The organism is Rhodococcus sp. IEGM 1341 (assembly GCF_030056895.1).
Classification (GTDB): domain Bacteria; phylum Actinomycetota; class Actinomycetes; order Mycobacteriales; family Mycobacteriaceae; genus Rhodococcoides.
In genome coordinates this window covers 56,676-112,823 of record NZ_JASHKV010000005.1, presented here as the reverse complement: position 1 = coordinate 112,823, position 56,148 = coordinate 56,676, and the positions used below count along the sequence as shown (strand labels likewise).

Sequence of the window (56,148 nt, the reverse complement as noted above, 5' to 3'; positions counted from 1 at the left end):
GCATACGCGGCATGGCTCATCGCGGGAATCGTCGTCGCACTCAACATTGCACTGATCTATCTGACCGTGGCCTGACTGCGCGCGGGTGGACGTGTCGAGCATGCGCTTATTTCACACGCGTAGCGCATCGACGGGCGTCCGGGTCATCGAGTTTCTGCTCGAGGGTGGGGTCAGGGTGCGCCGTTGCTTGCCGTGGCGGGCTCGTGTTGGCTTTTTTCATTGGTATGGAAAGTGATCAGATTGCCGTCGGTGTCGACAGTTGCGAACTCCGTCGTTCCCCAGTCCGTCGAGACGGGACGACCCGCGTCTGCGGGATGGAGAACTCCCGCGCGGGACATCTCGGCGTAAAGGTCGTTGATCTCGTCCACGGCGATGCGGCAGCTGGCTGTGCCGGCAAGGAACGTCTCGGCTCCGCTGCATACCGGCCATGCCGCAGGGTCTGAACGGGTATTCCAGCTGTCGTCGTCGGCGGCCCACAAGTGGATCTCGACGTCGTCGCGGGTAAGCCTCGCGAAAGTCGGGTCGGTGTACCGGGTCGTGAAGCCGAACGCGCGGACGTATATCTCTACAGCGGTGTCGATGTCTCGTACCGGCAGCGCAGGTACCACTTTCGACATGCTCATAGGCAACACTAACGCCGACGGGCCGGAGGAGAGGAGCCGAACCCACCTCAATTGCTGGCGCTCAGTGCATTCGACTTCTGACACAGTGAACGCGACTCCTGAAACTGACAGGATTACCCATGTCAGTTTCAGAAGTGGGCGTCATAAATTCCTGGGGTTTTACCTCCGATTGCAGTCGTCTTCTGACATTCTGAGTGCAGAAGTGGACTGCACAATCGGTCGGTCACGCAGGCCGGGCGTTCGGAGGCTGCGATGGACGCGGACAAGTTCGATGTCGCCGAGACTGGTGTGCTGACCGCGTCGGCGGAGCAGTGGGAGCAGGCACGGTCACGGTTCGCAGTGCTCAGCGAACTAGTGGATCGATCCTCGATCGGTACCGCAGTGGTGGAGGATGCAGCGCAGCAGTTGGGGGTCTCGCCGCGGCGTGTGTACGTGCTGCTGTCCAGGCTCCGGAATGGGGGAGGGTCGGTCACAGATCTGTTGGTCTCCGCTCCTGTAGGCGGGCGCGGCCGCTCTCGGATGCCGACCGAGGTGGAAGAAGTGATCGCCGAGCACATCAACCGCGAGTTTCTGGCTCGCCAGAAGCTCAGTGTCGCAGCACTGCATCGACGTATCGCGCTCGCCTGTCACCGTGCGGGATTCCCTATCCCAGCCCGCAACACAGTCACCGCGCGGATCGCAGCGATGCACCCGGGCCGCGTCGCACGGTCACGTGGCGGACCGGACGCCGCCCGATCGCGGCAGTCCGCGGGCGATGTCCCGCCGCCGGTGACGGCGGTTCTCCAGCAAGTCCAGATTGATCACACCGTGGTCGATCTGATGATCGTCGATGAATACGACCGGGTGCCGATCGGACGTCCATATCTCACGATTGCTATCGATGTCTTCAGCCGCTGCGTGCCGGGCTTCGTCGTCACACTCGATCCGCCGTCCGCAGTGTCGGTCGGATTGTGTCTGGGCAGGGTGTGCTCGGACAAGAGCGTATGGATCGACGCACTGGGCCTCGGCGCGGATGTGCGGTGGCCGATGGCCGGAAAGCCGCGCGCCTTGTACGTCGACAACGCCTCCGAGTTCAAAAGCGAAGCGCTACGGCGCGGTTGCGAGCAGCACGGCATCGACCTCGGCTACCGCCCACCCGGCAGGCCGCATTACGGCGGGATCGTCGAACGCATCATCGGCACCGTCATGACCCAGGTCCACGAACTACCCGGCACCACGTTTTCGAACCCGACGCAGCGGGGCAGCTACGATTCGGAGGGCACAGCAGCGCTGACGTTGCGAGAATTGGAACGCTGGCTGATTCTCGCGATCGCGGCGTATCACGCGGACGTGCACACCGGCCTGAGCCGGAGCCCGGCTGCGCAGTGGGCCAGCAGCACCGACGCCGACACTGCTCTGTCGAAGTCGACGGTGGTGGACGAGACCGCATTCCTGGTGGACTTCCTTCCGGTCATGCGGCGCCGCCTGACTCGGACGGGGTTCGTCATCGACCACATCCAGTACTTCTCCAATGCCTTGAAACCATGGATCGCTCGACGAGAGAAGTTGGGTCAGTTCGTGATCCGACGTGATCCACGAGATCTGAGCAGGGTGTGGGTCCTGGACCCCGACAGCGGCAGCGGGTATGTCGAGGTGCCGTACCGGACGATGTCGCATCCGGCGGTGACATCGTGGGAACACCGAGCAGCGGTCACGCGCCTTCGAGAACACGGCCGAGCGAGCATTGATGAACACTCGCTGTTCGCGATGATCGAGCAGATGCGTCAGATAGCCACCTCTGCACAGAGGGACACCAAGCGAGCCCGACGTAATCGCACTCGCCGTTCTCATCTGAGCAGCGTCACCACACCACCGGCCGCGCAGAGCCCGCCCGAGCACGATCCAGGCACCGACGACGTGTCGGTTCCACTATTCGACGACATCGAAGAGTGGTGAAACGGTGAACAACGACCCCCGAAGCGCTCCCGAAGGCCACGGCACCGACCGTATCGGCAAAGACATCGACCCCGGTAGTGCAGACCTCACCCACCTACGAAGTTCGGTCAGATCGATCGCGATTCTGCCTGCAGCGCAACGCATCAGGCACATTCGCACCGAACGGTGGATCGGGTATCCGCGTGCACAGTCGGTCATCGAGCACCTCGAGACGCTGCTGGGGTGGCCGGATCGACAACGAATGCCGAACATGCTTCTGATCGGACCGACGAACAACGGCAAGTCGATGATCGTTGAGAAGTTCCGCCGTGCACACCCCACTGTCAGCTTGCCCGATCGCGAACAGATACCGATGTTGTGTATGCAGATGCCTCCGGACTCAGCACCCGCACGGTTCTACCTGGCGATGCTCGCCGCACTCGGAACGCCGATCCGCCCACGGAACCGAGTCCACGAACTCGAACAGCAAGCGATCACGCTGCTGCGAGCGACAGGAGTTCGGATGCTGATCATCGACGAGCTCCACAACGTCCTCGCCGGCCGCGACAACGTACGCCGAGAATTCCTGAACCTGTTGCGGTTTCTGGGCAACGAACTGCGGATCCCTCTCGTCGGAGTCGGCACCCGAGAGGCGTACCTCGCGATCCGCAGCGATCCACAGCTGGAGAACCGATTTCACCCCATGACGCTGCCGATCTGGACCAACGACACCGACACCCGCTCCCTGCTGGCGAGCTTCACCGCCAGCTTCCCGTTGCGTGCGCCCTCTCACCTGACATCGACGGAGATGACCGACTACCTCCTCACCCGGTGTGAGGGCACCATCGGCGAACTGGCCACGCTGTTGACCGCGGCCGCAGTGACCGCAATAGAAGCCGGGAAGGAATCAATCACCTCACAGGTGTTGACCCAAACCGCCTACTCCGGGCCCACCGAACGCCGCCGCCACTTCGAACGGCACCTGGCATGACACCAGCCGATGCCCCCGCAGCACGCACAGCGCTCGACCACAGTGCGCATCCGCCGTGGCCGCTGCACCCGCAACCACTACCTGGCGAGACTCTGACGTCGTGGCTGGCCCGGACCACCGCACTGTATTCGTCGATCACCGCCGCGGACCTCCTCGACGGGCTCGGTGTCGACACCTCGGGCGTGGACCTGGACCGCTACACACCCGAGCCGATATTGAACGCGCTCGCCCAGAGGAGCACCTCTACTGCGGAACGGCTGCGGGAGATGACGTTGGCGGGCTGCACGCCCTGGCTGCTCGACAGCACCGACCCCAGTGAATGCGACTTCGACACCTACGTCCACCAGTTCTCTGTCCTACTGCCACCGGGTCTGGCAATGGCAGATCGGCGTCGACGCACACCGGCAGCCGGCACATGGCTTCCCTGGGTGAGCAAGCTCGATACGCGGGCATGCCCCTTGTGCATCGACGCCCTCGACACCGACGCCGATATCGCGGTCATGATGGCTCATCAGTACCCGATGCTGACCAGCTGCACCAAGCATCTCTGCCGGCTCGAATTCTGCGCTGTGATACCCGGGAGACTGGTGTTCTGGGACAGAACACCAGCAGGCTCGGACGAACACGCACCACCGATACCGGTACCAGCAGTCGTCGCAGAAATCGACCGGCGCACAGCCGCCGCCATGACGAGCGGGTCGGTCGAGCTCGTCGCGGGCCGTGTTCAGGCAGCAGTGTGGTTCAGGCTGCTGCGCACCGTCGTCGATGAGGTATCGACACCGCTGGTCCGCACTGGATGGTGGGCGAAGCCACTGAGCGCGATCTGGAAGTCCACCGGTTGTTCCCGCCCGCTGCGGACATCGTGGGTTCCGTTCGAGCAACTGCCGTGGGACGAGCAAGCGAACGTTTTGTTTGCTGCCGCGACCGCGATCATCGCGGTGGAGAACGATGAGATAACCGCGAGCGGAGCTGACGCCTGCCTGCTGCGCCCGCGACGGTACGAGCCGGTCGATCCGGGGACCCCTCCGACGGGGTCTCGCAGTCCGGTACCCACCCGCAGCGCTTGGGACGGTGTGATTGCGGCGATCGATGCCGCTGTCGCCGCCGCCCGCGTCGACAGCGACGCCGCCCGATCTCTGTTCGGATTCGCTCGAACGGGGTGCCGCACCGAAGAAGACGTCGACGAGCTGGCCTATGCCTTCGTCGAGCTCGGCATTCGATTGGACTGGGACTGAAGCGCGCTAGATCACCACACGTTTCTCTACGCCGACTTACGCGGAAATCAATCGCCTCCTGTAGTCACCCACGGTTTGTGTGCGGTGACCGACGAGAATTTTCCTTCCCGCACCGTCTCGAACGAAACACCTGGTGAGCGTGTTTCCAGTCCGAGAACCGTGTCGGAGGTGCCCGATACAGTCCTGCCCATGATGAAACGCCAGCTCGTAGACGGCTCGAACATTGTTCCGGTCGTTTTGCCGGGTGCCGCGGCGGTGTTTCCAGACCTGTCGCCTGAGGTTGCTGCTCGGATCGAGCGGTCGGTGGCGGCATCGCGCTCGACCGGTACCCGTAGGGCTTACTCCTCGGCGTGGCGACGCTTCGAGACCTGGTGCACCGTCGCCGGGCACCACGCGTTGCCGGCGCATCCCGCGACAGTGGCGGCCTACCTCGTCGCTGCGGCGGACACGCTCACCGTCGACGGGACGCGGGCGTACGCGGCCGCGACGTTCGGCAAGTGGATTGCGGCGATCGCCGACCGGCATCGCCAGGTCGGCCACGACAACCCCTGCGGTCACGAGATGGTGCGGGCCACGCTAGCCGGTATTCGTCGCGACTATGCCGCGGCGGGGGATCGGCCACGCAATCCCCGTGCCCCGCTGCTGACGTCCGATATTACCACGATCGTCGCTCTCGCTCGCGCCGGTGTAGCCGGGTGGGCCAGCGAAGTACTCGAACGCCGCGACACCGCGTTGCTGCTGATGGGGTACGCCGGGGCGTTTCGGCGCAGCGAGCTCGTGGGGCTCGAATGTCGGGACGTGCGCCGCGACCGGCTCGACGGTGCGCACGTGCACCTGCGACAATCCAAGACCGACCAGGACGGTACCGGGGCAGTGAAAGCGTTGCCGTACACCGCCAATCACGATTCATGCCCAGTCTGCGCGTGGATCCGATGGATCCAGGTGGTCGCTGCGTTCGACAGCGGAGGCCGGGTCGCCGTGATCCGTACACTTGCCCGTTCCGTGCCGTTCGATCAGCACGTCTGCCGCGGACCGGTTCCAGTTGCGCACATCGGATGCCGTTGTTTCGGGCGATCCGGAAGAACGGCAACCTGTCCGAGACGGCACTGTCCGGTGCTGCGGTGCACGCCGCGATTCGCCGCAGGGCCGGTCAGGCTGGATACGCCGCGGATCTCGTTACTCAGTTGGGCGGGCACTCGTTGCGGTCCGGCTTCGTCACCCAAGCGTTCCGTAATGGGTCCGACGCGCACGCGATCATGCGTCAGACCGGACACAGCACGCCGGGGATGGTCGAAATCTACGCCCGCGAGAACGCGCCGTTGATCGGTAACGCCGTGAACGACCTCGGGCTGTGACCAGTCCATTCGGCGTCGATCCGAGTCACAGCGGCCGCGCGGAACGCGGCGAAGGCGCTCGACGCGATGACTCCGGTGCTTCGTCGGTGCAGAAGGGCGGAGTCGGTGCCGGAGCGACCCGACCCATAGCTGCTTCGCCGAGCGGTTACCGCTACGAGTGGGCGCTGTTCGAGGACTGGTGCATTGCAACCGAGGTCGAGCCACTGCCTGCCTCGCCGATCACACTGGTGAACTTTCTGACTGCGAACCCCGCGAGTGACGCTGTGCAGCTCCGCAGGGTCGCCGCGATCAACCGCCGACATCTCGATTCTGGACATACTCCGCCCGGGCGTACGACAGCACTGCGAATGGCGCTCGATTCCGGGCGGTCCGCACGAACGGCACGCCGCGCCGAACACTACTGGGGACTGGCCTCGGCGCTACCCTCGGCGGGATCGATGCAGGCGTTGTTCGGTCGTAGGGACGCGGTTCTGCTTGTGTTGTCGGGAGCCGGGCTCTCGCACCGAGCAATATCGGCGCTCGATCGGTCGGACGTCACCAGCGCGGGCCCCGACGTGCGCATCGGTGGCCGGCACGGTATCCGGATTGCAGCAAATCAGTCGACACAGTTTCGCCCGGCCGAGATCTGGGAACGGTGGCGCACCGTACTGCGATTTTCGGATCGATACCCCTCGACTACATTGCTCGCAGAGCATCTGCAGGCGAACGCTTTTCCCGATATGTCTGGGTGGCCGCGGAGTGTGGGTCCGGTCGCTGTACCGATCGACCGGTGGGGCCACATGCCGTTACCGGCCGATCCGATGACGCCAGCTGCGGTCGGGACGGTGATCGATGCCCACCGCTCCGGGGAGCCGCCCCGACACGTTCTACGGTGTGCACTTCCGCACCCGCGGGGGCGCGGCGAGATGGACTCGAAGGTGACTGTCCCAGTATCGGAACCCGTTTCAGCAGTACTGAATTCGGATTACTATCGCATCGGTCTCGACGCCCGGCGTCGCGCGCATTTCGCTTTGGCCGATGTGCCCGGCATCACCGACGATCTCGAGGACCGGATCGAGCATCTGCTGCAACGCACCGCGGAGCTGCTCGAGGTCGGCGATCGTTCAGGTTGGTGACGTTGCTGCACCTTTTCCTCGATCTACGGCGTCGACGGTGTCGGAGGACGATGACGCGCAAGATATTGGAACTGACTGCAGCGGTGCGTCGTTCGATGCGCGGGATCAAAGTTGTAAGGTGGCCGGACACGGCAAGTTCACCGTTGGCACGGGAGTGCAGGCCTACTTCTGCGACCCGCACTCCCGTGGCTGCGGGGCGCGCCAGCGAGAACACCAATGGATTGCTACGTCAGTATTTTCCCCAGGGCACCGACTTTTTCCAATGCAGCGTCGAGCGGCTCGACGAGGTCGCCGACCTCCTGAACAACCGACCCGAAGACTCTCGACTGGCATAATCGGCGGCAGGCGTTCCCTCTGTCGTAGAGGACCACGCCGACTTGTCAACGACCACGATGCGGCCGCGCTCCTTCCTTCTCGGAGCTCCCGAATTGCCGAGGATGCCGACAGCTCCAAGAACCTCTCTGTTTCCGGTGTCCGGACTGACCGAGTGAATCAGTCGGCAATCAAGTGATAGTCGCCCGCTTCGTCGAGCGCGGCCGTGACTTGTTCTCGAGTGAGTGTCGTCTCGGAGTCGACCGATACCGTCGACTCACCGCCTGCGACGAGATCGACCCTGACGTGGTGGACACCGTCGATCGCTTCGAGTTCGGTGGTGACTGCGTCGGCGCAGTGACCGCAGGTGAGGCCGGTAACGGTGTATTGCGTGCTGGTCGTACTCATGGGAGCCTCCTTCGATTCTGTGGTCGTCGTGGACTGCGGTGAACTGCAGCCGCAGCCACTGCTCGGTGAAAGGTCGGTCAACGACAAATCTGACACGTTGTTCATCGGGTTCCGTTCATTGTTCATGGGCTCTGTAGTACCCTAAGGGGGTATCTAGACAAGGCAAACTATACCCCCTATGGGTATGTCTACGCCAAGTATTTCGGTTGTCCTCATTCCTGGATATCTCGGAGTCGGACCCCGGTGTCATCGCGGGATCTCGTGGCGGGCCGAACCCCAGGGGAGGAAGAGGGAGTAAGCCGCTCAACAGCGGCAAGCGCCCGCATCAGCCGCGCGGGTGACCGCCTGCGGTCGCGTCGAAATGTCGCTATCTGTTGTCGGGCTGGTCTCGACCGGGCCGAGTTACGTCAGTGTGTACAACGCCTGGGGGCTGGCTGCGTAGGCGGTGTCGTAGTCGACCGCGGTCAATGCCTCGACGGACCCGGTTGCGGAACGCTTCTGCCAATCGGCGCCGTTGCGACTACGCCAGGCGTATCCGTCGGTGTCGATCCCCCACAGTGCATCGCCGGCACCGGCGAGCAATACCAAGTTCGGTGCGTCGAGGACAGGAGAGAATGTTCGGGCCGTGTCGGTGCTGTGCTGAAGTCCCTCAGGTGTCACCGCCCATACTCCGGAGCTCGTAATCGCCAACGACGCCGCGGGCGCAGCGGCGCCGGGAGTCCAGGTGGAGCCGCTGTCGGCGGAGACGAGTAGACCGGTACTGCCATCGAATCCGACGAGGATGCGTCCATCGGCAGCCAGCGCGTGGAAGTCGACTTGTCCCTCCAGTGACCGATCCGACCACGACATTCCGCCGTCATTGCTGCTACGCAGTCCCAGTGGGTTCGCCGCCGTGCTGGATTCGCCGGGATGACCGGAGGTGAAGAGGGTATCGGTGGCCGGTACACCCGACAAACCCATGAAGTCATCGTCGGAAGAGCCGACCCTGGTCAGGTTTCCGGACGAACCGATGGCGAAGAGTCCTGTGTGGCTACCAGCGAGGACGGTGCCATCGGCGTTGACGTGCAATCCGTGCACATGAGCCAGTGAGGAGGTGAAGTCGACCACTGCCGGATCGGCCGCGCCGTCAGTCGCTGCCGGAGCGGAACATCCAACGAGGGACAGAGCTGCGATCAGAGACGGCAGCAGGATGCGGGAAAGCGAGATGGACATAAAGTGCGGTTCTCGTTCTGTCGATGAGGGCTCGGTGATGTAATCGCTTGAGCGTCAACGCCAAGTGATCTCCCGGTCAGGCGCGGTGAACATGACCGGATACGGCGGCTGAGGTGGACGTGACTGCTCGGGCGGTATGTGCGGGACGACGTAGACGCATCGACCTTCATCTCCATTCACTTAATCTCCAATCACTGAGGCGATGTACGAGCGCGGATCGTTCGGCGGCGAACAGCCGTGGCAGCGACATCGCACCGACGATCGGTATCGGCTGAGTGCGAACAATTCCGACACCTTCACCCGCCTCGCCGTGGCGAGCACTCAACTACTAACCAGCATAGTATTTCGGGCAGGTCAGGCCGAAGTGCCCATCCGGTTCGGTGTCATCGCAGATGCGCCGGTGCGTCGCCCGGGGTGATGCCGACGTGGACGTGGTCGCTGTGCACGTCGTCGGTGAAGAATCCTGGACGGTCACCGTTGAGGTCGGTCGGACCTCCGACCTCGGTTGCGCCCAGTAGGGCTGCCGCAGTGACGAATTCGGAGATCGTTGGGTTGTTGAAGGGATCGTCGACAACGCGCCGACCGTTGATTTCTCGGATGTCCACCGCTCGTCCCACTGCGTGGTTGGACAAGCGCGGGTGCGGGAAGACGGTCTGGATGTGACCGGTGTGCATCACCTGCACTGCGTAGGTGAATCGATCGGCAAGTCCGAGCATGATCTGGAGCACATTGTTGTTGATGCGTCCGGTTCCGATGTCGAGTCGTGCAGGCTCGGAGAGCGTGATGCGAGGGTTGCTCAGCACCGACGACGCAGCGGCGGTCAGTGGTACTGGGGACCCAAGAGAGGTCAAAGGGTTGATCTTTTCCACCGTCCAGGCCGCGCCAGCGGCGATGTCGCGCTTGAGCCGGATATCGAGTGCCATCTGCCGGGTCGTCTCAGCCGGCTGCGCGAGCGTGGGGCGTTGTAGGAGTTGGTCGAACAGCACGATCACTGCAGCACTCTCTGGACCGATTCCGGCGTACTGCGGATACACCACTCGCAGGGTGCTGGCGAGGGCCTCGTCGGGTTGAAGCAGTGCTGCCGTCGCCGCGACTTCGAGCGATACCCCTGCGGTGCGCAAGCTGTCGAGTACTCCTCCTCCCTCGCTCCAGCTGCCACCTGCTTCGAGGAAGCTCGTCGCTGCGCGTTTGATCTCGGGCATCACTTCGCCAGCTGTCGGCATCCACCGCCCCGGATTCACCGGGGCCGATGATCGACTGCTCGGTGCGCTCACGGCCGGGGACCGTGCGGGAGATGCGTTACTGCTCGGTGCGAGGCTGGGGGATTGTCTGTCGGCGGTGTTGATGGTGCAGCTGACTGTGAGCGGCAAAACCGCTGCGGCTGTGAGCAGTTGTCGACGGCTGACTGTGATGGCGTTTCCTTTCGTGCGCGGGGGTCTCAAGGGTGAGTGTCGTGGGTGATCACCGCGGCGGCGGTAGCGGCAGGCCGGGAATGTCGATACTGGGCGGCGCTGGCGTGGGCGTGCGGTCGGGGGCGGGGGAGCCGTCACTGATGTACAGCGTGATCAGCGATCCCGGGATCGCCGCGCCGGATGGGGATGTGCCGGTAGCGGTACCGCGAGCGCCCTGACCGGTGGTGGTGACGACGGTCACCTAGAATCCTGCTGCTTCCAATCTCGATGTGGCCGACGACTGGCTCATGCCGCTGACCTCAGGTACTTGGCCGTTGGCGGAGCCGCGGACGTATTTGTCGTCGACCGGTGGCAGCTCGATGGGGCCGAAGTTCGTGGCGATTGGGTCCATCGCGTCGTACCAGGTTCGTGCGGGTTCGTTACCGCCGTAGAGGTTCCCGGAGCTGCAGGGCCGCAGTGGGAAGGAGCAGATCTGGCCCGGTGTCGGTGAGTCACCGTAGGTGTAGACGGCGGCGGCGTAGCGGTTGGTGAAGCCGAGGAAGCCCGAGGATCGGTTGGATTCGGTAGTGCCGGTTTTCCCGGACATCGGCAGCGTCCAGCCCACGGACCCGGCCGCCGATGCCGAGGTTCCTCCGGGTTGGTCGTCCTTGCTCATCGCGTTGGCGAGTGTGTTGGCCAGGCCGGGTTCGACGACCTGCTCGCACGCTTGTTGTGTGACCGGTACAGCTACACCCTCGCGGTCGGAGATGGAGTCGATCGGGTTCGGCGGGCACCAAGTACCTCCCGAGGCGAGGGTAGCTGCGACGTTGGACAGCTCGAGCGGGTTGACCCAGGTAGGTCCGAGTGTGAACGAGCCGAGGCTTTGCTCTTTCTGGAGGTCGGCCATGCTCTGCTCGTCGAATCCAGACGAGCCGGGGAGGGTGTAGGAGCGAAGCCCTAGCCGCACTGCCATGTCGACTGTCGGTGTGACACCGACGGACTCGAGCAACTTCACGAACGCCGTGTTCGGTGATTGCGCCAGTGCGTCGGTGACCGTCAGCGCCGGTGGGTAGTTTCCGACGTTCTCCACGCAGTAAGCGCCCGCCGGGCAGTTACGCGCGCCGCCGTCGCCCAACCCCCTGACCTCGACGCGCCGGGGAACCTGCAGTGTGGCGTTGGTGCCGAGTCCGCGTTCCATCGCGGCGGCAGTGGTGAATATCTTGAAGATCGACCCGGCGCCGTTGCCTACGAGTGAATACGGTTGCGGCTGAACCGTTTCGTCGGCGTCGGCATCGAGTCCGTAGGTGCGACTACTGCCCATGGCGAGGATGCGGTGTTCGTCCTGTCCGGGTGCGACGACATTCATCACGGTGGCGACACCGTCGAGGTCGGGATCTGTGTTCGCGGTCAGTGCGGCCTGGGTCGAGTTCTGCACCGCCGGGTCGAGAGTCGTTTTGATCAGATAACCGCCCTCGTCGATCTGCTCGCGGCTGATACCGGCGTCCTCAAGATATTGGAGTGCGTAGTCGCAGAAGAACCCTCGATCACCGGCGGCGATGCATCCACGTGGGAGGGTGTTGGGCTCGGCCAGCACCCCCAATGGCTCGGATTTGGCGGCCTCGAATTCTGCGGCTCGGTTCGGGATGGTTTCGATCATGTTGTCCAAGACAAGGTTTCGGCGGCTTGTGACTCCCTCGACGTTGGTGTACGGGTTCAGTGCCGAACTGGACTGAACCATCCCTGCCAGCATCGCTGATTGCGTCGCCGTTAACTCGCTGGCATCGACACCGAAGTAGGTTTGCGCGGCGTCTTGGATGCCGAACGAGGCATTGCCGAACGGAACCAGGTTCAGATAGCGGGTCAATGTCTCGTCTTTGGTCAATTCTCTGTCCAAGGACAACGCCATTCGGATCTCGCGGATCTTGCGAGCCGGCGTGGTCTCGATCGCGGCACGCCGCTCGGCGTCGGTGTCAGCGACGACCAGTAATTGATAGTTCTTCACGTACTGCTGATCGAGTGTCGATGCGCCCTGCTCGACCTGCCCGCTGGTGGTGTTGGTCAAGAACGCTCGCAACGTTCCCTGCCAGTCCACGCCCTGGTGTTCTGCGAAGCGCCGGTCCTCGACGGAGACGATCGCAAGCTTCATCTCGTTGGAGATCTTCGCGCTCGGCACTTCGGAACGGCGTTGCTCGTATAGCCACGCGATCGGGTTGCCTGCCACGTCCGTCATCGTCGAGATGGCAGGAACTACGCCCTCGGCGAGTTCGCCGGAAACGTTGTCGTCGGTGTCAGCGGCGCGGTTCGAGACGTATCCCAGGCCACCGACGATGGGGAACAACACTCCTGCAAGCAGCACGCCTGCGAGCGCAGTGCATCCCACGAGTTCGAACACCGTTCGTCGGGTGCTTGACATCATCGTCTCGTTTCTGTCGACGGGGCAGTGCTCGCGGTCGTCCGGGTTGGTGGGACCGACAAGGGGAGCGGAGCACGGCCGCAGCGGCCGTCTAGCTCTCGCCGGTAGGTCTGCATGGTCCGGCCATCTCGATCGAGACGGTTTCCGCTTTTCTGCCATCCGAGGCGCTCGTAGAAGCCGCCTGCATTGTCGGCCACCCCGAGATCGGTGGACAGCTCGGCGCAACGTGCACCTGCCCGCGCAGAGTCGGATTCGAACCAGTCGAGCAACTGTGCACCCACTCCGATCCCTCGCACCCGTGGGCTCACCGCTATCGCAACGACGACGGCGACACTGTCGGCCGGGGGAGTCTCGGGTTCGCCGTTCGGCAGTGGGATGGGCCGAGCGCGCGCCACCGCTCTGCACCAGGGGCGAAGACGCGTACGAACGAACCGCATGGCGGTGCGCGGGCGGACTGCCATCGCCGCACCGGCGTGTGCAGCCAACGGCAGCACGGTCATCTTCTCGCGCAGTAGATCACCGATATGGGCATGGTGATCGAGGGTGCCGAGGAGGAATCCGACGACGGCGCCTTCGCTATCGGTTGCGACAAGAGCGATGGCGTGTCGTCGGTTGACGAAGCTGCGGTGCCACCGGCGCAGGAACCGTGCTCCCAGCTCGGGGAACAGGCCAATCGGTAGCTCGTCGAGGTGCAACTGCGCGCTCTGCGGTAGATCGTGCGGCCCGGCCTCGCGAAGGACGATCGCGACTCCGGGAGGAGGCGCGGCGGGGTTGGGATGAGGGAAACAAAGGTGCGGCGTAGACGATGAAACGTTGAAGAAGATATGCATGGCGTTGTCCTCGACGAGGCAGGCTCGCGCCCTCACCGCGGAGGCGGCGCGCGAGAAGAAAGGTGGACCGATCTGCGCAAACGCAGACCTCTCACACCCTCAGAAGGCATGCCGCGTCGAGCACGGACATCGGCGCAGGGGGAGAGACCGACCTCTCAGTTGGCGACGATCTCGATGCCTGTAGACCTCGAAGCTGGTGCAGTAGCACTGTCCATCCGGTCCGGCGCAGCAACATTGCCAGCCCTAGCGCAAGGATCGCCACCGCTATGTGGACGGACCCGATCAGGGATCCGTGATTGTCGTGATGACTGGACGCGCTACCGCCGATCCCCTCGTCCTGCTCCGGCGCCGACGTGTGCTCGATTTCCGGGACGCTCTCGATGACCGCAGCCAGCGGAGCGTGGCCGGGCTCTGCGGTGGTGTGTGCGACCTGCGACATCATCAGCACCGCCACTGCCGTGGCCGCCATGATGGACCAGAGCAGAATTCGGCGAATACACTCGCTCAACCGAATCGGACACACACGACGAAAATAGCAGATCCATGTCGCCGTCTACCCGCGCTAGCGACGAATACCGTGTGCGGTGACGCCTCCAGCGTTCCATGCGGGCCGCACCCTCAACTGCCAGGCATTGTTGGGTTCGACGTTGGCGCAGGGCCGTGGTGACCCAGAGGGCGGCGGGCCCGTCATCGAGCAGGTGCGCGGCGGCGCGATCCACGGTGACCAGTACATCCTCGTAGGCCAGTCGTAGTGGCGCTCGCTCATCGAGTTGGGACATCGCGACATCCTCGATCAACTGCAGAGGGAACCGCGCCGCTTCGTACTCGGCACGCAAAACAGCTAGTGCAAGTGTGCCTGATCTCACCGCACAGGTATTACTCCGCGGGATGAAACGCGTTTGGACGGCATGAGTAGAAGAACCGATCCGCGCCTACCGTGGGGCCGAAAGCGGCCTAAACCGAACCGCAGCCCGGCAGCGTTCCGGATGGACCAAATACCACGTTTGTGGTTGCAGCACTTACCCTCTCGCCCAGGCGACTACCGCGCACAACTGCACACGGCCCATCAACTACTATGTTGCATAGTAATTGAGATGCAATCGTCGAAAGGGTGTGGCGGTGTGACAGCTGATCAAACCCCGGCGCTCACATCGCAGGGACGGTTACGCAGAGCAATCGCTGCGGTGCGCAACAGGTGGCGGCAACTGACCTCGATGCGAACGGCACTGGTGCTGCTGTTTTTGCTCGCTATCGCAGCAATCCCAGGCGCCCTGCTGCCACAGCGCAATCTCAACACCCAGGCGGTTGATTCCTACATCGCAGCGCGCCCGGCTCTCGGGGCCGTCATGGACACGCTGGAATTGTTCGACGTATTCGGAAGCTTCTGGTTCACCGCCATCTACGTCCTACTGTTTGTGTCGTTGATCGGCTGCCTGACTCCCCGAATGATCGAACACGGTAAAGCCCTTCGCGCACAGCCAGTTCGCGTACCCCGAAACCTTTCGCGACTACCGCTTCATCATTCGGGCGCTCTCGCCGGTAGCCCGAAAACCGTCATCGACGACATCGCGCCCCACTTGAGAGGGTGGCGTACTGCCGTTAGGCCCGAGCCCGATGGGGCGCTCACCCTCTCCGCCGAGAAGGGCTATACCCGCGAAGCGGGAAACCTACTTTTTCATTTCTCGCTGATCGGTCTGCTCGCGGCCATCGCCATCGGCAAGCTCTTCGGTTACGAAGGATCGGTCATCGTCATCGCCGACAACGGGCCCGGTTTCTGCAACACCTCGCCCGCCATCTACGACTCCTTCCGGGCCGGCAACAGCACCGACGGAACCGGGCTGGAGCCGTTCTGCATCAGAGTCAAGGACTTCAACGCCGACTACCTTGAGAACGGCCAGGCAGAGATGTTCACCTCGAACATCTCCTACCAGTCCGCCGACGACATCGCCGCAGACACCTGGCGCGACTATCAACTCAAAGTCAACGAACCCCTCCGGCTCGGAGATGAACGCATCTACCTCACCGGCCACGGATACGCCCCGGAATTCACCGTGACCTTCCCCGACGGTCAGAGTCGAACCGAGGCCCTGCAGTTCCGGCCCGACGACGCCACCACGTTCCTGAGTAGCGGGGCGTTGCGTTTCGATCCACCCGGCGGGACCTATGCCACCGCCGATGAGCGACGCCGCGGCCAGATCGCCATCGAAGGCCTCTTCGCTCCCACTGCGCAATTCAACGGAACCCTGCTCTCCTCCCGCTTCCCGGACTTGGTCGATCCTGCTGTGGCAGTGGATATCTACAAAGGAGATACCGGCCTCGACACCGGCATACCCCAGTCGATCTTCTCCCTGGACCAGGAGATGATCAACCAGGGCCGACTTGTCAAGCAGGATCGGGTGAACCTGCGTCCCGGTGAATCGACGACCCTCACCGACGGCACCAACATTCGATTCAACGGCGCCAAGGAGTTCGCCAACCTGCAGGTCGGATACGACCCCGCACAGTTGTGGGTGCTCGTGTTCGCGATCACGATGATGACCGGACTGTTGGTCTCGCTGGTGATCAAGCGACGTCGAGTCTGGTTCCGTGTACTCCCGGCCGAAACAGGCCGATCGAGCGTGGAGATGGGCGGGCTCGCCCGTACCGATCACGCCGGATGGGGACCCGAATTCGAGACCCTCCGCACCGAAATCTGGACGCCGCGGACAAAGAACCACTCCGAGACCCTCGATACAGAAACGGTGTAGCGCCATGCCGATCGACGACAACCTCGCCCGCTGGAGCGACATCAGTTTCGAGACCGCCTTCGTGGTCTACCTTCTCGCCGCGATCCTGTTCATCGCACAACTCGCAACGACACGAACAGCGACTCTGAGCCGGGCCTCGAGTCTGCATCCGCAACTGATCGCAGCGACATCATCGACACCGGGATACGTGCCGGTCCCCGAGCGAAGAGCCCCGTCCGAACGCCTGGGCCGCACGGGACTCGCCCTGGTAATGCTCGCACTCACTTTGCATATCGGGTCGATCGTCCTGCGCGGGATCGCCACTGGCCGCCCGCCGTGGGGAAACATGTACGAATTCGTCTCCGTCACATGCGCGGCCGGCATACTTGCCGGACTGATCGTGCTGCGCTCGGAGCAACTGCGCACACTATGGTTGTTCGTCCTCGTGCCGACCTTGATCCTGCTCTTCATTGCCGGAACTGTGCTCTATGCCAACGCGGCGCCCGTCGTACCAGCCTTGCAGTCGTATTGGCTCCCCGTGCACGTCTCCGTCGTCTCGCTCGGCAGCGGGGTGTTCCTGATCTCCGGTGCAGCCAGCACATTGTTCCTGATCCGGATCCGATATCCCAACAACAACGCCGTCCCCGACAGCAGAGTGGGCCGGATCGTCGCTCGTCTCCCCTCGGCGCACTCGCTCGACGTGCTGGCGTACAAGACCACCATCTTCGCGTTTCCCCTGTTCGGAATCGGTGTCATCCTCGGCGCGATCTGGGCCGAGGCCGCGTGGGGTCGGTTCTGGGGCTGGGACCCGAAAGAGACGGTCTCATTCATCGCGTGGATCATCTACGCCGCGTACCTGCACGCCCGGGCCACCAGCGGGTGGCGTGACACCCGGGCCGCGTGGATCAACATCGCCGGATTCGTGGCCATGCTGTTCAACCTGTTCATCATCAACATGGTGGTCTCCGGACTGCATTCGTACGCGGGTTTGAACTGATGTCGCCTGCTAGCCGCCGCCCTGTGCTTCGGCGAGGTCATGCGGCACCGGTCGCGTCAATCCCGCGTCGACCCGGCCGGTGTTGCCGACCGGGTATCGACCGGACCAGGATCCAGGAGCCACGACCACGATCCGAATCAACTGACTGCCTCGTGTCCGTAGTGCATTCCGGAGAGGGAAGTCACAGTGCCCCGAGCTTCGTCACCGGCCAAGACTGGGGCATCGACCGCGTCACCGATCCCACGATGTTCGAGACATCGGCGCAGATCCGTACTGCAGCAAAGGCGTCGACTTCATGAGACTCGGCCGCCCTACGGGGGCTCGCACACGCGAACAGAGCAGTCTGCCCGCCACGGCAACGGCATCCATCCTTGCCGTTGTACTCCTGGTCTCCGGATGTTCCGCAGGCGCCGACGCCGTGCCCTCCGGAGGTAGCTTCGATTTCGTTGCACCCGGTGGTCAAACCGACATCGTCTACGATCCCCCCGAAACGCGCGGAACCATCGGTGAACTCGCCGGACCCGATCTGATGGAGGAAGGTAAGAACACCGCTCTGTCGGACTATGACGGCGAGGTGGTCGTGATCAATCTCTGGGGTCAGTGGTGCGGCCCCTGCCGCGGCGAAGCCGACGACCTCGAAGAGGTCTACGAAGCAACCCGCGAGCGCGGTGTGCAGTTCCTCGGTATCAATGTTCGAGATCCGCAGAAGGACAAAGCGCAGGACTTCGTTGTCGACAACAATGTCTCCTACGCCTCGATCTACGACCCCTCGATGCGGACGCTGATCGCCCTCGGCGGGAACTACCCGACCAGCGTGATTCCCTCGACGCTGGTACTCGATCGAGAGCACCGGGTGGCGGCAGTGTTCATGCGTGCCCTCCTCGCCGAAGACCTGCTCCCTGTCGTCGAACGGATAGCAGACGAATGACTGTTCTTCTTGCCCAAGGCGGCGTTGGCTCGACGTTCCAAAATCTGGCATCGAGCGGACCTCTGGTACTGGCGATCGCCGCATGTATGCTCGCCGGGCTGGTCTCGTTCGCGTCACCGTGCGTGGTGCCCCTGGTGCCGGGCTACCTGTCGTACCTGGCGGGCATCGCAGGTGCCGACGTGCCGTCGCTCGCCGCCGCCTCGACTGGTGAAGCACCGCCGAAGCTGGCAAGCCGCTGGCGCGTGGCAGGTGCAGCGGGGTTGTTCGTCGCCGGCTTCACCATCGTCTTCGTCCTCGCCACCGCCTCGATTTTCGGGGTCATCGGCACCCTGCGCATCAACGAACAGGTGCTTCAGCAGGTCGGCGGTGCCATCACGATCATCATGGGCTTGACGTTCATCGGGTTCATTCCCGCATTCCAACGCGACACTCGATTCGCGCCGCAAACCATCTCGTCTCTTGCTGGAGCGCCGCTGCTCGGTGGCGTGTTCGCGCTCGGCTGGACGCCGTGCCTTGGCCCCACGCTCGCCGGGGTGTTGTCCGTTGCCGCTGGCACTGAAGGCGCAACCGCAGCGCGCGGCGTCACTCTCATCGTCGCCTACTGTCTGGGACTCGGTCTACCGTTCGTGGTCCTCGCGTTCGGCTCGAGTTCGGCGATGCGCGGTGTCGGCTGGCTACGGCGGAACTCGCAGAGAATCAAAGTGGCAGGCGGAGTGATCATGATCGCCGTCGGTGTCGCCCTGCTGACGGGGGTGTGGGGTCTGTTCATTGCCTGGATACGCAATGAATTCGTCAGTTCGGTTGTATTACCCATCTGAGAAGGAAACCGAGCAGCCGCACGTGCAAGACCACGCCTCCCCAACTGCCAGTGCCGGTGGTATCGAACCCACTCTCTGTCGACGGCGCGCCCCCGCCGGGCCGCGATGACCCGATCCGAGAGCCGCCCCCTGTCCCTACCGCGGATCTGCGTGTCCCAAGGACCCCGCAGGCGGGTGCATCAGCAGGGGAGGGCATGTTTCCGGGGCCGTGTTGATCGGTGTGGCAGCTAAAAGGGCCAGGTCCTTCGAGACCGAAGGGCGGGGCTCGGTATTAGCCGAGCCCCGCCCTACGGTTGATAGTTCCCAGAATTGAGAGTTACTGGGCGAGCAAACTTTCCATTGTGGAGATTTCGCTCTGCTGCGCATCGATGATTGTGGAGGCAAGCTCCTTGGCATCAGCATTGGAGCCGTCGGCCAACTCGATCTGAGCCATCTCGATTGCCCCCTTGTGGTGCTCGATCATCATGGTGAGCCACATGGAGTCGAACTCCGCTCCGTTAGCGGCCGACAACATGTCCATGTCTTCCTGGCTCATCATGCCGGTCATGCCACCGCTCCCCATGTCCATACCGCCCATGTCCATTCCGCCCATGTCCATTCCGCCCATGTCGGCGGACGCTGCGGGCTGTCCCCATGCGGTGAGCAGGGCATTCATCTGCTCCATCTCCGGTGCTTGAGCTGCTTCGATGGCCTGGGCCAGCTCGATGACCTGAGCATTCTCGGTTCGGCCGTCGACAAGTGAAGCCATCTCCACCGCTTGTGCATGGTGGGGGTACATCCCTTCGACGAACGTGACATCGGCATCGTTGAATTCGGCCGATGCTTCGGCGGAATTCTCGGAGGACGACGAGGCCGGTGTATCGCTGCTCGACATGCCGGGCATGTTCATTTCGCCGTCGTTACTGCTGCAGCCAGCGAGAACTGCGGCGGCGACAGCGGAAGCCGCCGTTATCGCGATCGTGAAACGGGTAGATCGATTCGAACGCATAACAAACTCCTGAAATTATGGTGGGGTGGTTCGGATCGACAGGCACACTGACCCGTCGACATCTGTGTCTCACACAACGGTGAGTCACCTGTCAGATCCGAAGCACAGACAATTCGGAGAGAGTGAAAATGGTCCAGGGCGGCGGGTGCCCGGTTCGACGACGAACTGCCGACAGCCGCGCAGCGTGGACGAGAGAACCGGCGAAGCCCACAACGATTGCCCGTAAGACGGCCAACGCCGCGACAGCACCGATGATAGCCAGACACAGATGCATGACCGAGCTGTGATCGCCACAGCCGTTCCCGCAGTGTGCTGCGGAACCACTCTCCGATGCTGTCGCAGATGATGCTCCCGAATGCTCGTCGACGGCAGGTGGAGCGCTCACCGTCGAGGTCATCGAGTGTTCGCCGATACTCGTCGCCGTTGCGAACGACATCGGCGCAGAATGCATGAGAAGGACTCCGAACAGCACTATCGAAGCGCAAACAGCACCTAGGAGCCACTTCTGGTTCATGGGTTCCGTGGCTGAAGTCCTCACCGGTTCGATCTTACCGGTCTGCCACACGGGCATCCGGTCTCCTCGCAGTCGCGGCGTCCGGACCGTGGACATCGAATCAGGTGGCGATGGGCCGGTTGATTGCGGTCACTTCATCCCAGGGAACGGGCGCGACTTTGACGACGTCGCCGCCGGTGGGGGCGTTGACGTATTTCCCGTCGCCGATGTAGATCCCGATGTGTCCGATCGGTGAGTAGAGAGAGATGAAGTCACCCGGTTGCACTGATTCGCGGGAGACAGGTGTGCCCGCTCGTGCTTGGTCTGCGGCCACGCGTGGAACGGTCAGTCCCAGTTGTTTGTAGGCGAAGTAGATCAGTCCGGAGCAATCGAAGGACCCCGGCCCGGTAGCTCCCCAGGAATAGGGTTTGCCGAGTTGGTCGAGGGCGATGCGCATCGCCTCCGCTGATGTTCCACTCGCAGCCGAGACGGCGGCGGGTAGCTCGGAAGGATTCGTGGTGCCGGGGCTGACGATGGCAGCTCGATCCGCATCGGTGAGGGCGGCGAATTGGTCGGTGATTTTGGCGATCTGATCGGCCAGGTCGGTCTGGCGTTGCTCGAGGTCGCGTTGTGTACGTGCGGCGTCCGCCTCGGCTACCGCAGCGGACGCCTGTGCTTGCCGGGCTTGTTCGAGCTGGTCTCGCGCTTCGTCGTCGATCTGTGTCGAGTCGGCGAGTGCAGCGGCTCGATCGGCGAGGATCCGGTCCAACAACACCATCTGATCGAGTAGTTGCTGTGGGCTGTCCGCGACCAGAACGGCCCCGAGAGGGGATTGCGGTACACCTTTGTACGCGGCGTCGACAGCTGTGGCCAGTGCTCGACGGTTGGCAGATGCGGCCACTTCGGCTTCCCGAGCCGCCGCCGAGGTCTCGTGGGCGAATTGAACTGCGGTACTCAGTTCGCCGCGGCGACGATCGAGGGTGTCCTGCGCGGCGTACATGCTCTCGGTGAGAGTGAAGGCGGTCGCATTGAGTTCAGCGAGTTGTCGTACGGCTTCGGATGCGTTCACCGGGGGTGCAGCAGGGTCCGCCGAAGCTGGAGCATTTACCGAAAATGCCGCGGCAACAACGATGATCGAGGCGATCAGGGTAGCGCGGACACGCCGCGTCGGGCCTGAAAAAGAATGCACAGAAGAAATCCTCTGGGGTCGGTGTGGGTTCCCTGCGTCACCAGCGAAGGAAACGGAGCGCGGCGAGAGCCGCATGGGACTGTGTCCGGCCTCGCCGGTCACCATTGTCGGGTATCGGCAGTCGTAGACGGTTCCTCACGGTCGGCTGAGGCTCGCGTCGACGCTCGACGCCTGTGCCGTATGGGCGGCGAGTCGGCGTCGATTGACGCCGACTCACCGCACCTGCAAACTACTATCATTCATAGTAGATGGTGGGGTGGTATCCGCTGACCGGGAGAGGGATGACGACTGTGACGATGCGTGACTGGCCGGCGCGGCGTTGGGTGGCCGCGTTACTGGGCGCGACGGTGGCCGCGCTGGTCGTGGCGATCCCCACCGGGATCATCCACACTGCGTTCTACGTTCGAATGACCCCGGTGTTGTGGTGGAACTATCCGGTGTGGATTGCCACCGCAGTTCTCAGTGGCCTCATTCTTGCGACATACGTGAGCACTGGGCTGGCGTCGTCGGTTTCTTCCCGTGTAGGGGTCAGTGCGAATGCGTTGTCGTTGTTGGCAGTCGGATGTCCGATATGCAACAAACTGGTAGTGGTGGCGGTCGGGGTGAGCGGTGCTCTGGATCTATGGGCACCCGTGCAGCCCGTAATCGGAGTGATGTCGGTGGGGGTGATGGTGTGGGCTCTTCGACTGCGAATCCGCGGGGAACGCGCGTGCCCTACTTCTCGCGTAGGTCAGGAGTTCGGCAACTCCGCTGGCTTTGGCGGTGCAGGCGCAGCAAAATTGTAGGATTTCTCGCCACGTCCTATCCGCGGTCCGGCAGCAACAGACGACGAAGGCGACCGCTTCTCGATGCGCCATCTGCGGTGTTGGGCTGTGCCTGCGACATCGGCAGGCGGGCGTCGGCCAGCAATCCTGCCACCCCGGCGGCCACGCAGGCCGACGTCACCACTATCAATGCCGGATTCGTTCGCCCGGTCAAAGCGTCCCCGAACAGCACCGCGGCGATCGTACCGGGCAGAATCCCCACGACAGTGGCCGTCGTGTAGGGCAGCAGGCGCACCGCGGAGAGTCCGGAGCAGTAGTTGACCAGGGCGAACGGTGCCGGGGCAATGAGCCGCAAGGACCCGACGGCCAGCCACCCCCGCCGAGCCAACCGGGCATCGATGGACTTGACCGCAGGATTCGTCAGCCGCTCCTGCACCGCGGTGCGCCCGAGCGCGCGCACCAGCAGCAACGCCAGCACAGCGCTGACAGTTGTGGCGGCGATCGTGACGGCGACCCCGGTGGCGGGACCGAACAACAGTCCGGCGCTGAGGGTGAACACCGTGCGCGGTACCGGGGCAATCGTCAACACCGCCTGGGTCAGAAAGAACACCACCACGAACGACGGGCCCATCGACTCCGCCCACTCGCGCACCACAATGATCGACGGGCGGGGTACGAGGGCGGCAGCCACTGCCAGTATTGCCAGCGCTGCCACGGTGGCGAGGACTCGGCGATCGCGCAGAATCGCCGATACGGTTTCGGTCATGACGGTCTCTGCCTGCGCCGCCTCGCCGAGGTTTCCGACAAGCACGCGGGAGTGGACGGCGAGGAATGGCTTCGCACTGCCGGTGCTCAGGAGCGGACGAGCCGTGAGATCGCGTCGGTGGCCTCTTTGATCTTCGCGTCGGCTTGGGGACCGCCGGCGATGGCGGCGTCGACCACGCAGTGGCTGATGTGAGCTTCGAGCAGGCCCATGGCCACCGCCTGCAAGGCTTTGGTCATCGCCGAGACCTGGGTGAGGATGTCGATGCAGTACTTGTCTTCCTCGACCATGCGCTGCAGTCCTCGGGCCTGGCCTTCGATGCGCTTGAGGCGTTTGAGGTAGGCGTCCTTTTCGGTGATGTAGCCGTGCGCGGCGTGATCATGGCCGTCGGTCTCGGCGGGTGCCTGCGCGGCCGCGGGAGTGGCCATGGTGTCCTCCTGGAATCCGAGTGTCATGCCGAGCATCCTCGATTATGCCCGCCCGGGGTATGGCGCGAGAGGGTCGGTCCGTCGAGTCGTCGCTGGGCCGCCGCCGCAGCGCACATCACCGCGCAGCGGGCCACCGCTCGGGTCGCCGGGTGCCGGGTGATCTGCACCAAGGTCGTTGTCACGAAGGACATGGCCCTCTCCTTTCGTAGGCTGCATCGGGGTTGTAGCGGTGGGGTGGGGTGGCGCGCCTGCATGCCACGCCCACCCCAGCCTTTTGGGTGCTTGTTCTACCCGCGCGGTTATCCGGTGAGGGACTTGAACCGGCGCAACCGCAAGCTGTTGCTGACCACGAACACCGACGAGAACGCCATCGCTGCACCGGCCAGCATCGGATTGAGCAGCCCGGCCGCAGCCAAGGGGAGGGCGGCCACGTTGTAGGCGAACGCCCAGAACAAGTTGCCCTTGATGGTGCCCAACGTTCGGCGGGACAGGCGGATAGCATCCGCTGCTGCGCGCAGATCACCGCGCACCAACGTCAGATCGCTGGCTTCGATCGCAACGTCGGTACCGGTGCCCATCGCCAGACCGAGGTCGGCCTGCGCCAACGCGGCGGCGTCGTTCACGCCGTCGCCGACCATCGCCACTACCTTGCCCTGCTCCTGCAGCCTTTTGACGACGTCCACCTTGTCTGCGGGCAGCACCTCCGCGATCACTTCGTGGATGCCGACCTGGTCGGCGATGGCACGCGCGGCGGCTGCGTTGTCGCCGGTGAGCATGATCGGCGTCAAACCCAGGCCCCGCAGCTGCTCGATCGCCTCGGCGGAGGTGGGTTTGACCGCGTCGGCGACGACCAGTACTCCGCGAGCCCGACCGTCCCAACCGACTGCGACGGCGGTCTTGCCCTCGGATTCGGCTGCACGCATCGCACTTTCGAGTTCGTCCGGCAGCTGCTGCGCCCGGTCGGCGAGGAGGCGGGCCCGTCCGACGATCATTGCGTGGTCGTCGACTATGCCCTGCACCCCGAGGCCTTCGATATTTATAAACTGCTCCACCGGTGGCAGGGCTCCGACCTTCTCGCGGGCACCTTTGGCGATGGCCTGGGCGATGGGGTGCTCGGACGAATCTTCGAGTGCACCGGCCAGGCGCAGCACCTGCGCGGTGTCCTCGCCGTCGGCGGTGATCACGTCGAGCAGAGTCATCTTGCCGGTGGTGACGGTGCCGGTCTTGTCGAGTACCACGGTGTCGACACGGCGGGTCGATTCGAGCACTTCGGGACCCTTGATCAGGATGCCGAGCTGAGCGCCGCGGCCGGTGCCGACCATCAGCGCGGTCGGGGTGGCCAGGCCGAGGGCACACGGGCAGGCGATGATCAGGACGGCGACGGCTGCGGTGAACGCGGCCGCGATCCCACCGCCGGTGCCGATCCAGAAGCCGAGTGTCGCCGCGGCAAGGGCGATCACGATCGGGACGAAGACTCCGGAGATCTTGTCGGCCAGACGCTGAGCTTGGGCTTTACCGGTCTGAGCGTCTTCGACGAGTTTCGCCATCTGTGCGAGCTGGGTGTCCGAGCCGATGCGGGTCGCCCGGACCACGATTCGGCCACCGACGTTGACCGTCGCGCCGACGACCAGATCATCGGGTCCTACCTCGACGGGCACGGATTCGCCGGTCAACATCGAATTGTCGACCGCGGAAGAGCCGTCGGCGACCACGCCGTCGGTGGCGATCTTCTCCCCGGGGCGGACGACGAACTCGTCACCGACGATGAGTTGATCGGTGGGGATGCGCTGTTCGACACCCTCGCGCAGGACGGAGACTTCCTTGGCACCGAGCTCGAGCAGGGCACGCAGGGCGGCACCGGCGCGTCGCTTGGAGCGTGCTTCGAAGTAGCGGCCGGCGAGGATGAAGGTGGTGACTCCGGCTGCGGCCTCGAGGTAGATGTTGCCGGCCCCGTCGGAGCGGGAGATGGTCAGCTCGAACGGGTGTGTCATGCCGGCCGTTCCGGCGGTGCCCCAGAACAGGGCATACAACGACCACCCCAGTGCTGCGATGGTGCCCATCGAGATCAGGGTGTCCATCGTTGAGGTGGCGTGCCGCAGATTGGTGAAGGCGGCCTTGTGGAACGGCCATGCCCCCCACACCACCACGGGTGCGGCGAGGGTCAGGGAAAGCCACTGCCAGTTGGTGAACTGCAGTACCGGAACCATGGCCATCGCGATCACCGGCACGCTGAGCACCAGCGATATGAGCAGGCGTTGGCGCAGCGAGGCGGTGGGGTCGATCTCGGCTGGCCCGGCCGCGTCGGGGTCGGTGGAGGAGGCGGCGGGCGCGGGGACCGTGGCGGTGTAGCCGGCCTGCTCGACGGTGCCCACGAGATCCTCGGTCGAGACATCACCGACGTAGTCGACGCGTGCTTTTTCGGTGGCGTAGTTCACCGTCGCGGTGACACCGTCGAGCTTGTTGAGCTTTTTCTCGATCCGGTTCGCGCAGGAGGCGCAGGTCATACCACTGATGTCGAGTTCGACCCGGCCGTCGGCGGTGGGGTGGTGCGTGACGGGATTCATCGTCGCTCCTCTCGGGGTGTGGTGGTGTGTCAGTGTCCGTGCCCGGCGGGCATCGGCTCCGAGGCGGCGGGCACCGCGGCGTATCTGCTGTCGGTGACCATCAATCCTCCAGGTCTCTGATTGGCGACGGGCCCGCCCGCAGTGGACACCGCGGCGGCGTCGTGAGTCGAGGTGTCGTGTGTGTCGGGTGGTGCGGCACCTTCGGGGCCGAAGGCGTCCCCGGCTCCGAAGGCGAGCCCGAAGACCGCGGCTAGGGCGATGGTGAATCCGACGAACTTCGATGATGCGTTCATCGTGCGAATCTCCTGTCCGGGTCTGGTGTCGATCAGGAGGCGAGCTGGTAGCCGGCCTCGTCGACTGCGTGGGCGATGGCCGTCTGCTCGATCGGGGTGTCCGAGTCGATATCGACTCGGCCGCTCGCGAGGTCGACATTCACGGCGGTCACACCGGGGATGCCGCTGATCTCCTCTCGGACCGAGGAGACGCAGTGCCCGCAGGTCATTCCGGTGACGGTGACGGTGGTGTTCATCGATGCCCTTCTTTCTTCGATTCGGAATGTGATCGAGGTCGTCGCGACCCACTTACAGATTTACCATACCCCCCTACGGTATGCAACGAGATGTGCCGCACCGGTGCTACGGCATGACCCTGGGCACTGACCGGAACACCGCCCTCGGATGCGGGAGCGGCACCCAGAATCGAACGTCGCACCAGAGCCTGCATCGGCGGGCGTCCTCGACTCCGGCTACTACGAACGCGGATTACGCGCGCGCAGAGATGCCCACAATCTTCTCGATGATGTCGCTTCCGTCCTTGCCGACGTCGAATCTCGTGCGGACAGAGTGTTCTTTGGGTGATGATCATCGTCATCGCCATACTGGCCACGATCATGCTCTTCGTATACGAGCGTTCGGCCATCACACCGGTAGTCGGTACGCAGGCAATCCATTCGGCGTTCTGTCCTGGCTGCGCTCGGCGTCGCTGCACTGACCGTACTGGCGTTCGACCTCGGGATGGGTGGCTGGATGCTGCTGCTGTACTACACCGAGACCATGCCACCGGCCACCGACGCTGCGTTCTGGATGCTCATGCAAATCGGTATCGTCCTCGGGGTGGTCACGGGTTACCCCGTCGTCCGTCGCCTCCAACGTCACCGCAACACCCCCGCCTGAGGCGTGGGTGGCCCGCATTCGTGTGAATGCGGGCCACCGGTCGGTGGATAGTCGTGAACGGTGCCGCGTCGATACCCTCGTGTTCGGCAATCATCGTCGAGGTCTCGGGTGTGGGCAATGCAGGCCACTTCTCGGCGTGCACTGCCGCTAGCCGGTGGCCGGTACCTCGCCGCTTTCGGTCACCGTGGTCTCGGTGGGGGGTGGGGTGAGCCGGTCGGATCGATCGAGCGCATAGAGAGCGGCCACAGATGCCGCCCCGACCAGGGTCAGTATCGCCCAGATCAGTGCACCCAGATGCGCGTCGCTGAGAAGCCCGAAGACGGCTCCTGTACCCAGGTTGCCGAGCAGGATGCCGACCCCGACGATGGTGTTGTAGAACCCGTAATGGGTGGCCACCAGCTTCCCGCCCGACAGGGTCACCACCGTGTCCATCTCGAACGGAAACACCGCGGCGGTGCCGACCGCCAACAGTGCAGCGGTGAACACCAGGGCACCGGCGGCGGCCCACCCGCCCAGCGCGGCCGGGCTCGGCAGCACGATCAGCGGGAGGAACGCCAGCGCCATGATTGCCATACCGACCACCACGCTTCGCCCCGAACCCCACCTGCGGGACAACCAGGACGTGATCCGGAACTGCCCGGCGATCGCGACCACGCCGGAGACCACGAACAACGAGGTCACCAGAGCGGTGTCGGACCTGCCGTTACCGACTACCACCGCAGCCTGCAGCGGCAGCGCAAGATAGATCTGGAACGAAAGCACGTAGGATCCGATCATCGCCAGCGCGAACAGCACGAAGGGTCGGTTGGCCATCACCACCCGCCAGTCCTCGAGTACCGATGTCGTGGCCCCGGTCGTCTCGGCCCGGTGCGCGGGGAGCGTCCAAATCTGCACGATCGTCAGAACAGCAAAAATCGCGGCCGCTGCCAGTGAGGTGACTCGGAAGTCGAGGGTGGTCAGAGCGAGACCGATCAACGGGCCCAGCAGAATCCCGGCCTGATAGAACACGTTGAACACCGCGAACGCCTCGACCCGCCGTGGCCCTGCGTCGGCGGCCAGATACGCCCGCACGGCCGGGTTGAACAGCGCACCGGCGAACCCGGTCGCGGCCGAGGCGAGCAGGATCGCCGGCAGCGATTCCACGGCCGCGAGCAGTACGAAACCGGCAACTCGCAGCAGGCAGCCGGCGACGATCAGGGGTTTGTATCCGAGGCGGTCGGCGAGGGTGCCGCCGAGCAGGAACATCCCTTGCTGGGAGAAGTTCCGCATCCCCAGCACCAGCCCGACCGCCCACGCCGCCAGGCCCAGGGAACCGGCCAGATACCCGGCCAGGTACGGCATCAGCATGTAGAAACCGACGTTGATGGAGAACTGGTTGACCATCAACACCTGGCTGGGCCGGTCGAAGCTACGGAACTTGGTCAGAAAAGTTTTCATCGAACGCTCTCGGTGGGATCGACGACGGTGGGATCGACGACGGTGGCGCACCGCGTCCACGACGTCACAGTCTCATCGGTGGGGTGGGCGATGGTCGTCGGCTCGGTCGGCGGGTCAACGTCGAGCAGGCCGTGCTCGGTGCAGTAGTCGTCGTTGTAGATGGTGTCGAAGTAGCGCTGCGGTCCGTCGGGGAAGACGGCCGCGACCCGGGTCTCCGGCGGGCTGGTGCGAGCGATCCAGCCGGCCGCGAGGGCGACGGCCCCGACGCTCCAGCCGCCGCTGGCGTGGTGCGTCGCCGCCAGGGTGCGGCACGACCACACCGCTTCGTGCGGGGCCACCCAGTGCACCTCGTCGAAGGCGGGATAGTCGATGTTGTCGGGATAGATGCTCGAACCCAACCCGCGCATGAGCCGAGTGCTGGCGGGTTGCCCGAAGATCGTCGATCCGATGGTGTCGACACCGACCAGTTTCAGGTCGGGGCAGAACTGCCGGAGCACCCGGGCCACCCCGGCGGAGTGCCCTCCGGTGCCCACCGAGCAAACCAAGGTGTCGACGCGTCCGAGCTGGGCGATGAGTTCGTGAGCGAGCGACTCGTACGCCTCGACATTGTCCGGGTTGGTGTACTGATCCGGGCACCACGACCCTGGATGTGTATCGAGGAGCTCACGGACCTTCTCACGCCGGGCCTGCTGCCAGCCGCCGTCGGGGTGCGGTGTGGTGACCAGTTCGACGCGGGCACCGTACGCGGCGAGCATCCGGTGCACGATCGGTTCCAGTCCCGGGTCGGCGACGAGGGTGACGGGGTGGTGATGGGTGATCCCGGCCAGGGCCAGACCCAGGCCGAGGGTTCCGCTGGTGGATTCGATGATCATCGCGCCGGGAGCGAGGTCGCCGCGGGCCTTGGCTTTTTCGACCATGTGCAGCGCGGGGCGGTCTTTCATCCCACCGGGATTGCTGCCTTCGAGTTTCGCCCAGAAGCCGCGGCCGGAGTCCGCGAACGGTTCACCGATCCACAGAACGGGCGTGTTGCCGACCATTGTGCTCGGTTCCGGGCAGTTCTTGGCGGTCGCCAACATGTGGCCGGCGGAGGACGGTGGCACGAGTGTGGAGCGAACAGCACTGTTCATGATGAGTAGTCCCTGTATGTGATCTGCGAGGAGCGCAGTAAGTGAGTGATGGGCAGCACGAACTGGGCCATGAGAGGAGAAGTCCTCGGATGGCCCGCGGGCTGCTGATCAGCACCTGTTGATACAGAGTTCGTTCAAGACGGTTCGGCCGTGCCGGATCGGAATGGGTAGATCCGGTGGGGCTCGCGAAATGCGCGGGGCAGACATCGCCACCAACACCACAGCGAAGGCCATCGCTGCGACCGCGGCGATGGTCGATGGGCGGGGCGGGTTGTCGGATCGGGGCATTGCGATGACGGTGTTCGTATCGTGCGCCATGTGGGGCGATCCGTCGTCGATGTGCGCGTGGTTGGGGGAGAGTTCCGCGGCGGCCTGAGACGAGGACGAAACGATGTGTACGCCGTCGCTGTGATGGTCCTGTTCCCAGGCGATGCCGCATTGAGCGATGGTGTGAGCCAACAAATACAGGACAGCGGCGACTGCGATAACCGTCCGCAGGCGCGGCGGGCCCAGCGCAGAGATTCTCACAACGCCTCGACGGTAGCAGCCGGAAACTGGGTTGGCCCAAACCCATTCAGGGTGCCCCTGATGTGCCGCCGCCGAATCGGGCGGTCACACCGCCCGCCCGCAGGCACCACATGTTTCTGGTCACGTCGAACACGGCCAGGACGATCGGGGCGGTGATCATGATGGCCGCCAGAGCAGATGCACCCGCATATGTCGGCGTGCTGCGGCGCGGTAGAAGCCAGTCTCCATCCCGGGGTCCAGCACGCATCTTGTGCGAGCCGAGGGTGGTCCGTGCACCGGTCGATGCCCGGCCACGAAGGGCACCGCGAAGGACAAAGGGCACAGCGAAGGTGCGCGGTCGATATCCCGGGGTATGCATCGACGTCGCAGAGGCGCGGTGTCGGCGGGGGAGCCGGTCCGGGCTCACCGCTGTTACTACTATCGTGCATAGTAGTAACCGAGGGTGGTCAGGTGGCGCTATGCCGTACATGAGAAAAGAGCCATGCAGGCATGCTCGATATCGAGTCCAGCGCAACAACAGTGAACCGTCACCGACGAACCCGACGTCGCCGTGTGTTCACCGCGATAGCAGGCAGGTCATCGTGTGCGGTATCTGCTGGTGTGCTGTTGTACGCGGGCTTTCCACCTCGGTCGCTGTGGTTCCTCGCGCCGTTGGGTGTCGGGGTTCTTGTTCTCGTCATCCGCGGCCGTTCCATCCGGGCGGCGTTCTTCTACGGGTATCTGTCGGGATTGGCGTTCTTTCTGCCTCTGCTGCCCTGGGTGGGTGTCTACGTCGGTGCCCCGCCGTGGCTGGCGCTCGCGGCGATCCAAGCGATAGCAGTGGCACTGTTCTGCGCTGCAGCGGCCGCAGTGTCCGGGTTGCGCTTCGAACCGCTGTGGATCGCCGCGATCTGGACCGCCACCGAAGGTCTGCGCGCACGGATTCCGTTCGGGGGATTTCCGTGGGGGAAACTAGCTTTCGCCCAAGCAGACGGCCCTCTGCTCTCGCTTGCCGCGTTCGCCGGTGCGCCCGGTGTATCTTTTGCAGTCGCAGTGATCGGCGCGGCACTGGCCAGTGTGGTCCGCCAGGTACGCCCGCCGACGCCGCGATTCGCAGTCGGGTCGGTGGCCACTGTGGTGATCGTGCCGGCTCTGGCTTTCGCGCTCACTCCCGCTGACGATGCAGGCGCAGCGCGTGCGACGGTCGCCGTTGTTCAAGGCAACGTTCCGCGGTCGGGTCTGGACTTCAACTCGCAACGTCGAGCAGTTCTCGACAATCACATCGAGCGAACAATGCAGCTCGGGGACGACATCACCGCCGGCAGGGTGCCCGCTCCCGACCTGGTGATCTGGCCGGAGAATGCATCCGATATCGACCCACTGCGCAACGCCGACGCCACTGCCGGGATCGACGCTGCAGCGCGGTCGGTCGGGGTGCCGATTCTGGTCGGAGCTGTGCTCGGTAACGACGACGGCACCTCGATGAATACCTCGATCGTGTGGGATCCGGTACTCGGACCGGGGGAGCGACACGACAAACGCAAACTTGTTCCTTTCGGAGAGTATCTCCCGATGCGATCTGTGATGACGAGGTTGTCCTCCTACGCCTCGCAGGCCGGTAACTTCGTTCCCGGGTCGGGCGACGGTGTCGTCGATATCGCCGGAATTCCGACGGCCGTCGCCACCTGTTACGAGGTCGCGTTCGACGAGCTGGTCACCGACTCCGTGCGTGCGGGGGCGCAGCTGATCACGGTCCCCACCAACAATGCGACGTTCGGGCGCACCGATATGACCTACCAGCAGTTGGCGATGTCGCGGCTGCGGGCGGTCGAGCACAACAGGACTGTTCTCGTTGCGGCGACCAGTGGGGTCAGTGCCGTCATCGACCCACAGGGGAAGGTCGCAGATCGTTCGGGCTTGTTCGCTGCGCAGACGTTGGTCGCTGATGTTGCCCTGGAAACGAGATCGACGTGGGCGACAAAGCTGGGACCGCTTCCGGAGTACGCCGCGGTCGTTCTTGCTGTCGTGGGGTGTGCTCTCGCATGGAGAAGGCAGCGTTCGCCGGCCGATGGTCTCCGACCGTCGACGTCCGGTGCTACCGCGCTGTGAGGCACGAAACCACTGCGGGGGACATCGAACTACTAACCATGATAGTAATTACCCCACTCGTCGTGTATCTTTTCGTTATCGCGTCGTGATCCGTTCGATACATCAGTGAGGTGCGCACGTCGATGACTTCGCCTCGCTCCATTCGATTACCGAGGACTCTGCTGTGGCACAACACCGTATGACCCGCATGACCGACCGACGTCGACAGTTGATGGACTGTGACGTGCCGGGAGTGGCGGTGACGCCGAGAGGGCGGCATCGCGCTCGGGCGCGCGCCACCGAGCGCCGCGGCAGTGTCGCTGTCGGTATTGCGGTGGCAGCGGGCGCTCTGGTCACGGCGGGTGCCCAATATGCGAGTCCCGCCCAGGCGCAGGCAGTCCCCGTGCACGAAGCGACACCGATGCAGGACCCGGTGGCCGAATACTTGCCTCAGATCCTCGCCATACCGGAGATCTCCAATATCAACGATGCGATCGAGCAGTTGGCGAAGGGGCAACGAAGGGCAGAGGAGAGCGCTGCGCGTGATGCAGCGGCGCTGCGACCACTCGTCGTTCGTCCGGTCGCCGGGACCCTGACCTCGGATTTCGGTCCACGATGGGGGACTACGCACACCGGGCTCGACATCGCCAACGCTATCGGAACTCCCGTCTACGCGGCAGCCGACGCTACCGTGCTCGACTCCGGTCCTGCAGACGGATTCGGCCTCTGGGTACGTCTTCAACATGACGATGGAACGACAACGGTCTACGGGCACATCGATCAAACCTTGGTGACCGTGGGGCAACGAGTACAAGCCGGTGAGCAGATCGCCACCGTCGGCAATCGTGGCCAATCGACCGGGCCTCACCTGCATTTCGAGGTCGTCGACGCGGCGGGGAGCAAGGTCGATCCTCAGGAGTGGCTCGCCTCTCGGGGTGTCGCGCTGTCCGACGCGGCTGTTCGGTCGTAGGCCCCCGTTTCACCTCTCGGGCTCGCAGTAGGTACGGCGAACTTACCGGAATGCGGGCGATCGTACTGCGCGCCCGCTGAACATGTCGAGGCACCGAGGGTTCAGGTCTGATGGTGAAAACGAGACCGCAGAGACGCATCCGAAGTCAGTGCAACAGTGCGGAATTCGTTCCCATCGGCGGGCCGTGCGGTCGAGGCTCGACTACGAGTCACGATCCGAACCGGTGATGGTGGCTCCGCGTTCCGCGAGCCAAAGTCTGGGGTCGACCTTGTTGCCGGCGGGTGTGTCGACCTCGAAGTGCAGATGTGGACCGGTGGAGATACCCCGGTTTCCTACCGTCGCAATTTCTTCACCAGCAGTGACGCGTTGACCTACGGTCACGAGGTTGTCGTTGTTGTGCCCGTAGGTCGTTACGGTGCCGTCATCGTGGCGTATACGCACCCAGAGTCCGAAGCCCTGGGCCGGTCCCGCGCTGATCACCTCGCCGTCCGCAACGGCGACGATCGGTGTACCGGTGGAGTTGGCGATGTCGATTCCTTGATGGGCGCGGCCGTCGCCGAAGGTCGAGGTCAACGTTCCTGTTGTCGGCGCACGATACTTTCCGTTGCTCGACCCTGTTGTGCCGGTAGGGGATTGCGGGGCGGCCGACGAATGATCGCCCGCCTCGGGTGTCGTGGTTTCGGGTGTCGTTGTTTCAGATGACGTGCCGGGTGCCGACGTTTCAGGCACAGTGGCGTCGGGTTCGAGCGCGGGCAGTTCGGGCGTCGCCGAGTCGGCCGACTCGGCGGCCGACTCGGGGTCCTGAGTGTCCTGGGTGCCTTGGGCGGTCGGTTGTTCGGTCGAGGGCTCGGCGTTCGACCTGCCGGGTGGGACCGCCGCATGTCCGCGCGACGAGGTGTGCGGGGTGGCCGGATCGTGGGGAGTCTCGGCGGCCGCGAGTGTGGATGCAAGTGTGGCGACGTCCATCGACGACACCAGTCGGGGGAGAACTGTGGGGTCGATGTCGTCGATCGGCGCGAGACAGGGGATCAGTCGCGAAAGGGCTCCCGTTGGTCCGTCAGCTGTATCGGTGGCTCCGATCGTGCCCACGAGGCAGGAGACGATGCGGCTCTGTGGGCCGGCCAGGTCGTCGAGAGCACCGTTGGCGCGAATCTCGCGTAGTGCGCCGACGACGAGATCGAGGACCTCCTGTTGGACGTGCGGGTCCGATTGGGCCTGCGCGGGGAAGGCAGGCGGCGGCGCAGCCGGATCGGCGTCCGGGGCTGCAGACGCCGTGGGTGCCAGCGCGAGGATGCCTCCCACGAACGCGGTACCGACGAGGATGCGAGTACCCCACCGAGTTCGGTGCGCCATGTACGAGGACGAGGGCAGAGGTCTCATGTCGGTGGTCCTCCTGGACGGCAACTGCATACCTGGCAGTAATTCAGGTCGCCTTCGAGTCAAGGCGACACGCCGCATCACTATTACACCCTTTCCGCACAAGCACCATCAGTCACAGTGAATTACATCGGTAACATTCGCACCCTGCGACCCATTTCGATCGTCGGGTTGTTTCTCGGGAGCCGAAGTTCATGTACGTAATATCTTCTGCGCCAGAAGGACTCGGCGTCGCTGGACGGCCTTCATCGTGCGCCTCGATGGGGACGGTCGTCTTCGGCGAACGGCCGGAGAGCTGTGTGCTGGCACTGTGAGGCCCGAGGGTGAAGGGGCCGCGAAAGCGTTGACGGCGTGCAGGATCCACGTTGCTACTATCGAAGATAGTAGATCGTGTAGTATGACGCTGACAGACCGGAAGACATCGTCGAGGTGAACGAGACAGAGGTGCAGGGTGCAGCGGGTGACGACACGCTGGTCCCTACTTGCGATCATCGTCATCGTGACAGTTGTTGGAGCGCTGGCATTGTGGTCTCGAGATCCCTCGACCCAGTCGGTGGGGTCCGCAGGATCGGCACCTCACGTCGAGGACGAGGATCTCCCGTCGGCAGTGATCGCTACCCGTGCTGCCCTCGAGCCGTGCCCGACCTCGTCGCCGGTTCCGTCCCCCGTAACTGGCGAGCTCGTCGGTACGTCCGCACGATGCTTGGGAACGTCGGACTTATCCGATCTGGGGACCTCCCTGGCTGGGCAACCCACATTGCTCAATGTCTGGGCGTCGTGGTGCGGTCCGTGTAGACAGGAGATTCCGGTTCTGGCCCAGTACGCCGCAGAACCGGATGCGGTTCGGGTCGTCGGTCTCAACGTCCAAGACGATGCCGATGCGGCATTGAGCCTGCTCACCGAGCTGGGAGTGCACTATCCCTCGTTCGATCAGGCCGACGCGGCGTTGCAGACACTTGACGCGCCCCCTGTCCTGCCCCTGAGTTTCTTGGTCCAGAGCGATGGAACGATCGAGCGCATCACCTCGACGCCGGTGTTCTACGACCCGAGTCAGGTGCGGGAGGCGGTAACAGCGCTTGTGCGCTGATCTCAGCACGAGCACGAGCACGAGCACCAGCACCAGCAACGCGGCGAGGATCGAACGCCCGCCGGCGGACGGACTTCTACAGAATTGGGAGATGTGTATGACCAGGCAGCGGGCAGGTGCGTTCTCGCTCACGCGCCGCAACTTTCTCGCGCTGAGCGCGGCCGGAACGAGTGCCGTCGTGTTGGCGGCATGCGGCAATGGTTCGTCCGCAGCGACAGTTGTCGGACCGGACTCCGATGTGGTGGGACAGGCCGAGGACGCGCGGCGCTCGGCCGTCGGCAGACAAGTCGATATTTCCTTGAGAGCTCAGTCGAGCACGATCGACCTCGGCGGAGTGCAGGTACAGACCTGGACTTTCGGCGACAGACTCCCCGGTGCCGAGATTCGCCTGAGCCGAGGTGATGTGTTGCGCGCACAGCTCGACAACCGCCTCGAGCAGGAGACGACGATCCATTGGCACGGAATCGCCTTGCGCAACGACATGGACGGAGTGCCGGGCCTGACTCAGCCGGCTGTGGCTTCCGGTGACTCGTTCGGCTACGACTTCACCGTGCCCGACGCGGGCACGTACTTCTTTCACCCTCACGTCGGTACCCAACTCGACAGAGGACTGTATGCACCGCTGATCGTCGAGGACCCCGCCGACGGCTCGGACTACGACCTCGAAGCCGTCCTGGTCCTGGACGACTGGCTCGACGGGGTAGCCGGCGACCCCGATCGAGAACTCGAACGGCTGCGCAGCGAGGGCATGTCGATGGGCGGCATGTCGATGAGCGCGCCCACCGCCCAGTCGCCTCTCGGTGGCGACACCGGCGACGTGAGCTACCCGTACTACCTGATCAACGGCAAGATCGCCGCCGACCCCATCGTGCTCGGCGGACGGCCGGGCCAGCGGCTGCGCCTGCGCATCATCAACGCAGCTGCCGACACGGCCTTCCGTTTCGCAGTGGGGGGGCATCCTCTCACTGTTACTCACAGCGACGGATTTCCGGTTCAGCCCGAGCAGGCGCAATGCTTGTTGATAGGGATGGGAGAGCGTTACGACGCAATCATCACCTTGCAGGACGGGGCGTTTCCGATTGTCGCCGCCGCGGAAGGTAAGGACGGGAGCGGGTTCGCTGTGTTGCGTACCGGGCCAGGCGCCGCGCCGCAGTCCTCAGTCCGGCCTGCCGAACTCTCTGCAGCCCCGGTGATGGCTGATCAACTGATGTCGCTCGATACGGTCCGCTTGTCCGCACGCGAGCCGGATCGCACGTACGACATCGCTCTCGGGATGGAGATGGGCGGGTACACCTGGACGCTCAACGGTGAGACGTACGAGCAGCACACCCCCCTCGACGTTCGCGAAGGCGAAAGAGTACGACTTCGCTTCGTCAACGCCACCACGATGTTTCATCCCATGCATCTGCACGGACACACCTTCGAGGTTGTCAACGGTGCCGGATCAGGCCCCCGGAAGGACACCTCGCTGGTCTTGCCGAACCAAACTGTCGAAGTCGACTTCGACACCGACAATCCCGGCCAGTGGCTTCTGCACTGCCACAACCTCTATCACGGGGAAGCGGGAATGATGACATCGGTGTCCTACCTGGCGTGAGCCTACGGCCGCATTCGTATTCGAGGCATGCAAACCTCTCGGACCAGGGTGCTCGCTACCGAAGGATCACGTAGCTGGCTCGTTCGACGGGATAGAGTGAACACGCGCCTAGGAGGCACTCATGCAGGGTTTGGGAGAGCTCGAAGCTCTGGTGATGGACGTGGTGTGGAATACCAGCGCCGCAGTCCGGGTTCGTGATGTCATCGATCAACTCGAGGACGGTCGAGAACCGGCGTACACCACGATTCAGACGGTGCTCGACAATTTGCACCGTAAAGGCTGGGTACACCGACAACGCAACGGACGGGCATATTGGTACGAAGCCACCCGAAGCAGGGAAGAAGCCGCCTCCGACGCCTTGCGAATACTTCTCGAATCGACCGGCGACCCGACGAGCGTGCTGCTGCACTTCGCCCGCGGCGCTTCCGATGACGAATCGAAGGTGCTCACCCGCGGTCTGAAAGAGCGTCAGAGGTGACTGCCGTACTCCTGTGGGCCCTCGGTGGGCTGTTGGTTGCGGCTGCCGCGCCATTGCTGATGAGGTCGATGATCGACAGAGGTATCGATGCGCACGTCACGCTCTTGACGTGGTCGGCGCTCGTTGTGGGCACCTTGGTCAGCATTGCGGTACCGGTCGTGCTCAGTGCGATCCCCAGTCATGGGGGCGTGACGACCCTGGTCGACATCGCACACCAATGCTGGCTCGCCCTTCAGGGCGACATACCTGCCCGCGTCGAGGCCATCGTCGGGGTTGTCGGGATTGCGATGTTGGGCTGCGGCGCAGTCCGCTGGATCGTCCACCTGAGGCGCGCAGTGTGTGAGCGACGGCGAGTGTACGAGCGGCACATCGATCTGCTGCGCATCATCGCTGGAGGCGTCGGGTTTTCCGGTTCGAATCAACCCGCGTCGACCTTGTGGCTTCCGTTGGACAGTCCTCTCGCGTACAGCGTCGCGGGACGACCGGCGATGGTCGTGGCCAGCGAGGGGCTGCGTACGCAGTTGACGCCTGCTGAAGTCGAGGCGGTCCTCGCACACGAACGTGCACACATCGATGGCCGGCATCATCTGCTCGTAGGCATTGCCGAGTCGGTGGCCTATGCGTTTCCGTGGCTACCGATCATGCGAGCGTCACCTTCGCTCGTGCGCGCTCTGGTCGAACTCGACGCGGACGCCCGCGCAGCCCGCTCGCACGGACGAGACCCCGTGCGGCGCGCTCTGACTTCGCTGCGCCCGCACCCTGTTCCTCTGCCCGCCCTCGGTATGGTTTCCGATGCCACCGTTGTGCGGCTCGATCGTCTCGCCGTGGACCGAGTGATCCCGCATGCTCCCCTCCGGTGGGCGCGGGCGTTCGTAGCGTGCACCGCCGTTGCCCTGCCTGCGTTACCAGTAGTGGCCCTGCTGGGGGCCATGACGTTGGCATCCTGCGCGGTGGGATGAAATGCCCCGCGCGGCACTACAGATCACGGGAGCGAGTCCGCAATACTCGCCCCTCGGCTTTCGGGTGCGGGAAGCGATCATCATGAGACCGACGAGCGCGAGGACCATCGCCATCGGATAGCCGACCGCGAGATCCTGCCATCCGGCGCTCGGAAGAAACCGAAGCTGCCCGAGATGAATTACGACGTGGGTCGCACCGATCACGACACCCGCCATCAGGACCACCCAACCCCGACCTTGACGGCGGCGCTCACGCTTGTACGCCTCGGTGTAGGGGCCGCCCGCGTCTTCCGACGACCGGCCGTCTCGTTCTTCGCCTGACATCGCGCGCTGCCAGCACGTCCATACGTTGTCGATCGTGAGCGAGTCGGCCGACGGAGCCGAACCACCGCCGAGGAGAAGGCAACCTGGGGCGAGGGCACGCCTGCGCTGGTAGCACTGAGGGTGACAGCGGGCGAGGTTCTGATTCGCCGGTACAGGCCGGGGCCCGTTCGACGTCGTTTGCGCCCGCTGGCAAACCGATAGGTTCACTTCCCGGCAGTAGCGGGACCATCGGCGAAGTGTCCGGTCCCGACCTGGTAAACCCTGACCAAGACGATCTCGGCATTCGATTTCACCGGATCGGTTCTGGTGCTCGACCTTCGGGGGCGGTGGTGCGGAACGTGCGTGATCATTCTCCGATGGTTCGTCCGGTGTTTCGCCACGCGAGCATGCCGCCTTGTAGTTCGACGACATCGGTGTAGCCGAGAGAGGCCAGTTCTTTCGCAGCGGTGGCGCTCATTGTCCCGGTACGGCAGTAGATCGCCAGCGGCGTGGTCCGGTCGGGCGGCAACGTCGCGGCCTGTTGTCGGATCTGGTCGAAGGGAAGGCTCGAGTCGGTTCCCGGGAGCTGGCCCTCGTCGGGGGTATGGACGTTGATCGTGACTCGGGCGGGATCGGCGATTGCGGCGGCGAAGTCAGCGGGATCGAGCAGTTCCGCCCGTGTAGCAACGGGCATCGACGCGGTGGGCTCAGAGACCTCGCCGCCGGTACATCCAGCGAGTGCAAGGACGAGGACAGTCAGTATCGATGCCGGACTACGGAGCGTCGATCGGGACACCGAATGCGGTGCCATCGCATCGAGGTGATCACCGAAAGGCACACGCATAAAAATACGTTCGGTGATCACGAGAGCACCTGCGACGCTGCGAGGACGCCGATGAGGACCGCGCAGCAGATGAGCGAGACAGTGAGTCGGCCTCGACGAGTGTGCGCGTCCACTCGAAACAGAAACAGGCCTTGCCGGACCAATGTGTATGCGGCAATACTCCCCAGGAAGACCAGCCCTCCGACGGGAAGGTCGACCTGAAGTACCGCGGCGAGCGCAACTCCCGCGATCAACAGGGCTGCAGCGGCCTCGTAGAGCTGAACCGGAATCCTCCTCGTCGCCAGGGTGCGATCGGACGAAAACAGGCCCCACCGAGATCGAGTCGGACGCCCCGAACAGCAGCCCGCCAAGAAGCATCCCGGACGACCGATCGCCATGCCGAGAAACAATCCCGGGGTGGTTGCATCCAGGACTGCGCCGACGTCCATACCCCCGAGTGCTCCGCCGATGACCAAGGTGCCGAGCGAAACGAGGAGGAAGCCTTGTATGCACGCTCCTGCGCGGATGAAAGTAGATATCGGTCGACGGTGCAAGATCAAGTACCAAACCTTGGCACCGATATATCCCAGAACGCAACTCAGAGCTGAAATTGCAACAGCAGCAGCAACATTGGCATCCATGCGTGAGAGCAGGAATCCCTGAACAATCAATGCAACCACCGCTCCCGCGGCTACCAACGCCGGCCAACTCCACACCCGCACAGCGGGACCGTATGTCAGTAGCGCAGTGCGCGCGGTGAGCACAGAGTTCTGCTGCCGTTCGCTACTGTCTGCGCCCCCGTCGATGCGTCGCGCACTCACCTCCCACTCCCCGCTGGCAATGCCCTGAATACGGGTGGTCGCGGCGAACCGGCCTCCAGCGGCAGGACGTGATTTCACGACCAGAGTCCGATCGAAACCGACCTTCTCGGTCGATGCATGGCCCTCGACTTCCACCCGCGATCCAGTGAAGCGAATCGCCACGTCGTGGCTGGGCTCGGCATCGGCCCCGCCGACACCCCAGTACGTCACCGCAAGCCCCAGCGGCTCGACCTGGGAAATCTCATCGGTACAACTGGTGGCTGGTGAGCGCTTGGGTGCGTAACTCTGCGGTGCGGGCGCAACAGCTTCAGGCGTGCGGGCACGTGGGCGCTCCGGCGGCGCTGCAGTATCGATCGTCGGTTCTGCGGCCTGGGCCGACGCTCGCGGTGGGGTAGTGGAGTCCGGCGCGAAAGCCCGGGCGACAGTGGGATGGAGTGCACCGCTGCCGGGCGAGTGGCCCCTGCTTCGAAGATAATCGGCGGCGGCGACGCTGACCGCAGAATGTGGGGCCACCGCTGAGAGGGGATGCCTTGGCTGGGGCTCAGTACGTATGGCACCGGGGTGGGGAGCCGGTGGGCCGCCCCCGGATCGTGTCGCCGTGGTTCGTCGTTTGTGCGCTTTCGATCGCGACTTGCTGGATTTCTTTCCCACAGGTTGCCTCCATCATCGCCTGTCCGGGCGACGGCGTCTCGACAGCAGTCAACTACTATGCTCGATAGTAGCTGAACTACTAAGCGTTATAGTAGGAGCTGCGGGATGACCACACTCCGCAGGTCAGCAGGTGGCTGGTGCGAGAGTGAGGAGCAGCAATGATGAATATGGGCACCATGAGTGGCGGATGGACGATGATGGCAGGAATGGCCGCGTTCTGGCTGGTCGTGATCGCTCTGTTGATCTGGGGTGCGGTTCGGCTGATGTCCGCTCGCCCGCAATCGGGGGAGGACGCGCAGGAAATCCTCGATCGTAGATTCGCGGCCGGGGAGATAGATCGAGATTTCTATCGCGCAGCGGTCGCAGAATTGGCGACCGCTGCGCTGCGCAAGCGTGCCGACACTCGGTAAAGAGCAACTGCGGTGTGACGGGCAGGCATTTTCACCGCATGTGACCGAGTTTGCGGACTGGATATGTCGGTGCGCGCCGGCTGGCCGGTAGGGCAGGGCTCGCCCGGGGCCGGTGAGCGGCAACTGTCGGCGCGTTCGAAGGCGCACCGAAACGATCAGATCGAAAGTGGAACCGAACGTGAGTGATACACCCATCTACGACTTACTCAACGCTACATCGGCGGCGCCGCAGCCCCATGGTGAACGAGACAGTATCGCTCCACCGTCCGATCTGCGGCGTCAGCGATCGACCGAACGAGCAGTTCCGCGATCTTCGAGAGTCGACACGCGGGCTCGCCATGCGCGCCGTGACACGGCGTAATTCGCCCTGCCCTGCCTCCAGTCGGTGAGAAGACTCGTAACGGAAATCGCAGCGAACGCCGATGATCCACGCGCGTGTGCAGGTACGCCCGTCGCTGTAAGGCTCAGCTGTGCCGCGGATGCATGCGCCCCTTGACCGAATCGGTATCGACATCCATGCCCGTCCGTGAGCATGACAGCGACCGCGGGTGCACCTGGTGGCCAGCCGACTGGCGCTCACGCGTTGACAACACCCTGACGGTTCTTCCCAAGGGGATCAGGAAGGGGTATGGTTCGACTTGATCAACATATACCCCTATGGGGTATATGTTGTCCGAGATGTCGAAAGCTACGCATGATCATCACGCACTGTCAGTTACGCCGGTATTGATGTACGGCCACTGTGAGCCGTCGGTCCGCAACGACGTCAACGCCGTGATCGGAATGGACACTGTCGCGTTATCGGCGGCGGCAGGGACATTCACGGTCACCAGTGCAGCCGCGCTCGTCCAGGCGCAGATCATTGTCGCCCTCGACGCCGAATACACAGCCGAACCAGAACCCACGAGTTCATGGGATGAATGGATATCGAACTCGATGGATGAGAGGACTGCACGATGAACGATCACACACACTCCGACGTCGACTCCGCGCGGACGGATCCGCCGAACAGACTGCAGCACAGCGGGCATGAAGAAGGACCCGAAATGCACACGGACGGGGCAGAGAAGGCGACTCCGCAGTCGGACCACGACACCGGCGGGCACAACGCAGAGCACGGCGGGCACACCGGTCACGGTGATCACGTCGGTATGTTTCGTCGCCTGTTCTGGGTCATGCTGGTCCTTGCCGTTCCGGTGATCGTTGCCTCGAACATGTTCGCGATGCTCCTCGGCTACTCATTGCCCGACGCAGCGTGGATTGCCTGGGTCTCTCCGGTGTTCGGAACGGTGATGTACGCCTGGGGCGGGTCTCCGTTCCTCTCCGGAGCAGTCAGCGAAATCCGTTCCCGTGCACCGGGAATGATGCTGCTCATCGCCCTGGCGATTACCGTCGCATTCATTGCGTCGATGGGAGCGAGCCTCGGCCTGCTCGATCATCAGCTCGACTTCTGGTGGGAACTGGCCCTGCTGATCGTGATCATGCTGCTCGGGCACTGGATCGAGATGAGATCACTCGCCCAGACCACCTCCGCTCTGGACTCGTTGGCGGCGTTGCTCCCGGATGTCGCCGAACGCGTCGAGGGCGACGATGTGGTGCCGGTGCCCCCGTCCGAGCTGCAGCTCGGTGATGTCGTTGTCGTCCGCCCCGGCGGCCGCGTACCGGCGGACGGCACCATCGTCTCCGGATCGGCGAGCATGGACGAATCGATGATCACCGGGGAATCACGCACCGTCCGCCGCAGCGACGGCGATCAAGTCGTCGCCGGCACTGTCGCCACCGACTCAGGTCTGCGCGTCCAGGTCACTGCAGTAGGGGAGGACACCGCCCTCGCCGGCATCGGCCGCTTGGTCGCCGACGCCCAGAACTCGACCTCGCGCGCTCAGCGCATCGCGGACACCGCCGCTGGCTGGCTGTTCTGGTTCGCTCTCGGTGCCGCGATCATCACCGCTGCGGTGTGGACTCTGGTCGGGATGCCCGACGACGCCGTCATCCGCACCATCACCGTGCTGGTCATCGCCTGCCCGCACGCACTCGGACTGGCGATTCCGCTGGTGGTCTCCATCGCCACCGAACGCGCCGCCCGCGGCGGTGTTCTGGTCAAGGACCGGCTCGCACTCGAAACCATGCGCACGGTGGACACCGTGCTGTTCGACAAGACCGGGACCCTCACCAAGGGTGAACCCACCGTCACCGCAGTCGAGGTGACCGGCGGGCGCACCGCCGACAACGTTCTCGCGCTGGCCGCTGCCGCAGAAGCAGATTCCGAACATCCACTCGCCCGTGCCATCGTCGAGGCCGCACGCGCGCGGAACCTGACGGTCCCGGCTGCAGCCGGCTTTCAGTCGTCCCCCGCCGTCGGGGTCGCAGCCGACGTCGACGGCGTCCGGATCCAGGTCGGCGGGCCGGCACTGCTCGAGCAGGAACACGGATCCGAACTCGCTGTCGCCGACCGGTGGCGCGGGGACGGGGCGATCATCCTGCACGTCCTCGCCGACGGGGCCGTGATCGGTGCCCTCGCGCTCGCCGATGAGATCCGGTCCGAGTCACGCACTGCGGTAGACGCGCTGCACGCGCGAGGAATCGCGGTCGTGATGATCACCGGTGATGCCGACGCCGTCGCGAAGTCCGTCGCCACCGAGCTCGGTGTGGACCGCTACTTCGCCGGGGTGAAACCGGAAGACAAGTCGCACAACGTCGCTGAACTCCAGAGCGAAGGCCGTACGGTGGCGATGGTCGGCGACGGAGTCAACGACGCCCCGGCTCTGGCGCAGGCCGATGTCGGTATCGCGATCGGGGCCGGCACCGACGTCGCAATCGCATCGGCCGGAGTGATCCTCGCCAGCGACGACCCGAGGTCGGTGTTGTCGGTGATCGAACTCTCGCGCGCCTCGTACCGAAAGATGAAGCAAAACCTCTGGTGGGCAGCGGGATACAACCTCATCTCGGTTCCGCTCGCGGCAGGAGTGCTCGCGCCGGTCGGGTTCGTGCTGCCGATGTCGATCGGCGCGATCCTGATGTCGCTGTCGACGATCATCGTCGCTGCGAACGCACAATTACTGCGTCGACTCGACCTCACACCCGACACCATCACCGGAGCGGTGAACGAGGGGAGTTCCAACCCTCCGTCGCAGCGCACACCGTCACTGTGAGAGCTGATCTCGTACCGGGAACGCAGCCCTGACAATTGTGGAACGTTGATGGCCGCACCTTCTCCGCCGGAGAGGATGCGGCCATCGTTGTCTATAGCGGGCCGGGTCAGCCGAGCAGCCGCTGCATGGTGTCGATTTCCTGCTGCTGGGTGGCGACGATGGTGCGGGCCATCTCCAGGGCGTCAGGATTGGAACCGTCTGCGATTTCGGTGTTGGCCATCTCGATGGCGCCGGTGTGGTGGGCGATCATCATCGTCAACCACTGGCGGTCGAATTCCGGTCCCGACGCTGCCATCAACGCGTCCATGTCCTGAGCGGTCATCATGCCGCTGCCGGAGCTGTGGTCCATCCCGCCCATGTCACCCATGTCACCCATGTCACCCCTGTCCATGTCGGGCATGGGCTGGCCCCACTCGGTGAGCCAGGTGGTCATCTGGTCCATCTCGGGCTGTTGCGCGGCGGCGATCGCCGATGCCAGCGACAGCACCTCCGGGTTGTCGGTGCGGCCGTTCGCCATGTCGGCCATCTCGACTGCTTGGGCGTGATGCGGGTACATCATCTGCGCGAACATCACGTCGGCATCGTTGAACTCTGCGGACGCGCTTGCTTGGGCCGAGGACATCGGTGCCGAGGACATCGATCCCATCGCATGGCCGTCCATCGACGAATCGGCCGCGTTGTCGCTACAGCCGACGACGAGGAACGCGCTCGCGGCGGCAGCAGCGATCGAGGCAATGACTTTGGTACGCATGAGGAAACTCCTTGCAAGAGTGGGTAGTGCAGAGAATTGGATGTCGTTCGATCCGCCGACAGACACGCGTCTGCCGGGCTCCCTGTCACACTCGCAAGGTCACCGATCTGTCCAACTCCCATAACGTCCACGGCGGCGCACGCTCAAGCGTGGAGTCGGCCCGTCCAATGATCCGGTTCACCGATGTCGGCGCCAGGTCGAGGGCTGCGCTCATCGCCGGGACCGTCAGCGCGGGCCACGACACCGTCGTGCCGACGCAGGGATGCATCATCTGGTGCCCCGACGGGCAGTCATGTTCCCCGGTCATCACCGGAACCGTGGCGTCCGTGTGGGACGGTGCTGCGAACGAGGCATGGCCGCCGCTCATCGATGTGGACATCGAGCCGGTCACGGGCATCGACATCGGTGTCACCGAATGCATCAACAGGACACCGAACACCGTCAGTGCAATCAGTAAAGCTGCCGTCGGAGCTGTGCCCCGTCGACCGTGCCGATTCACTGAGTGCATGCGGCCGATGATACCAACATATACCCCCTGGGGGTACGCCTGTCTCGTCGCGTTCGGTCGTCGAAGCATTTCGTCATGTCTTCGAGGTGTCGAGTCCGAGATCTGTTGCGCGGTTGTAGTCGTCGTCGATGAGCACCACGCTGCGATGTTCCCGGTCGAGTAGTGAGGCCGCGATCGAGGCGCGATAGCCGGAGGCGCAGTGCACCCACACTTTGCCGTCGGGAACTTCTGCGAGTCGGTGCGGCAGTTCGTGGAGGGGAATGTTGATCGCACCGGGGATGTGGCCGTCCGCGTATTCGGACTGTTGACGGGTGTCGAGCACTGCAATGTCCGAGTCCTCTGCGGCGAGTCCGGCGAAGTCGGACACTTCGTAGGACCGTACGCGCCCGTCGCTGGCGAGCGAATGAATCTCTCCGACAGCGGAGCCGGAGGGGTGGTCGATGCCGATACGTGCCAACTCCCTTGTGGCCTCGTCGATTTGATCGGATGTGTCGCCGATCAAGGTCAGCGGCGCACCCCACTGGTAGAGCCAGCCGAGGTAGGTGACGAATGTCGTCGACAGCTCGAAGCCGAGGGAACCGTCGAGATGTCCGGCAGCGAAGGCGGTGCGTGCGCGGAGGTCGACGACCCATTGTCCGTCGTCGATGCGGCGGCGTAGTTCGTCGGGGTCGACGGGTTCTGGGGTGGACAGGTCGATCGGTGCGGGGCCTTCGGTGTTGATGACGCCCATGTGGGCGTAGTACGCGGGGTAGGCCGACAGTCCTGCGATCAACTCGTCGACGTAGGTTTGTTCGTCCTGGGTCAGCGCGGGATTGGACTGTTGCTGTTCACCGATGGTCGACGAGTCGCCGCTGGTGGGGGTCGCGGAGCAGAAGCTACCGAATCCGTGGGTGGGGTAGACCTCGACGTCGGCGGGGAGTTCGGCGGCGATTCGACGGACCGAGTGGAACTGGGCATGGGTGAGCTCGTCGGTGTGTTCGGAGCCGAGTAGGTCGGTGCGGCCGGTGGATCCGTAGAGCATCGAGCCGCCGGTGAAGATCGCGATCGGTTCGTCTCCGAGTTGCAGTACGTAGCTGACGTGATGATGTGTATGGCCCGGGGTGTGCATGACCTGAAACGTCGCCGATCCCGCGTCGACGACATCGCCGTCCCCCACTGCCCGTCGCTCGAATTCGACCGGGTCACCCTCGGGCACAACGTATTCGGCTCCGGTGGCGCGTGCGAGTTCGAGGCCGCCGGTGACGTAGTCGTTGTGGATGTGGGTTTCGAGTACGTGGGTGATGGTGGCGTTCTTCTCCGCTGCCAATGCCAGGACGCGGTCGATGTCACGTTGGGGATCGATCACAACGGCGATGCCGTCGTGGCTGACCAGGTAACTGCGGTCGCCCAGGCTCGAGGTTTCGATGATGGCGATATCTGGATCGGTCGTGCTCATGGGGTACTCCTACGGTGTTGTCGGGTCGGCCTCGTTTCTGACGTGAAATGTGTCGTTCAGGCCAGTGCGAGGAAGAGTTTTTCCAGTTCCGCTTCGGTCATGGGTTCTTTGTTGTCGGCGGTCTCGCCGGTCATGCATTCGCGGAGGCCGGTGGCGACGATCTTGAAGCCGGCTTTGTCGAGGGCGCGGGACACTGCGGCGAGTTAGGTGACGACGTCTTTGCAGTCGCGTCCGTTCTCGATCATGCCGATCACTCCGGCGAGCTGGCCGTGTGCGCGGCGCAGACGGTTGAGTACCAATGCGATGCTGTCTTCGTCGCCGACCATTGCGATCTCCTGATGGTGTGAGGGTGGTAGTCGTTCCAGATTACCCCTGGGGGCATCGGGTCGGTGTGTGCGTCCGGTCATGAAAGAAAGAGTGTGTCGACAAGTACGTAGCCTGCGACGGCGAACACCAGGTAGGCGAACCACGTGCGCAGCTTGTCGGTGTCGATGCGTGTGCTCAGTCGCCCGGCGACCAGCGAGCCTGCGATCGCCGCACCGGCGAACGCGGCTGTCAGCGGCCAGTTCCCGCCGAGCCCGTCGGCCTGAGCGATCAGTCCGGCGGCGGAGTTGGCGACGATGACCACCAGCGATGTTCCGACGGCGACACTCATCTCGATTCCCAACAGCAGCACGAGTGCGGGGATGATCAGGAATCCTCCGCCGACGCCGAACAGTCCGGTGAGGACTCCGACGCCGAACCCGGTCGGGATGGACCGTGGTGCGCACCGCCGCCAGTCGATCCCGGAATTCCCTGTTTTGCAGGCAGTTCCGACATCGTCGGTGCTTCCCAGCATCCGCGCCCCGGCGATGATCATGACGATCGCGAAGCCGATCATCACGGCGGCCTCGGGCAGATGTCTTCCCAGGGCGCTGCCGACCAGGGTGCCGACGATACCGGTGGCCGCGAAGATCGCCGCCAGTCGCCACTCGACGAGCTTCGCCCGCACCTTGGGGATGGCCCCGGTCGCCGAGGCGACACCGATCACCAGCAACGAGGTCGGTATCGCCTCCGCCAGGGGCAGGTCGAGGGCGTAGACCAGAACCGGGACGGCGACGATCGACCCACCGCCGCCGAGGAGACCGAGCAGGATGCCGACGGCGACGCCGAGAACCAGGGCCAGCGTCAGGGTCATCAGCTGTGTGCTGTGTCCTGGCCACCGAGTGCGTCGATAGCGGCCTGGAGCTTGGTGGTGGCCTCGGCGGCGACGTCGGAGAGTGCTGGTTCGCCTGTCGCTTGTACCATGATGTCGGGGTTCATGGCTTCGACGATGATCGATCCGGGTGCGCTCGTGTCGGCGCGGACGACGACATTGCACGGCAGCAGCAACCCGATCTGGCGCATGACTCCGACGGCGCGGTGCGCGAGGGTGGGATTGCAGGCACCGAGGATCAGATACTGCTCCATGTCCTCGTCGAGTTTGGCCTTCAACGTGGCCTGCATGTCGATTTCGGTGAGAACACCGAATCCCTGATCGGACAGGGCTGCTTTGACGGAGTCGACTGCGGTGGCGAAGTCGGTGTCGGTCAGGGTGGTCGAGAGTGCGATGTTCATGAGGGAAATTCCTTTCGATTATCAAACTGCGGTGATGTAGGTCTACCCGTTCAGGGGCCGACGAATACTCGGCACGCCGACCCGGCTGAGGAGTGCGCTCGCCGGACACCAGCCGACCGCTGCGTAGAGGGCGAGGTTCGCGGCAGCGAACGCGCTCAGTAGTCGCCACTGCGGTGCGTGTAATTCGCCGAGTGCCAGACCGGTGGCGGTGACACCGGCAGCAAGGGCGGGGACGATACGTTCGATCGGCCATCCTGTGAATGCCGCCGAGTGGGTTGTGTTCGGATCGATCATCAGTGCTCCGTTCGGTGTGGTGAGGGTGTCAGTGAGAGAAGCTGATCGACGGCAGCACCTTGCGCAGCCAAGCCGGTGACCACCATGCGGCGTGACCGGTCAGACGCAGCAAGACCGGCAGCAGGATCAGCCTGATCAGGAAGGCATCGAGCAGTACCGCGACACCGAGAATGATGCCCATCTCTTTCGGTGGGAGCGGATCGGACAGTGCGAAGGTGAAGAACACGGCGACCATCACCGCGGCGGCGGCGAAGATGACCCGGCCGGAGTGCGCGAGCCCGTCGACCTGAGCTGCCTTCGGGTCCCCGGCCCGTCGCCTCGCTCGACCCCGAGAACGCGGGCGTGGTGATGGATCTGCTGCAGCGGGTGTGCAGCGAGGAGAAGCTGACCGTGGTGTGCACCCTGCATCAGGTCGATCTCGCGCTCGGCTGGGCGCATCGGCTCGTGGGTCTGCGGGACGGTCGGGTGGTGCTCGATCGCCCGGCCGCCGGTCTCCGACGCGAGGACATCATGCCGATCTATCAGCGGATCGCGCCCGACCCCGGAAACATGACCACGGTGGCACCGATATGACCGTCACGGTCGAACCGAAGCCCACGAACACTGCTGCACAGAACGATCCGCGGCGACGTCGATGGCTGTTCCCGGCGCTGGGCGTCGCCGCGCTCGTCCTGACCGTGCTCTCGGCGGGGTACATCGACTTCGCGCCGACGACCCTGATCGACGGTCTCGAAGACGTCGGCAACCTGCTCGAGCGGATGCTGCCGCCCCGCGTGGACGACACCGGCAGGATCGTCTCCCTCGCACTCGACACATTGCTCATGGCAGTACTGGGCACCGTGCTCGCAGCGATCGTCTCGGTGCCGTTGGCGTTTCTCGCGGCGCGCAACACCTCGCCGCATCCGGTCCTCTACAGCGTTGCTCGCGCCGTCATCACGTTCTGCCGGGCGATGCCGGATCTGCTGTTCGCGGTGCTGTTCGTCAGGGCGCTGGGGATCGGAGTGTTGCCCGGCATCCTCGCCCTCGCACTGCATTCCATCGGCATGCTCGGCAAGCTGTTCGCCGACGCCATCGAACAGACCGATGTGGGACCGCGAGAGGCGATCCGTGCCGCCGGAGCCGGCTACTACCGGGAGATGATCAATGCCGTTGTTCCGCAGGTCGTTCCGGCGTGGATCGGAGCCTTCGTGTATCGAATCGACATCAATCTGCGCATGTCGGTGGTCCTCGGCTTCGTCGGGGCAGGCGGTATCGGGTTCGCCCTGCAGGACGCTCTGCGGGGCCTGATCTACCCGCGTGCTCTCGGCATCGTACTGGTGATCCTGGTGATCATCGCCGCGATGGAATTGGCGGCGATGGCTCTTCGCCGCATGTTGCTGGTGCCGTCTGCGGCCGGCCCGCAGCGCGATCGACTGATGCGCATCGGAGCGTCGGCCGTGCTCGTCGTCGCGGTCGTGGCGTCGTTCGTGGTGCTCGAATTGGATCCGCGCTCGCTTCTGACGTGGATCGGGCCGTCGATCGAGGTGTTCGGGCGTATGGTTCCACCGGACTTCTCAGCGTTGGGAGCGGACCTGTTCGACGCCGCCGTACAGACCGTTGCCATCGGAGTCGTGGCCACCGCCATCGGTATCGTTCTGTCGATACCCGTCGGAGTTCTGGCCGCGCGCAACGCAACTCTGCATCCCGCGGTGTACTGGGTCGCGAGATCCTGGATCCTGTTGGTCCGCGCAGTCCCCGAATTCATCCTCGCTGTCGTATTCGTCGCGGCACTCGGACTGGGCCCGGTGGCGGGAACCTGCGCACTGGCCATCGGGTCCGTCGGATTCCTCGGCAAACTCGTCGCCGACGCGATCGAGGAGATCGATCCCGGTCCCCTCGAAGCGGTGGCGTCGGTCGGTGGCGGTTGGTGGAATCGGACACTGAGTGCGGTTGTTCCTCAGGCTGTTCCGTCGATCGTCGGTTCGAGCCTGTATCTGCTCGACGTGAACATCCGCACCTCGACCATCCTGGGGATCGTCGGTGCAGGCGGTATCGGCTTCCTGCTCTTCGAGTCGATTCGTACTCTGAACTTCGACGTCGCCGGTGCGATCGTTCTCGTCATCTTCGTCATGGTGTACATCGTGGAAAGGATCTCCGGATGGATCAGATCATTGTTGGTCTGACACAGGCCGCCGTCTGGACGGGGAGCGGAATCGAACTGCGGGACATTGAGATTCCCGCTCTCGAATCGGGTGAGGTGTTGGTGCGCGTCGATCTCGCCACGGTGTGCGGGAGCGACCTGCACACCGTGTCCGGTCGACGGCACGGTGCGTGCCCGTCTGTGCTCGGGCACGAGGCCGTCGGTCGCGTGATTGCCATCGGCGATGCGGTATCGGCTGTCGAGGTGGGGGATCGGATCGTCTGGTCTGTGACGGTGTGCTGTGGTCGGTGCGCCCGATGTGTCCGCGGGTTCACGGCCAAATGTGCGGCCGTGCGCAAGGTGGGTCACGAGTCTGCCGAGAGCGCATGGGCTCTCAGCGGCTCCTATGCTCGACACATCGTGCTCCCACGCGGAACCGCAGTGGTCCGAGTACCCGACACCATGCCCGACGCCGTCGCCGCGCCCGCAGCGTGTGCAACGGCGACGGTGATGGCCGCCCTCGACGCCGCCGGTGCGATCGACGGTCGACGAGTACTGATCGTCGGGGCAGGGATGCTGGGGGTGACGGCCGCTGCGGCGGCGAGGGAGCGAGGTGCATCGGTTTCGGTACTCGACCGAGACCTGCAGCGGCAGAGGCAATCCCGTGCATTCGGGGCCGTGGAGGACGACGGTGCACGCACCGATGTGGCCATCGACTTCTCCGGATCGTCCTCGGCTGTGCAGGCGGCCTCGGGGCGACTCGACGTCGGTGGGCGGCTCGTGCTCGCCGGCTCCGTCGCGCCCGGTGCCCCGATCACCGTCGACCCCGAAGCGGTGGTCCGAAACTGGCTGACCATCACCGGAATCCACAACTACGAGCCGCGGCACCTCCACCAGGCCGTTGCCTTCCTCCGTGATACCGGCGAGAAGTATCCGTGGGAATCCCTCGTCGAGGCACCGGTTCCATTGGCCGAACTCGAATCGGTGTTGCGGCCGACGCCGTCGGGAATTCTCCGGTCGTCGGTCGCGCCCTGGGCTCACGGTCTGTCGACGAGGTCCAACGACTGTCCGGCAAGTCCGGCAGGTGTCGCGTCGCGGTGATGTCGGCTCCGGCGGAGGTGTTCATCGCACGAGGGGGCCGAGCGGGCGATTACGGTTCTGCCGAGCGGGATACCCCAGAAGCATGCCCGAAGGCGACACCGTATTTGCATTGGCCGCGAGGTTGCGTCGAGCATTGGACGGCGCAACGCTGCGGGCCGGAAGGCTGCAGGTGCCGGCGCACGCAGTGGAGAATCTGGCCGGCCGAACCGTCGTCGGGCATCGGACACACGGCAAGCATCTGTTCACCGATTTCGAGAACGGCACGACGCTGCACACGCATCTGCGGATGAGCGGATCGTGGACGGTCGTGCGGGCCGGTCGCTCGATTCCGCAGCGCGTCCGACCCGACGTGCGCGTCCGGCTTGCCGTGGTCGACGGGCCCACCGCGTACGGAATTCTGCTGCCGGTCGTGGACTACGGATACACGAGGGACATGAACGCGCTGATCGCACATCTCGGGCCGGACCCGCTGCACCCGACGTTCGACGCCGAGCGCGGAGTTGCCAACATCACGGCTCAGGGGAGTCGGCCGATCGTTGCGACGTTGCTGGATCAGCGGGTGATCGCCGGTCCCGGAAATCTGTGGGCCAACGAGCTGTGTTTTCTGCGCGGACTGTGGCCGTGGACGCCGTCGGGTGATGTCGACGCGCGGAGATTGGTCGCGTTACTCGAGCGAGCGATGCGTCATTCGGCGACAGTTCCGGGTGCGATGCAGGTCACCACCGGGGACACTCGCCGGGGTCGATCGCACTGGGTTGCAGGGCGGGCAGGAAAGCCGTGTCTGCGGTGTGGGACGTCGATTCGGGTGGTCGCGGAGACACCAGGAGATCCGGACAAGCGTCGAACATGGTGGTGCCCGACCTGCCAGCCGGAGCACTAGCGACGAGCGGTCGATCGCTGTTGGCTCAACGACATAACCGCTCGCGGGTACCGCGTGTTGCCTGCCGATACCAACGACTGATTTCCTCGTGACCGAAAGATCGAAACCTGGGGGTCGTCAGAAGGTCGAATTGGTCGGGTGGTCGGTATCGACCAAGTCGTGAGCCACCTTGTGCAGAGGCTGATTCTGCTGCTGCGACAGCTTCGCCAGCAGCTCGAATGCCTGCACCGCGTCGAGATCGTAGCGTTCCATGATCATTCCCTTGGCTTGGCCGATGATGTCGCGACTGGCCAGGCCCGTGCGGAACTGCTCGTTGTCGCGGGCGCTGAGCAAGGCAATGGCGGCATGCGCTGCGAGGGCTTCCCCGATCTCGACCGCGTCGACGTCGAAGGCACGCGGCTCGTCACTGTAGAAGATCAAGGCACCGAGGTCGTCGGCGTTGCTGTAGAGCTGAAACGCCGCCAAGGATTTGAATCCCTCGTTCACGGCCAGAACCGCGAACTCAGGCCATCGTGGCTCCGACGTGAGGTCGTCCGAGACGACGACATCGAAGTGGCGAACCTCGGTGGGAATCGGGCCCTCGTCGAGCTCGTACTGCAGTCGACACAGCTTTTCGGCCAAAGGGTCGGTGGATGCCACCACGGTGCGGACGCCTTTGCTGACCGTGGTGACGCAGCCGACGGTTGCACCCGGTATGAGCCGGATGGAGGTGCGCAAGATCTCTGCCATCGTCTCGGGCATCGAACGGCGGGTATCGCGCAACGACCGCGCGAATTCGGCGAGTGACGATGCAGGGGACGATCCGGGAAGCTGCACATCGGGCGATGATTGCGACATTCACACGGTCCTCTCGCATAGGACCCCTGCCGCGCTTCGCCGGAGAGATCCACGATCTTGCGCCTTCTGCTGGACGCCCGTGCCGGCTCGAGAGCCAGCGCTGTGCACTTTATACGCTTCCGCCGAAACGGTTGTTCGTCGAACAGCGTGAGGGCCGCCGATCACCTGATCGACGGCCCTCACCGAAGTACGACTTACTTGAAGGTGTCCTTGATGTTCTCGCCGACCTTCTTCACGCCTGCCGAACCCTGATCCTTCTTGCCCTCGGCCTCGAGGTCTTTGTGCGTCGCCGACAACTTCCTTCGCCTTGCCGATGGCGTCTTCTGCTGCGTTCTTGGCCTTGTCGATGAAGCTCATGTGAGTTCCTTTCCTCGTGCCGGGTTGGTACTGAAGACTTAGTCGGAGCCCGTCGACCAAAGCGCACGTTCGCGTGCTGAGATCTGGGTCACACGCGCCGTCGACGTTTCCGTGGTGCCTGCGGTGGTTACATTCGTCCGATGATGGTCGCCAAGGTGGACAGTTATCAGCGCAGGCATCCGTCGGCGGGTTTCCCGCTGGCAGTGCTGTACAAATTTCTCGACGACCGTGGCGGTTACCTCGCGGCCCTCATCGCGTACTACTCGTTCCTGTCGTTGTTCCCGTTGCTGCTGCTCTTCACCACCGTGCTGGGAATCGTGCTGGCCGGGGACCCGGAACTGCAGACCCGCATCATCGATTCGGCCATGAGTCAGATCCCGGTCATCGGTGATCAACTCGGACAGCCGGATCGGCTCAGCGGCGGAACGACCGCCATCGTCATCGGTGTGGTGGGGTCGCTGTACGGCGGACTGGGAGTGTCACTGGCCGCTCAGTACGCAATGAACACCGCGTGGTCGGTCCCGCGAAACGAACAACCGGATCCGATCAAGGGTCGGCTGCGCGGGCTGCTGCTGCTCAGTACCGTCGGCACCGCCATCATCGGCCTGACCGTTCTCAACGGCGTCGCGTCCTCGGGCGTGTTCGGATTCGCCGGCGGCGCACTGGCACTCGTCGGAGCGGTCGTGGTCAACGCCGTGGTCTTCACTGCCGCGTTCCGAATCGGGACCGCCCGCGCCCTGAGTGTGCGCGAGGTGCTGCCCGGTGCCGCGATCGCCGCGGTGATCTGGCAGGCACTGCAATCGTTCGGCGGCATCTACATTCGCTATGTCGTCGGCAACGCCAGCGCCAGCAAC

At 64.2% G+C, this 56,148-nt stretch carries 55 protein-coding genes and 6 pseudogenes (2 of these 61 running past the window's edge); 28 read left to right on the top strand and 33 right to left on the bottom strand.

Features of this window, described 5'->3' with window-relative positions:
- Positions 1-75, top strand: the 3' portion of a protein-coding gene (locus tag QM615_RS13585) for an Nramp family divalent metal transporter (RefSeq protein WP_094651183.1). 1,167 nt of this gene lie to the left of the window's left edge; only the last 75 of its 1,242 coding nucleotides appear in the window; its start codon lies off the left edge, out of view; the stop codon is at positions 73-75.
- A 95-nt stretch (positions 76-170) separates the two neighbouring features.
- Here QM615_RS13585 and QM615_RS13580 read toward each other — a convergent pair whose 3' ends face one another.
- Positions 171-707, bottom strand: a complete 537-nt coding sequence (locus QM615_RS13580) for a bleomycin resistance protein (protein ID WP_256991998.1) — start codon at positions 705-707, stop codon at positions 171-173.
- Between the two features lie 168 nt (positions 708-875).
- Here QM615_RS13580 and QM615_RS13575 point away from each other — a divergent pair, with 168 nt between their 5' ends.
- The 6 genes and pseudogenes from QM615_RS13575 to QM615_RS22455 all read left to right on the top strand — a co-directional run.
- Positions 876-2,558 (top strand): TnsB C-terminal domain-containing protein, encoded by a 1,683-nt coding sequence (locus tag QM615_RS13575; protein WP_262498631.1) that lies wholly within the window; start codon positions 876-878, stop codon positions 2,556-2,558.
- 4 nt (positions 2,559-2,562) lie between these two features.
- On the top strand, positions 2,563-3,528 hold the full coding sequence (locus QM615_RS13570) for a TniB family NTP-binding protein (RefSeq protein WP_262498632.1): 966 nt from the start codon (positions 2,563-2,565) through the stop codon (positions 3,526-3,528).
- The gene (locus tag QM615_RS13565) at positions 3,525-4,763 is read left to right on the top strand and encodes a TniQ family protein (protein ID WP_262498633.1); all 1,239 of its coding nucleotides are present in this window, start codon (positions 3,525-3,527) and stop codon (positions 4,761-4,763) included. Before QM615_RS13570 ends, QM615_RS13565 begins: the two co-directional genes overlap by 4 nt.
- A gap of 189 nt (positions 4,764-4,952) precedes the next feature.
- Positions 4,953-6,118, top strand: a pseudogene (locus QM615_RS13560) (site-specific integrase).
- Positions 6,115-7,233 (top strand): hypothetical protein, encoded by a 1,119-nt coding sequence (locus tag QM615_RS13555; RefSeq protein ID WP_262498634.1) that lies wholly within the window; start codon positions 6,115-6,117, stop codon positions 7,231-7,233. The pseudogene QM615_RS13560 and the gene QM615_RS13555 overlap by 4 nt, the downstream one beginning before the upstream one ends.
- Positions 7,234-7,381: 148 nt before the next feature.
- Positions 7,382-7,596: pseudogene (locus QM615_RS22455) on the top strand (transposase); the annotation flags it as partial.
- 129 nt (positions 7,597-7,725) lie between these two features.
- On the opposite strand, the gene QM615_RS13550 reads toward QM615_RS22455, so the two are convergent.
- The 6 genes and pseudogenes from QM615_RS13550 to QM615_RS13525 form a co-directional block, all read right to left on the bottom strand.
- A complete protein-coding gene (locus QM615_RS13550) occupies positions 7,726-7,953 on the bottom strand; it encodes a heavy-metal-associated domain-containing protein (RefSeq protein ID WP_094686187.1) in 228 nt (75 codons plus the stop codon).
- Positions 7,954-8,355: 402 nt separating this feature from the next.
- Positions 8,356-9,165 carry a F510_1955 family glycosylhydrolase gene (locus tag QM615_RS13545; protein WP_128645573.1) on the bottom strand — a complete coding sequence of 270 codons (810 nt, stop codon included), beginning with the start codon at positions 9,163-9,165 and terminating at the stop codon, positions 8,356-8,358.
- A gap of 383 nt (positions 9,166-9,548) precedes the next feature.
- On the bottom strand, positions 9,549-10,388 hold the full coding sequence (locus QM615_RS13540; RefSeq protein WP_032401331.1) for a hypothetical protein: 840 nt from the start codon (positions 10,386-10,388) through the stop codon (positions 9,549-9,551).
- 238 nt (positions 10,389-10,626) lie between these two features.
- Positions 10,627-12,969, bottom strand: a pseudogene (locus tag QM615_RS13535) (transglycosylase domain-containing protein).
- Entirely contained in the window at positions 12,969-13,799 is an 831-nt protein-coding gene (locus tag QM615_RS13530; RefSeq protein WP_128645572.1) for a GNAT family N-acetyltransferase, read from the bottom strand. The pseudogene QM615_RS13535 and the gene QM615_RS13530 overlap by 1 nt, the downstream one beginning before the upstream one ends.
- Before the next feature lie 91 nt (positions 13,800-13,890).
- Complete coding sequence (locus QM615_RS13525) at positions 13,891-14,268, bottom strand: hypothetical protein (RefSeq protein ID WP_155288774.1); 378 nt, start codon at positions 14,266-14,268, stop codon at positions 13,891-13,893.
- A 115-nt stretch (positions 14,269-14,383) separates the two neighbouring features.
- Between QM615_RS13525 and QM615_RS13520 the strand changes: the two genes are divergently transcribed.
- The 3 genes from QM615_RS13520 to ccsB all read left to right on the top strand — a co-directional run bounded on the left by QM615_RS13520 (position 14,384) and on the right by ccsB (position 17,522).
- Positions 14,384-14,551, top strand: coding sequence for a hypothetical protein (locus tag QM615_RS13520; protein ID WP_155288775.1), 168 nt, complete (start codon positions 14,384-14,386; stop codon positions 14,549-14,551).
- Positions 14,552-14,893: 342 nt separating this feature from the next.
- Entirely contained in the window at positions 14,894-16,546 is a 1,653-nt protein-coding gene (gene resB / locus QM615_RS13510) for a cytochrome c biogenesis protein ResB (RefSeq protein WP_052061714.1), read from the top strand.
- A gap of 4 nt (positions 16,547-16,550) precedes the next feature.
- Entirely contained in the window at positions 16,551-17,522 is a 972-nt protein-coding gene (gene ccsB, locus QM615_RS13505) for a c-type cytochrome biogenesis protein CcsB (protein WP_032375699.1), read from the top strand.
- A gap of 9 nt (positions 17,523-17,531) precedes the next feature.
- Here ccsB and QM615_RS13500 read toward each other — a convergent pair whose 3' ends face one another.
- Positions 17,532-17,663: a DUF3703 domain-containing protein gene (locus tag QM615_RS13500; protein ID WP_080733457.1), complete on the bottom strand. Its 132-nt coding sequence runs from the start codon at positions 17,661-17,663 to the stop codon at positions 17,532-17,534.
- 154 nt (positions 17,664-17,817) lie between these two features.
- Between QM615_RS13500 and QM615_RS13495 the strand changes: the two genes are divergently transcribed.
- Both QM615_RS13495 and QM615_RS13490 read left to right on the top strand, forming a co-directional pair.
- Positions 17,818-18,450, top strand: a complete 633-nt coding sequence (locus QM615_RS13495) for a TlpA disulfide reductase family protein (protein WP_080736598.1) — start codon at positions 17,818-17,820, stop codon at positions 18,448-18,450.
- Positions 18,447-19,268, top strand: a complete 822-nt coding sequence (locus tag QM615_RS13490) for a cytochrome c biogenesis CcdA family protein (RefSeq protein ID WP_032375700.1) — start codon at positions 18,447-18,449, stop codon at positions 19,266-19,268. The genes QM615_RS13495 and QM615_RS13490 overlap by 4 nt, the downstream gene beginning before the upstream one ends.
- Positions 19,269-19,584: 316 nt before the next feature.
- On the opposite strand, the gene QM615_RS13485 is transcribed toward QM615_RS13490, so the two are convergent.
- From QM615_RS13485 to QM615_RS13480, 3 genes are all read right to left on the bottom strand, one after another.
- Complete coding sequence (locus QM615_RS13485; protein ID WP_032375701.1) at positions 19,585-20,256, bottom strand: DUF305 domain-containing protein; 672 nt, start codon at positions 20,254-20,256, stop codon at positions 19,585-19,587.
- Between the two features lie 91 nt (positions 20,257-20,347).
- Complete coding sequence (locus QM615_RS22450; RefSeq protein WP_353806439.1) at positions 20,348-20,770, bottom strand: DUF6153 family protein; 423 nt, start codon at positions 20,768-20,770, stop codon at positions 20,348-20,350.
- 100 nt (positions 20,771-20,870) lie between these two features.
- Entirely contained in the window at positions 20,871-21,818 is a 948-nt protein-coding gene (locus QM615_RS13480) for an NlpC/P60 family protein (protein WP_032375702.1), read from the bottom strand.
- A gap of 401 nt (positions 21,819-22,219) precedes the next feature.
- Between QM615_RS13480 and QM615_RS13475 the strand changes: the two genes are divergently transcribed.
- Positions 22,220-22,723: a hypothetical protein gene (locus tag QM615_RS13475; RefSeq protein WP_176457804.1), complete on the top strand. Its 504-nt coding sequence runs from the start codon at positions 22,220-22,222 to the stop codon at positions 22,721-22,723.
- A gap of 16 nt (positions 22,724-22,739) precedes the next feature.
- Here QM615_RS13475 and QM615_RS13470 read toward each other — a convergent pair whose 3' ends face one another.
- The 6 genes from QM615_RS13470 to QM615_RS13445 form a co-directional block, all read right to left on the bottom strand.
- On the bottom strand, positions 22,740-23,468 hold the full coding sequence (locus QM615_RS13470; RefSeq protein WP_149408139.1) for a TVP38/TMEM64 family protein: 729 nt from the start codon (positions 23,466-23,468) through the stop codon (positions 22,740-22,742).
- A gap of 86 nt (positions 23,469-23,554) precedes the next feature.
- Positions 23,555-23,893, bottom strand: coding sequence for a metal-sensitive transcriptional regulator (locus QM615_RS13465; protein WP_032375786.1), 339 nt, complete (start codon positions 23,891-23,893; stop codon positions 23,555-23,557).
- Between the two features lie 23 nt (positions 23,894-23,916).
- Positions 23,917-24,084 (bottom strand): hypothetical protein, encoded by a 168-nt coding sequence (locus QM615_RS13460; RefSeq protein WP_155288777.1) that lies wholly within the window; start codon positions 24,082-24,084, stop codon positions 23,917-23,919.
- A 108-nt stretch (positions 24,085-24,192) separates the two neighbouring features.
- The gene (locus QM615_RS13455) at positions 24,193-26,457 is read right to left on the bottom strand and encodes a heavy metal translocating P-type ATPase (RefSeq protein WP_032375703.1); all 2,265 of its coding nucleotides are present in this window, start codon (positions 26,455-26,457) and stop codon (positions 24,193-24,195) included.
- 29 nt (positions 26,458-26,486) lie between these two features.
- A complete protein-coding gene (locus QM615_RS13450; RefSeq protein ID WP_032375704.1) occupies positions 26,487-26,750 on the bottom strand; it encodes a hypothetical protein in 264 nt (87 codons plus the stop codon).
- 32 nt (positions 26,751-26,782) lie between these two features.
- Positions 26,783-26,986 (bottom strand): heavy-metal-associated domain-containing protein, encoded by a 204-nt coding sequence (locus tag QM615_RS13445; RefSeq protein ID WP_032375705.1) that lies wholly within the window; start codon positions 26,984-26,986, stop codon positions 26,783-26,785.
- Between the two features lie 418 nt (positions 26,987-27,404).
- Here QM615_RS13445 and QM615_RS13440 point away from each other — a divergent pair, with 418 nt between their 5' ends.
- Entirely contained in the window at positions 27,405-27,629 is a 225-nt protein-coding gene (locus tag QM615_RS13440; protein WP_283347495.1) for a DUF4396 domain-containing protein, read from the top strand.
- A 147-nt stretch (positions 27,630-27,776) separates the two neighbouring features.
- On the opposite strand, the gene QM615_RS13435 is transcribed toward QM615_RS13440, so the two are convergent.
- The 4 genes from QM615_RS13435 to QM615_RS13420 all read right to left on the bottom strand — a co-directional run bounded on the left by QM615_RS13435 (position 27,777) and on the right by QM615_RS13420 (position 30,968).
- Entirely contained in the window at positions 27,777-29,066 is a 1,290-nt protein-coding gene (locus QM615_RS13435; RefSeq protein WP_032375707.1) for an MFS transporter, read from the bottom strand.
- Positions 29,063-30,193 carry a PLP-dependent cysteine synthase family protein gene (locus QM615_RS13430; RefSeq protein ID WP_032375708.1) on the bottom strand — a complete coding sequence of 377 codons (1,131 nt, stop codon included), beginning with the start codon at positions 30,191-30,193 and terminating at the stop codon, positions 29,063-29,065. The genes QM615_RS13435 and QM615_RS13430 overlap by 4 nt, the downstream gene beginning before the upstream one ends.
- A 108-nt stretch (positions 30,194-30,301) precedes the next feature.
- The gene (gene lpqS / locus QM615_RS13425) at positions 30,302-30,721 is read right to left on the bottom strand and encodes a putative copper homeostasis (lipo)protein LpqS (protein ID WP_230593569.1); all 420 of its coding nucleotides are present in this window, start codon (positions 30,719-30,721) and stop codon (positions 30,302-30,304) included.
- 46 nt (positions 30,722-30,767) lie between these two features.
- Positions 30,768-30,968: a hypothetical protein gene (locus QM615_RS13420; protein ID WP_141215005.1), complete on the bottom strand. Its 201-nt coding sequence runs from the start codon at positions 30,966-30,968 to the stop codon at positions 30,768-30,770.
- 242 nt (positions 30,969-31,210) lie between these two features.
- On the opposite strand from QM615_RS13420, the gene lnt reads away from it, so the two are divergent.
- The gene (lnt, locus tag QM615_RS13415) at positions 31,211-32,809 is read left to right on the top strand and encodes an apolipoprotein N-acyltransferase (RefSeq protein WP_080733460.1); all 1,599 of its coding nucleotides are present in this window, start codon (positions 31,211-31,213) and stop codon (positions 32,807-32,809) included.
- A gap of 163 nt (positions 32,810-32,972) precedes the next feature.
- The gene (locus QM615_RS13410; protein ID WP_259468023.1) at positions 32,973-33,758 is read left to right on the top strand and encodes a M23 family metallopeptidase; all 786 of its coding nucleotides are present in this window, start codon (positions 32,973-32,975) and stop codon (positions 33,756-33,758) included.
- 201 nt (positions 33,759-33,959) lie between these two features.
- Here the strand turns inward: QM615_RS13410 and QM615_RS13405 are convergent, their stop codons facing one another.
- The gene (locus QM615_RS13405; protein WP_259468022.1) at positions 33,960-35,138 is read right to left on the bottom strand and encodes a M23 family metallopeptidase; all 1,179 of its coding nucleotides are present in this window, start codon (positions 35,136-35,138) and stop codon (positions 33,960-33,962) included.
- Between the two features lie 496 nt (positions 35,139-35,634).
- Between QM615_RS13405 and QM615_RS13400 the strand changes: the two genes are divergently transcribed.
- The 4 genes from QM615_RS13400 (at position 35,635) to QM615_RS13385 (ending at position 39,256) form a co-directional block, all read left to right on the top strand.
- Positions 35,635-36,222, top strand: coding sequence for a TlpA family protein disulfide reductase (locus QM615_RS13400; RefSeq protein ID WP_080733473.1), 588 nt, complete (start codon positions 35,635-35,637; stop codon positions 36,220-36,222).
- A gap of 97 nt (positions 36,223-36,319) precedes the next feature.
- Positions 36,320-37,819 carry a multicopper oxidase family protein gene (locus QM615_RS13395; RefSeq protein ID WP_032375791.1) on the top strand — a complete coding sequence of 500 codons (1,500 nt, stop codon included), beginning with the start codon at positions 36,320-36,322 and terminating at the stop codon, positions 37,817-37,819.
- A gap of 121 nt (positions 37,820-37,940) precedes the next feature.
- On the top strand, positions 37,941-38,297 hold the full coding sequence (locus tag QM615_RS13390; protein ID WP_032375711.1) for a BlaI/MecI/CopY family transcriptional regulator: 357 nt from the start codon (positions 37,941-37,943) through the stop codon (positions 38,295-38,297).
- Positions 38,294-39,256, top strand: coding sequence for a M56 family metallopeptidase (locus tag QM615_RS13385; RefSeq protein ID WP_032375712.1), 963 nt, complete (start codon positions 38,294-38,296; stop codon positions 39,254-39,256). Before QM615_RS13390 ends, QM615_RS13385 begins: the two co-directional genes overlap by 4 nt.
- 670 nt (positions 39,257-39,926) lie before the next feature.
- Here QM615_RS13385 and QM615_RS13380 read toward each other — a convergent pair.
- Positions 39,927-40,403 (bottom strand): rhodanese-like domain-containing protein, encoded by a 477-nt coding sequence (locus QM615_RS13380; protein WP_231578189.1) that lies wholly within the window; start codon positions 40,401-40,403, stop codon positions 39,927-39,929.
- A 17-nt stretch (positions 40,404-40,420) separates the two neighbouring features.
- Positions 40,421-41,716: a prolipoprotein diacylglyceryl transferase family protein gene (locus QM615_RS13375; protein ID WP_230595438.1), complete on the bottom strand. Its 1,296-nt coding sequence runs from the start codon at positions 41,714-41,716 to the stop codon at positions 40,421-40,423.
- A gap of 299 nt (positions 41,717-42,015) precedes the next feature.
- On the opposite strand from QM615_RS13375, the gene QM615_RS13370 reads away from it, so the two are divergent.
- The 3 genes from QM615_RS13370 (at position 42,016) to QM615_RS13360 (ending at position 45,416) form a co-directional block, all read left to right on the top strand.
- On the top strand, positions 42,016-42,264 hold the full coding sequence (locus tag QM615_RS13370; RefSeq protein ID WP_045841177.1) for an SHOCT domain-containing protein: 249 nt from the start codon (positions 42,016-42,018) through the stop codon (positions 42,262-42,264).
- Between the two features lie 678 nt (positions 42,265-42,942).
- Positions 42,943-43,224: a hypothetical protein gene (locus QM615_RS13365; RefSeq protein WP_045841178.1), complete on the top strand. Its 282-nt coding sequence runs from the start codon at positions 42,943-42,945 to the stop codon at positions 43,222-43,224.
- On the top strand, positions 43,221-45,416 hold the full coding sequence (locus QM615_RS13360) for a heavy metal translocating P-type ATPase (RefSeq protein WP_032401336.1): 2,196 nt from the start codon (positions 43,221-43,223) through the stop codon (positions 45,414-45,416). The genes QM615_RS13365 and QM615_RS13360 overlap by 4 nt, the downstream gene beginning before the upstream one ends.
- Positions 45,417-45,522: 106 nt before the next feature.
- Here the strand turns inward: QM615_RS13360 and QM615_RS13355 are convergent, their stop codons facing one another.
- From QM615_RS13355 to QM615_RS13320, 8 genes and pseudogenes are all read right to left on the bottom strand, one after another.
- Complete coding sequence (locus tag QM615_RS13355) at positions 45,523-46,167, bottom strand: DUF305 domain-containing protein (protein WP_008720034.1); 645 nt, start codon at positions 46,165-46,167, stop codon at positions 45,523-45,525.
- Between the two features lie 85 nt (positions 46,168-46,252).
- Complete coding sequence (locus tag QM615_RS13350) at positions 46,253-46,675, bottom strand: DUF6153 family protein (protein WP_027494146.1); 423 nt, start codon at positions 46,673-46,675, stop codon at positions 46,253-46,255.
- Positions 46,676-46,748: 73 nt separating this feature from the next.
- On the bottom strand, positions 46,749-48,110 hold the full coding sequence (locus QM615_RS13345) for an MBL fold metallo-hydrolase (RefSeq protein WP_094639403.1): 1,362 nt from the start codon (positions 48,108-48,110) through the stop codon (positions 46,749-46,751).
- Between the two features lie 56 nt (positions 48,111-48,166).
- Positions 48,167-48,436 (bottom strand): annotated as a pseudogene (locus QM615_RS13340) (metal-sensitive transcriptional regulator).
- Between the two features lie 77 nt (positions 48,437-48,513).
- On the bottom strand, positions 48,514-49,287 hold the full coding sequence (locus QM615_RS13335; protein WP_094639404.1) for a sulfite exporter TauE/SafE family protein: 774 nt from the start codon (positions 49,285-49,287) through the stop codon (positions 48,514-48,516).
- Positions 49,287-49,706 (bottom strand): DUF302 domain-containing protein, encoded by a 420-nt coding sequence (locus QM615_RS13330; RefSeq protein ID WP_094639405.1) that lies wholly within the window; start codon positions 49,704-49,706, stop codon positions 49,287-49,289. The genes QM615_RS13335 and QM615_RS13330 overlap by 1 nt, the downstream gene beginning before the upstream one ends.
- 42 nt (positions 49,707-49,748) lie before the next feature.
- Positions 49,749-50,000: a YgaP-like transmembrane domain gene (locus QM615_RS13325; protein WP_094639406.1), complete on the bottom strand. Its 252-nt coding sequence runs from the start codon at positions 49,998-50,000 to the stop codon at positions 49,749-49,751.
- 28 nt (positions 50,001-50,028) lie between these two features.
- A pseudogene (locus QM615_RS13320) lies at positions 50,029-50,313 on the bottom strand (MMPL family transporter); the annotation flags it as partial.
- On the opposite strand from QM615_RS13320, the pseudogene QM615_RS13315 reads away from it, so the two are divergent.
- From QM615_RS13315 to QM615_RS13300, 4 genes and pseudogenes are all read left to right on the top strand, one after another.
- Positions 50,307-50,573, top strand: a pseudogene (locus tag QM615_RS13315) (phosphonate ABC transporter ATP-binding protein); the annotation flags it as partial. The pseudogenes QM615_RS13320 and QM615_RS13315 overlap by 7 nt on opposite strands.
- The gene (phnE, locus tag QM615_RS13310) at positions 50,570-52,162 is read left to right on the top strand and encodes a phosphonate ABC transporter, permease protein PhnE (RefSeq protein ID WP_149404923.1); all 1,593 of its coding nucleotides are present in this window, start codon (positions 50,570-50,572) and stop codon (positions 52,160-52,162) included. The pseudogene QM615_RS13315 and the gene phnE, both read left to right, overlap by 4 nt.
- The gene (locus QM615_RS13305; protein WP_149404924.1) at positions 52,138-53,220 is read left to right on the top strand and encodes a zinc-binding dehydrogenase; all 1,083 of its coding nucleotides are present in this window, start codon (positions 52,138-52,140) and stop codon (positions 53,218-53,220) included. Before phnE ends, QM615_RS13305 begins: the two co-directional genes overlap by 25 nt.
- An 82-nt stretch (positions 53,221-53,302) precedes the next feature.
- The gene (locus QM615_RS13300; RefSeq protein ID WP_149404925.1) at positions 53,303-54,100 is read left to right on the top strand and encodes a DNA-formamidopyrimidine glycosylase family protein; all 798 of its coding nucleotides are present in this window, start codon (positions 53,303-53,305) and stop codon (positions 54,098-54,100) included.
- 117 nt (positions 54,101-54,217) lie between these two features.
- Here the strand turns inward: QM615_RS13300 and QM615_RS13295 are convergent, their stop codons facing one another.
- On the bottom strand, positions 54,218-54,937 hold the full coding sequence (locus QM615_RS13295) for a GAF and ANTAR domain-containing protein (RefSeq protein ID WP_149404926.1): 720 nt from the start codon (positions 54,935-54,937) through the stop codon (positions 54,218-54,220).
- Positions 54,938-55,434: 497 nt separating this feature from the next.
- Here QM615_RS13295 and QM615_RS13285 point away from each other — a divergent pair, with 497 nt between their 5' ends.
- Positions 55,435-56,148: the 5' portion of a YihY/virulence factor BrkB family protein gene (locus tag QM615_RS13285; RefSeq protein ID WP_410482219.1), read on the top strand. The gene runs 276 nt beyond the window's last position; only the first 714 of its 990 coding nucleotides appear in the window; its start codon is at positions 55,435-55,437; its stop codon lies beyond the right edge, outside the window.

What these genes read in the sequence shown, in the direction of transcription:
- QM615_RS13575 (WP_262498631.1), top strand. Translation starts at nt 876, where the DNA reads ATGGACGCGGACAAGTTCGATGTCGCCGAGACTGGTGTGCTGACCGCG.
- QM615_RS13565 (WP_262498633.1), top strand. Translation starts at nt 3,525, where the DNA reads ATGACACCAGCCGATGCCCCCGCAGCACGCACAGCGCTCGACCACAGT.
- QM615_RS13550 (WP_094686187.1), bottom strand. Translation starts at nt 7,953, where the DNA reads ATGAGTACGACCAGCACGCAATACACCGTTACCGGCCTCACCTGCGGT.
- QM615_RS13545 (WP_128645573.1), bottom strand. Translation starts at nt 9,165, where the DNA reads ATGTCCATCTCGCTTTCCCGCATCCTGCTGCCGTCTCTGATCGCAGCT.
- QM615_RS13540 (WP_032401331.1), bottom strand. Translation starts at nt 10,388, where the DNA reads ATGCCGACAGCTGGCGAAGTGATGCCCGAGATCAAACGCGCAGCGACG.
- QM615_RS13530 (WP_128645572.1), bottom strand. Translation starts at nt 13,799, where the DNA reads ATGCATATCTTCTTCAACGTTTCATCGTCTACGCCGCACCTTTGTTTC.
- QM615_RS13525 (WP_155288774.1), bottom strand. Translation starts at nt 14,268, where the DNA reads ATGGCGGCCACGGCAGTGGCGGTGCTGATGATGTCGCAGGTCGCACAC.
- resB (WP_052061714.1), top strand. Translation starts at nt 14,894, where the DNA reads ATGCAATCGTCGAAAGGGTGTGGCGGTGTGACAGCTGATCAAACCCCG.
- ccsB (WP_032375699.1), top strand. Translation starts at nt 16,551, where the DNA reads ATGCCGATCGACGACAACCTCGCCCGCTGGAGCGACATCAGTTTCGAG.
- QM615_RS13495 (WP_080736598.1), top strand. Translation starts at nt 17,818, where the DNA reads ATGAGACTCGGCCGCCCTACGGGGGCTCGCACACGCGAACAGAGCAGT.
- QM615_RS13490 (WP_032375700.1), top strand. Translation starts at nt 18,447, where the DNA reads ATGACTGTTCTTCTTGCCCAAGGCGGCGTTGGCTCGACGTTCCAAAAT.
- QM615_RS13485 (WP_032375701.1), bottom strand. Translation starts at nt 20,256, where the DNA reads ATGCGTTCGAATCGATCTACCCGTTTCACGATCGCGATAACGGCGGCT.
- QM615_RS22450 (WP_353806439.1), bottom strand. Translation starts at nt 20,770, where the DNA reads ATGAACCAGAAGTGGCTCCTAGGTGCTGTTTGCGCTTCGATAGTGCTG.
- QM615_RS13475 (WP_176457804.1), top strand. Translation starts at nt 22,220, where the DNA reads ATGACGACTGTGACGATGCGTGACTGGCCGGCGCGGCGTTGGGTGGCC.
- QM615_RS13470 (WP_149408139.1), bottom strand. Translation starts at nt 23,468, where the DNA reads ATGACCGAAACCGTATCGGCGATTCTGCGCGATCGCCGAGTCCTCGCC.
- QM615_RS13465 (WP_032375786.1), bottom strand. Translation starts at nt 23,893, where the DNA reads ATGGCCACTCCCGCGGCCGCGCAGGCACCCGCCGAGACCGACGGCCAT.
- QM615_RS13460 (WP_155288777.1), bottom strand. Translation starts at nt 24,084, where the DNA reads ATGTCCTTCGTGACAACGACCTTGGTGCAGATCACCCGGCACCCGGCG.
- QM615_RS13455 (WP_032375703.1), bottom strand. Translation starts at nt 26,457, where the DNA reads ATGAATCCCGTCACGCACCACCCCACCGCCGACGGCCGGGTCGAACTC.
- QM615_RS13450 (WP_032375704.1), bottom strand. Translation starts at nt 26,750, where the DNA reads ATGAACGCATCATCGAAGTTCGTCGGATTCACCATCGCCCTAGCCGCG.
- QM615_RS13445 (WP_032375705.1), bottom strand. Translation starts at nt 26,986, where the DNA reads ATGAACACCACCGTCACCGTCACCGGAATGACCTGCGGGCACTGCGTC.
- QM615_RS13435 (WP_032375707.1), bottom strand. Translation starts at nt 29,066, where the DNA reads ATGAAAACTTTTCTGACCAAGTTCCGTAGCTTCGACCGGCCCAGCCAG.
- QM615_RS13430 (WP_032375708.1), bottom strand. Translation starts at nt 30,193, where the DNA reads ATGAACAGTGCTGTTCGCTCCACACTCGTGCCACCGTCCTCCGCCGGC.
- QM615_RS13420 (WP_141215005.1), bottom strand. Translation starts at nt 30,968, where the DNA reads ATGCGTGCTGGACCCCGGGATGGAGACTGGCTTCTACCGCGCCGCAGC.
- lnt (WP_080733460.1), top strand. Translation starts at nt 31,211, where the DNA reads ATGCTCGATATCGAGTCCAGCGCAACAACAGTGAACCGTCACCGACGA.
- QM615_RS13405 (WP_259468022.1), bottom strand. Translation starts at nt 35,138, where the DNA reads ATGAGACCTCTGCCCTCGTCCTCGTACATGGCGCACCGAACTCGGTGG.
- QM615_RS13395 (WP_032375791.1), top strand. Translation starts at nt 36,320, where the DNA reads ATGACCAGGCAGCGGGCAGGTGCGTTCTCGCTCACGCGCCGCAACTTT.
- QM615_RS13390 (WP_032375711.1), top strand. Translation starts at nt 37,941, where the DNA reads ATGCAGGGTTTGGGAGAGCTCGAAGCTCTGGTGATGGACGTGGTGTGG.
- QM615_RS13380 (WP_231578189.1), bottom strand. Translation starts at nt 40,403, where the DNA reads ATGCGTGTGCCTTTCGGTGATCACCTCGATGCGATGGCACCGCATTCG.
- QM615_RS13370 (WP_045841177.1), top strand. Translation starts at nt 42,016, where the DNA reads ATGAATATGGGCACCATGAGTGGCGGATGGACGATGATGGCAGGAATG.
- QM615_RS13365 (WP_045841178.1), top strand. Translation starts at nt 42,943, where the DNA reads ATGTCGAAAGCTACGCATGATCATCACGCACTGTCAGTTACGCCGGTA.
- QM615_RS13360 (WP_032401336.1), top strand. Translation starts at nt 43,221, where the DNA reads ATGAACGATCACACACACTCCGACGTCGACTCCGCGCGGACGGATCCG.
- QM615_RS13355 (WP_008720034.1), bottom strand. Translation starts at nt 46,167, where the DNA reads ATGCGTACCAAAGTCATTGCCTCGATCGCTGCTGCCGCCGCGAGCGCG.
- QM615_RS13350 (WP_027494146.1), bottom strand. Translation starts at nt 46,675, where the DNA reads ATGCACTCAGTGAATCGGCACGGTCGACGGGGCACAGCTCCGACGGCA.
- QM615_RS13345 (WP_094639403.1), bottom strand. Translation starts at nt 48,110, where the DNA reads ATGAGCACGACCGATCCAGATATCGCCATCATCGAAACCTCGAGCCTG.
- QM615_RS13335 (WP_094639404.1), bottom strand. Translation starts at nt 49,287, where the DNA reads ATGACCCTGACGCTGGCCCTGGTTCTCGGCGTCGCCGTCGGCATCCTG.
- QM615_RS13330 (WP_094639405.1), bottom strand. Translation starts at nt 49,706, where the DNA reads ATGAACATCGCACTCTCGACCACCCTGACCGACACCGACTTCGCCACC.
- QM615_RS13325 (WP_094639406.1), bottom strand. Translation starts at nt 50,000, where the DNA reads ATGATCGATCCGAACACAACCCACTCGGCGGCATTCACAGGATGGCCG.
- phnE (WP_149404923.1), top strand. Translation starts at nt 50,570, where the DNA reads ATGACCGTCACGGTCGAACCGAAGCCCACGAACACTGCTGCACAGAAC.
- QM615_RS13305 (WP_149404924.1), top strand. Translation starts at nt 52,138, where the DNA reads ATGGATCAGATCATTGTTGGTCTGACACAGGCCGCCGTCTGGACGGGG.
- QM615_RS13300 (WP_149404925.1), top strand. Translation starts at nt 53,303, where the DNA reads ATGCCCGAAGGCGACACCGTATTTGCATTGGCCGCGAGGTTGCGTCGA.
- QM615_RS13295 (WP_149404926.1), bottom strand. Translation starts at nt 54,937, where the DNA reads ATGTCGCAATCATCGCCCGATGTGCAGCTTCCCGGATCGTCCCCTGCA.